The 54,584-nt window shown below is 65.8% G+C and carries 54 protein-coding genes, 4 tRNA genes and 2 pseudogenes (1 of these 60 running past the window's edge); 30 read left to right on the forward strand and 30 right to left on the reverse strand.

Features of this window, described 5'->3' with window-relative positions:
• Positions 1 to 233: 233 nt before the first annotated feature.
• Positions 234 to 1,179 (reverse strand): annotated as a pseudogene (locus tag GR303_RS16940) (IS630 family transposase).
• 1,422 nt (positions 1,180 to 2,601) lie between these two features.
• Between GR303_RS16940 and GR303_RS25180 the strand changes: the two are divergent.
• Positions 2,602 to 5,535: a bifunctional diguanylate cyclase/phosphodiesterase gene (locus GR303_RS25180; RefSeq protein WP_161724150.1), complete on the forward strand. Its 2,934-nt coding sequence runs from the start codon at positions 2,602 to 2,604 to the stop codon at positions 5,533 to 5,535.
• Positions 5,536 to 5,570: 35 nt separating this feature from the next.
• On the opposite strand, the gene GR303_RS25480 is transcribed toward GR303_RS25180, so the two are convergent.
• Together GR303_RS25480 and GR303_RS25485 are read right to left on the reverse strand one after the other, a co-directional pair.
• The gene (locus GR303_RS25480) at positions 5,571 to 5,882 is read right to left on the reverse strand and encodes a VOC family protein (protein WP_425487120.1); all 312 of its coding nucleotides are present in this window, start codon (positions 5,880 to 5,882) and stop codon (positions 5,571 to 5,573) included.
• On the reverse strand, positions 5,851 to 5,982 hold the full coding sequence (locus tag GR303_RS25485) for a hypothetical protein (RefSeq protein ID WP_425487121.1): 132 nt from the start codon (positions 5,980 to 5,982) through the stop codon (positions 5,851 to 5,853). The genes GR303_RS25480 and GR303_RS25485 overlap by 32 nt, the downstream gene beginning before the upstream one ends.
• A 179-nt stretch (positions 5,983 to 6,161) precedes the next feature.
• Here GR303_RS25485 and GR303_RS16950 point away from each other — a divergent pair, with 179 nt between their 5' ends.
• The 7 genes from GR303_RS16950 (at position 6,162) to GR303_RS16980 (ending at position 15,346) form a co-directional block, all read left to right on the forward strand.
• On the forward strand, positions 6,162 to 9,878 hold the full coding sequence (locus GR303_RS16950; protein WP_201752110.1) for a DEAD/DEAH box helicase: 3,717 nt from the start codon (positions 6,162 to 6,164) through the stop codon (positions 9,876 to 9,878).
• 133 nt (positions 9,879 to 10,011) lie between these two features.
• The gene (locus GR303_RS16955; protein WP_161724152.1) at positions 10,012 to 10,692 is read left to right on the forward strand and encodes a hypothetical protein; all 681 of its coding nucleotides are present in this window, start codon (positions 10,012 to 10,014) and stop codon (positions 10,690 to 10,692) included.
• Between the two features lie 523 nt (positions 10,693 to 11,215).
• Positions 11,216 to 12,811, forward strand: a complete 1,596-nt coding sequence (locus GR303_RS16960) for a site-specific integrase (protein ID WP_161724154.1) — start codon at positions 11,216 to 11,218, stop codon at positions 12,809 to 12,811.
• 25 nt (positions 12,812 to 12,836) lie between these two features.
• The gene (locus GR303_RS16965; RefSeq protein WP_201752111.1) at positions 12,837 to 13,124 is read left to right on the forward strand and encodes a hypothetical protein; all 288 of its coding nucleotides are present in this window, start codon (positions 12,837 to 12,839) and stop codon (positions 13,122 to 13,124) included.
• 104 nt (positions 13,125 to 13,228) lie between these two features.
• Positions 13,229 to 13,519: a hypothetical protein gene (locus GR303_RS16970; protein ID WP_161724156.1), complete on the forward strand. Its 291-nt coding sequence runs from the start codon at positions 13,229 to 13,231 to the stop codon at positions 13,517 to 13,519.
• 226 nt (positions 13,520 to 13,745) lie between these two features.
• A complete protein-coding gene (locus GR303_RS16975; RefSeq protein WP_161724158.1) occupies positions 13,746 to 14,945 on the forward strand; it encodes a porin in 1,200 nt (399 codons plus the stop codon).
• Positions 14,946 to 15,091: 146 nt separating this feature from the next.
• Positions 15,092 to 15,346, forward strand: a complete 255-nt coding sequence (locus GR303_RS16980) for a hypothetical protein (protein WP_161724160.1) — start codon at positions 15,092 to 15,094, stop codon at positions 15,344 to 15,346.
• Positions 15,347 to 15,595: 249 nt separating this feature from the next.
• Here the strand turns inward: GR303_RS16980 and GR303_RS16985 are convergent, their stop codons facing one another.
• Together GR303_RS16985 and GR303_RS16990 are read right to left on the reverse strand one after the other, a co-directional pair.
• Entirely contained in the window at positions 15,596 to 15,748 is a 153-nt protein-coding gene (locus GR303_RS16985) for a hypothetical protein (RefSeq protein ID WP_161724162.1), read from the reverse strand.
• Positions 15,749 to 15,858: 110 nt separating this feature from the next.
• A complete protein-coding gene (locus GR303_RS16990) occupies positions 15,859 to 16,098 on the reverse strand; it encodes a hypothetical protein (protein ID WP_161724163.1) in 240 nt (79 codons plus the stop codon).
• A 370-nt stretch (positions 16,099 to 16,468) separates the two neighbouring features.
• Here GR303_RS16990 and GR303_RS16995 point away from each other — a divergent pair, with 370 nt between their 5' ends.
• Together GR303_RS16995 and GR303_RS17000 are read left to right on the forward strand one after the other, a co-directional pair.
• Positions 16,469 to 16,864, forward strand: a complete 396-nt coding sequence (locus tag GR303_RS16995) for a response regulator transcription factor (RefSeq protein ID WP_161724165.1) — start codon at positions 16,469 to 16,471, stop codon at positions 16,862 to 16,864.
• 98 nt (positions 16,865 to 16,962) lie between these two features.
• Positions 16,963 to 17,334, forward strand: a complete 372-nt coding sequence (locus GR303_RS17000) for a hypothetical protein (protein ID WP_161724167.1) — start codon at positions 16,963 to 16,965, stop codon at positions 17,332 to 17,334.
• Positions 17,335 to 17,373: 39 nt separating this feature from the next.
• Here GR303_RS17000 and GR303_RS17005 read toward each other — a convergent pair whose 3' ends face one another.
• Positions 17,374 to 17,595, reverse strand: a complete 222-nt coding sequence (locus GR303_RS17005) for a NepR family anti-sigma factor (protein ID WP_161724169.1) — start codon at positions 17,593 to 17,595, stop codon at positions 17,374 to 17,376.
• Positions 17,596 to 17,893: 298 nt separating this feature from the next.
• On the opposite strand from GR303_RS17005, the gene GR303_RS25185 reads away from it, so the two are divergent.
• Both GR303_RS25185 and GR303_RS17015 read left to right on the forward strand, forming a co-directional pair.
• Positions 17,894 to 18,019 carry a hypothetical protein gene (locus tag GR303_RS25185; RefSeq protein ID WP_281408845.1) on the forward strand — a complete coding sequence of 42 codons (126 nt, stop codon included), beginning with the start codon at positions 17,894 to 17,896 and terminating at the stop codon, positions 18,017 to 18,019.
• A gap of 110 nt (positions 18,020 to 18,129) precedes the next feature.
• Entirely contained in the window at positions 18,130 to 18,537 is a 408-nt protein-coding gene (locus tag GR303_RS17015; RefSeq protein ID WP_161724173.1) for a hypothetical protein, read from the forward strand.
• 10 nt (positions 18,538 to 18,547) lie between these two features.
• On the opposite strand, the gene GR303_RS17020 is transcribed toward GR303_RS17015, so the two are convergent.
• The 5 genes from GR303_RS17020 to GR303_RS17040 form a co-directional block, all read right to left on the reverse strand.
• Positions 18,548 to 18,865 (reverse strand): hypothetical protein, encoded by a 318-nt coding sequence (locus GR303_RS17020; protein WP_161724175.1) that lies wholly within the window; start codon positions 18,863 to 18,865, stop codon positions 18,548 to 18,550.
• Between the two features lie 74 nt (positions 18,866 to 18,939).
• Positions 18,940 to 19,959, reverse strand: a complete 1,020-nt coding sequence (locus tag GR303_RS25190; RefSeq protein ID WP_161724177.1) for a calcium-binding protein — start codon at positions 19,957 to 19,959, stop codon at positions 18,940 to 18,942.
• A gap of 162 nt (positions 19,960 to 20,121) precedes the next feature.
• A tRNA-Leu gene (locus GR303_RS17030) sits at positions 20,122 to 20,207 on the reverse strand.
• A gap of 68 nt (positions 20,208 to 20,275) precedes the next feature.
• Entirely contained in the window at positions 20,276 to 21,463 is a 1,188-nt protein-coding gene (locus tag GR303_RS17035) for an FAD-dependent oxidoreductase (protein WP_161724179.1), read from the reverse strand.
• Positions 21,464 to 21,727, reverse strand: coding sequence for a zinc-finger domain-containing protein (locus tag GR303_RS17040; RefSeq protein ID WP_161724181.1), 264 nt, complete (start codon positions 21,725 to 21,727; stop codon positions 21,464 to 21,466).
• A 149-nt stretch (positions 21,728 to 21,876) separates the two neighbouring features.
• Between GR303_RS17040 and GR303_RS17045 the strand changes: the two genes are divergently transcribed.
• Positions 21,877 to 22,641, forward strand: coding sequence for an alpha/beta fold hydrolase (locus tag GR303_RS17045; RefSeq protein ID WP_161724183.1), 765 nt, complete (start codon positions 21,877 to 21,879; stop codon positions 22,639 to 22,641).
• A gap of 61 nt (positions 22,642 to 22,702) precedes the next feature.
• Positions 22,703 to 23,194, forward strand: coding sequence for a class I SAM-dependent methyltransferase (locus tag GR303_RS17050; protein WP_161724185.1), 492 nt, complete (start codon positions 22,703 to 22,705; stop codon positions 23,192 to 23,194).
• Between the two features lie 2 nt (positions 23,195 to 23,196).
• On the opposite strand, the gene GR303_RS17055 is transcribed toward GR303_RS17050, so the two are convergent.
• The gene (locus tag GR303_RS17055; RefSeq protein ID WP_161724187.1) at positions 23,197 to 23,997 is read right to left on the reverse strand and encodes an enoyl-CoA hydratase; all 801 of its coding nucleotides are present in this window, start codon (positions 23,995 to 23,997) and stop codon (positions 23,197 to 23,199) included.
• Positions 23,998 to 24,079: 82 nt separating this feature from the next.
• Here GR303_RS17055 and cysE point away from each other — a divergent pair, with 82 nt between their 5' ends.
• From cysE to GR303_RS17070, 3 genes are all read left to right on the forward strand, one after another.
• A complete protein-coding gene (cysE, locus tag GR303_RS17060; RefSeq protein ID WP_161724189.1) occupies positions 24,080 to 24,916 on the forward strand; it encodes a serine O-acetyltransferase in 837 nt (278 codons plus the stop codon).
• 90 nt (positions 24,917 to 25,006) lie between these two features.
• The gene (locus GR303_RS17065; RefSeq protein WP_027315475.1) at positions 25,007 to 25,219 is read left to right on the forward strand and encodes a DUF3126 family protein; all 213 of its coding nucleotides are present in this window, start codon (positions 25,007 to 25,009) and stop codon (positions 25,217 to 25,219) included.
• Positions 25,220 to 25,272: 53 nt separating this feature from the next.
• Entirely contained in the window at positions 25,273 to 25,803 is a 531-nt protein-coding gene (locus GR303_RS17070) for a gamma carbonic anhydrase family protein (RefSeq protein WP_161724191.1), read from the forward strand.
• Between the two features lie 65 nt (positions 25,804 to 25,868).
• On the opposite strand, the gene GR303_RS17075 is transcribed toward GR303_RS17070, so the two are convergent.
• Positions 25,869 to 26,552: a transglutaminase-like cysteine peptidase gene (locus tag GR303_RS17075; RefSeq protein WP_161724193.1), complete on the reverse strand. Its 684-nt coding sequence runs from the start codon at positions 26,550 to 26,552 to the stop codon at positions 25,869 to 25,871.
• A gap of 290 nt (positions 26,553 to 26,842) precedes the next feature.
• Between GR303_RS17075 and GR303_RS17080 the strand changes: the two genes are divergently transcribed.
• Together GR303_RS17080 and GR303_RS17085 are read left to right on the forward strand one after the other, a co-directional pair.
• Positions 26,843 to 27,658, forward strand: coding sequence for a rhomboid family intramembrane serine protease (locus GR303_RS17080; protein WP_161724195.1), 816 nt, complete (start codon positions 26,843 to 26,845; stop codon positions 27,656 to 27,658).
• Between the two features lie 136 nt (positions 27,659 to 27,794).
• Positions 27,795 to 28,226, forward strand: a complete 432-nt coding sequence (locus tag GR303_RS17085; RefSeq protein ID WP_161724197.1) for a CBS domain-containing protein — start codon at positions 27,795 to 27,797, stop codon at positions 28,224 to 28,226.
• Here the strand turns inward: GR303_RS17085 and GR303_RS17090 are convergent, their stop codons facing one another.
• The 4 genes from GR303_RS17090 to folE all read right to left on the reverse strand — a co-directional run bounded on the left by GR303_RS17090 (position 28,227) and on the right by folE (position 31,628).
• Positions 28,227 to 29,237 (reverse strand): patatin-like phospholipase family protein, encoded by a 1,011-nt coding sequence (locus GR303_RS17090; protein WP_161724199.1) that lies wholly within the window; start codon positions 29,235 to 29,237, stop codon positions 28,227 to 28,229.
• An 89-nt stretch (positions 29,238 to 29,326) separates the two neighbouring features.
• The gene (locus GR303_RS17095) at positions 29,327 to 30,481 is read right to left on the reverse strand and encodes an MFS transporter (protein WP_161724201.1); all 1,155 of its coding nucleotides are present in this window, start codon (positions 30,479 to 30,481) and stop codon (positions 29,327 to 29,329) included.
• 86 nt (positions 30,482 to 30,567) lie between these two features.
• Positions 30,568 to 30,984 (reverse strand): phosphoribosyl-AMP cyclohydrolase, encoded by a 417-nt coding sequence (gene hisI, locus GR303_RS17100; RefSeq protein WP_161724203.1) that lies wholly within the window; start codon positions 30,982 to 30,984, stop codon positions 30,568 to 30,570.
• Between the two features lie 8 nt (positions 30,985 to 30,992).
• A complete protein-coding gene (folE, locus tag GR303_RS17105; protein WP_161724205.1) occupies positions 30,993 to 31,628 on the reverse strand; it encodes a GTP cyclohydrolase I FolE in 636 nt (211 codons plus the stop codon).
• A 153-nt stretch (positions 31,629 to 31,781) separates the two neighbouring features.
• Between folE and GR303_RS17110 the strand changes: the two genes are divergently transcribed.
• From GR303_RS17110 to thrS, 3 genes are all read left to right on the forward strand, one after another.
• Complete coding sequence (locus GR303_RS17110) at positions 31,782 to 32,228, forward strand: iron-sulfur cluster assembly scaffold protein (protein WP_161724207.1); 447 nt, start codon at positions 31,782 to 31,784, stop codon at positions 32,226 to 32,228.
• Positions 32,229 to 32,558, forward strand: coding sequence for a membrane protein insertion efficiency factor YidD (yidD, locus tag GR303_RS17115; RefSeq protein WP_161724209.1), 330 nt, complete (start codon positions 32,229 to 32,231; stop codon positions 32,556 to 32,558).
• A gap of 76 nt (positions 32,559 to 32,634) precedes the next feature.
• Complete coding sequence (gene thrS, locus GR303_RS17120) at positions 32,635 to 34,662, forward strand: threonine--tRNA ligase (protein ID WP_161724211.1); 2,028 nt, start codon at positions 32,635 to 32,637, stop codon at positions 34,660 to 34,662.
• Between the two features lie 202 nt (positions 34,663 to 34,864).
• Here thrS and GR303_RS25330 read toward each other — a convergent pair whose 3' ends face one another.
• The 3 genes from GR303_RS25330 to GR303_RS17135 all read right to left on the reverse strand — a co-directional run bounded on the left by GR303_RS25330 (position 34,865) and on the right by GR303_RS17135 (position 39,698).
• On the reverse strand, positions 34,865 to 36,247 hold the full coding sequence (locus GR303_RS25330) for a CBS domain-containing protein (RefSeq protein WP_161724213.1): 1,383 nt from the start codon (positions 36,245 to 36,247) through the stop codon (positions 34,865 to 34,867).
• Positions 36,248 to 36,355: 108 nt separating this feature from the next.
• Entirely contained in the window at positions 36,356 to 37,237 is an 882-nt protein-coding gene (locus GR303_RS17130; protein WP_161724215.1) for a DUF4493 domain-containing protein, read from the reverse strand.
• Between the two features lie 16 nt (positions 37,238 to 37,253).
• A complete protein-coding gene (locus GR303_RS17135) occupies positions 37,254 to 39,698 on the reverse strand; it encodes a YfhO family protein (protein WP_161724217.1) in 2,445 nt (814 codons plus the stop codon).
• 285 nt (positions 39,699 to 39,983) lie between these two features.
• Between GR303_RS17135 and GR303_RS17140 the strand changes: the two genes are divergently transcribed.
• The gene (locus tag GR303_RS17140; RefSeq protein ID WP_161724219.1) at positions 39,984 to 40,547 is read left to right on the forward strand and encodes a nitroreductase family protein; all 564 of its coding nucleotides are present in this window, start codon (positions 39,984 to 39,986) and stop codon (positions 40,545 to 40,547) included.
• Between the two features lie 67 nt (positions 40,548 to 40,614).
• Positions 40,615 to 41,223, forward strand: a complete 609-nt coding sequence (locus GR303_RS17145; RefSeq protein ID WP_161724221.1) for a flavin reductase family protein — start codon at positions 40,615 to 40,617, stop codon at positions 41,221 to 41,223.
• A gap of 100 nt (positions 41,224 to 41,323) precedes the next feature.
• Here GR303_RS17145 and GR303_RS25195 read toward each other — a convergent pair whose 3' ends face one another.
• From GR303_RS25195 to GR303_RS17165, 4 genes and pseudogenes are all read right to left on the reverse strand, one after another.
• Positions 41,324 to 43,759, reverse strand: coding sequence for a putative Ig domain-containing protein (locus tag GR303_RS25195; RefSeq protein ID WP_161747589.1), 2,436 nt, complete (start codon positions 43,757 to 43,759; stop codon positions 41,324 to 41,326).
• A 284-nt stretch (positions 43,760 to 44,043) separates the two neighbouring features.
• Positions 44,044 to 44,912: pseudogene (locus GR303_RS17155) on the reverse strand (HpcH/HpaI aldolase/citrate lyase family protein).
• Positions 44,912 to 45,391, reverse strand: a complete 480-nt coding sequence (locus tag GR303_RS17160) for a MaoC family dehydratase (protein ID WP_161724227.1) — start codon at positions 45,389 to 45,391, stop codon at positions 44,912 to 44,914. Before GR303_RS17160 ends, GR303_RS17155 begins: the two are co-directional and overlap by 1 nt.
• 56 nt (positions 45,392 to 45,447) lie before the next feature.
• Entirely contained in the window at positions 45,448 to 46,221 is a 774-nt protein-coding gene (locus GR303_RS17165) for an NAD kinase (protein ID WP_161724229.1), read from the reverse strand.
• 49 nt (positions 46,222 to 46,270) lie between these two features.
• Here GR303_RS17165 and cutA point away from each other — a divergent pair, with 49 nt between their 5' ends.
• A complete protein-coding gene (cutA, locus tag GR303_RS17170) occupies positions 46,271 to 46,597 on the forward strand; it encodes a divalent-cation tolerance protein CutA (protein ID WP_161724231.1) in 327 nt (108 codons plus the stop codon).
• On the opposite strand, the gene GR303_RS17175 is transcribed toward cutA, so the two are convergent.
• Entirely contained in the window at positions 46,594 to 47,580 is a 987-nt protein-coding gene (locus GR303_RS17175; RefSeq protein ID WP_161724233.1) for an MBL fold metallo-hydrolase, read from the reverse strand. The genes cutA and GR303_RS17175 overlap by 4 nt on opposite strands.
• Before the next feature lie 72 nt (positions 47,581 to 47,652).
• On the reverse strand, positions 47,653 to 48,465 hold the full coding sequence (locus GR303_RS17180) for a TrmH family RNA methyltransferase (protein WP_161724235.1): 813 nt from the start codon (positions 48,463 to 48,465) through the stop codon (positions 47,653 to 47,655).
• 166 nt (positions 48,466 to 48,631) lie between these two features.
• Here GR303_RS17180 and GR303_RS17185 point away from each other — a divergent pair, with 166 nt between their 5' ends.
• Positions 48,632 to 48,802 (forward strand): hypothetical protein, encoded by a 171-nt coding sequence (locus tag GR303_RS17185; protein ID WP_161724237.1) that lies wholly within the window; start codon positions 48,632 to 48,634, stop codon positions 48,800 to 48,802.
• A gap of 34 nt (positions 48,803 to 48,836) precedes the next feature.
• Here GR303_RS17185 and GR303_RS17190 read toward each other — a convergent pair whose 3' ends face one another.
• Positions 48,837 to 49,232 carry a cupredoxin domain-containing protein gene (locus tag GR303_RS17190; protein ID WP_161724239.1) on the reverse strand — a complete coding sequence of 132 codons (396 nt, stop codon included), beginning with the start codon at positions 49,230 to 49,232 and terminating at the stop codon, positions 48,837 to 48,839.
• 590 nt (positions 49,233 to 49,822) lie between these two features.
• Positions 49,823 to 49,897: transfer RNA gene (locus GR303_RS17195), tRNA-Thr, on the reverse strand.
• 140 nt (positions 49,898 to 50,037) lie between these two features.
• Here GR303_RS17195 and GR303_RS17200 point away from each other — a divergent pair.
• Positions 50,038 to 50,340, forward strand: coding sequence for a hypothetical protein (locus GR303_RS17200; RefSeq protein ID WP_161724241.1), 303 nt, complete (start codon positions 50,038 to 50,040; stop codon positions 50,338 to 50,340).
• A 74-nt stretch (positions 50,341 to 50,414) separates the two neighbouring features.
• On the opposite strand, the gene GR303_RS17205 is transcribed toward GR303_RS17200, so the two are convergent.
• Entirely contained in the window at positions 50,415 to 52,133 is a 1,719-nt protein-coding gene (locus GR303_RS17205) for an MFS transporter (RefSeq protein WP_161724243.1), read from the reverse strand.
• Positions 52,134 to 52,368: 235 nt separating this feature from the next.
• Entirely contained in the window at positions 52,369 to 53,193 is an 825-nt protein-coding gene (locus tag GR303_RS17210; RefSeq protein WP_161724245.1) for a TrmH family RNA methyltransferase, read from the reverse strand.
• Positions 53,194 to 53,384: 191 nt separating this feature from the next.
• Between GR303_RS17210 and GR303_RS17215 the strand changes: the two genes are divergently transcribed.
• The 3 genes from GR303_RS17215 to tuf form a co-directional block, all read left to right on the forward strand.
• Positions 53,385 to 53,469 (forward strand) — tRNA-Tyr (locus GR303_RS17215).
• Between the two features lie 17 nt (positions 53,470 to 53,486).
• Positions 53,487 to 53,560, forward strand: a tRNA-Gly gene (locus GR303_RS17220).
• Positions 53,561 to 53,774: 214 nt separating this feature from the next.
• Positions 53,775 to 54,584, forward strand: partial view of an elongation factor Tu gene (gene tuf, locus GR303_RS17225; protein ID WP_161724247.1) — the 5' portion only. The gene runs 381 nt beyond the window's last position; the window shows 810 of its 1,191 coding nt (coding positions 1-810); its start codon is at positions 53,775 to 53,777; its stop codon lies beyond the right edge, outside the window.

The raw sequence follows: 54,584 nt of genomic DNA on the forward strand, positions 1-54,584 counted from the left end.
GGCGCAAAGGCAGTTCTTACGGCCCGCGCGAGCAGGGCCGCTATGCGGCGGAGTTCTACACCACGGTCAAGACCGCCTACACCTTCGACGGCAACGGACCCTACGTGCCGAAGACAAAAGGAAGCGAATAGCTTCAGGCGACCATCGAAGACTGCCGTGCTGCGACGGAGTGCCAGGACCTGGATACGTGTTCAGCAGAATGTCTATGCCCTGGCGCTTAGAGTGGATTCGATTTAGACGGGCTCATATCCGCAGTTCCTGAGGTAGTTCCGGCACTCCTCAGGCGAGAACGCATCAAGCAGTTCACCAATGGTGGTCCAGAGCACCTCCTTGGTGCGTGCGCCCGCTTTGCGCAGGAGCGCCTTGATCTTGGAAAAGAGCGGCTCAATCGGATTGAGATCGGGACTGTAGGGCGGCAGATACAGCAAGCTGGCTCCAACGGCTCGGATTGCCTGCTCAACGCCCGCCACCTTATGGGCAGCCAGGTTGTCGAGCACGACCACATCGCCAGGCGAGAGGGCTGGCGCCAGCATCTGCTCCACATAAGCCTTGAAGATCTCGCCTCTCATTGGACCGTCCACGACGAGCGGTGCGATGATCCCGTTCTCCCGCAGGCCCGCCACAAAGGTGGTGGTGAGTCAGTGTCCGTGCGGAACAGCATCGACGACCCGCTGTCCGCGCGGCGCCCTGCCGTAGCGGCGGGTCATGGTGGTGGCGGTGCCCGTCTCGTCCAGAAACACGAAGCGGCTCGCATCCATGAAGCGCTGCCACACTCGAAAGCGGCGACGCTCTTGCGCTACATCTGGCCGGTCCTGTTCGGCTGCCCGGAGCGTCTTTTTTGTGCGTCAGGTTCATACGCTTGAGCATCAGATGAATGGTCGAGAGCGCCTGCACCACGATCCCGCGGGTGTAGAGTTCGGCCTGGATCTCTGCCAGCGTGATGCCGGACTTGGCGTCCACCAGGGAGCGCAGCAGATCCTGATGCGGCTCGAGCACAGGGCGGAGTTGGCCTCCAACCCGGTCCGGCTTGGTTGAGCCGGTCTCCCGTAGCCGCTGCATGAGCTTCACAGCGGCCGAGGGACTGACCTCATAACGAGCGGCCACCTGACGGATCGAGCTACCCTTCTCAACCGCCCGCACGATGCGCCGGCGCAGGTCCTGGGACAATGGTGTGGTCATGGCGAGCCTCTGTGCTCACGCCCCTGACCACCATCGAGTCAGATCTTCCGATTCCGTTCAACCCCAAACCGCTCTAGGGCCGGGAGCGCTCGAGAGGTCGAAAACACCTGCGGGAGACTGACCATGTCTGTCGTTCCTTCGAACAGTGCCACAGCCTCGCACCTAGCAGCGCAGATCGGCAGCGCCGTCGCCAATGCTCTCCAGCGCTGACATGCATTAGGACGCCAGCAAGCGCCCTGATCCAGCATCCGATTGTCATCGTGTCCCCGAACCTGCCTGCTACGGTTCCTAACGGCTTCCAATAGTCGTGATCGGCATGGGACGAGCGGCGACGGGGCAGCGCTGGTCCGGGCTGGCGGCGGCTCCGCGATCGTCAGCGGATCACGTCGTGGCCCTCCGCATCAGGGACGTGGCACTCAGCCCGTGGGACCAAACCGGTTCGACTAAGACGAATGGGCGCTCGGGGCGGTACCGCCCCCTGAGGAAGGTCGGGCCACACCGATAAGCCGGCCGGCGCGCGTGTTACTGCGTGATCGTGGACGCCGCAGCCTCAATGGGACAGTCTAGGCGAACTGGCCTGCGACTGCGAGCATGTCATCGGTCATGAGATGACTTGTGCGGAGGTGAACCTGTCCGCGGGTGGGACCCGGTCGGCTTCTAGCACGTCGACGTCGAGATGGGACGCTTGTGATCGACGGCACCGGTTTCGGTGTCTCAGGCGAAGGCTGGTGTGGCAGTCCGAAGATCTTCGGCTGGTTACCCATTGGCACAAGGCCCACGGCCAGCCGGATCCGATCCATCTGAAGCTGAAGGATTCAAGCCTGCATGGAGCGTCCGAGCACCGAGTCTTTGACGTTCCCTTGCAGCGCCTCAAATCGGCAGCGTGGGCGATTTGGTCAGCACGGTGGAGCGCGGCAAGGAGACCCGGCAGCATCAAGCGTGGGATCTGCGGCAAGCATGGGGGGCACGGACCCAAGCCAAACGCGTCGTGATCACCCCGGACCGGCTGTCGGACGCTCCACCGCGGGATATCCACATCGGCCGCCACCGCGAAGATCCCGGCTGCTCGGATGCAAGGAGAAGGCCATGCCCCAGGAGTCGACTCCGACCCAGGCCGCCGGAGTGTCGGATGCGGGTGGACAAGCAGACGGCCTCCTGTCCCGGCAATCCCTCCACCCGGCCAGCGCAAGGGCGGCTGGTGACGCATCTGGATCCACCCGGTGGGAGACCCGTTCGTGACGATCCCGGCGCAGCGCTCCGCGCGACACGGCGCCGCGCCGGGGTGGAAGCGCGTCTTGTGGCTTGGTGCTAGCCTCGATTCCCAATATTCGGGCAGGAGGCACCGGGATTAAGCTTCGGTTAGCCTACGGGCTGGATAACTCCAGCCCAGCCACAAGAAACTCTGCCGCGGGGGCGGTCACGATGCTGGAATGCGCTGTCGAGAAAGGGGTTCCTCCCTGGAGGGACGCTGACCGTCTTGCGGCGCTCAGAAGCTTTGGGATCCTGGATACCGAGCCTGAGGCTGCCTTCGACGACGTCGTCAAGCTGGCGGCGGAGATCTGCGGCGCCCCGGTAGCCGCCGTGAACTTCATCGACAGGCACCGCCAGTGGCTCAAGGCCGCCGTCGGCGTCGACGTGCGGGAGACCCCTCTCGACATGTCGATCTGCATCCATGCGATCCGTCAGCCCGGGCTCTTTATCGTGCCGGACGCGGCGGAGGATCCCCGGTTCCGCGGCAATCCCGCGGTGCTGGCCGAGCCGGGCGTCCGCTTCTATGCCGGTGCCGTACTCTCGACCGAAGAAGGCCTGCCTCTGGGGACCGTCTGCGTGGTGGACTATGTCCCGCGGCCGCAGGGCCTGACCGATGGTCAGGCGGAAGCCCTCTACGCGCTCGCGCGAGTTGTCATGAGGGAGCTCAGGATCAGACGCGACAACCGCATCCTCGTTTGGCGCGAGCGGGGGACCAACGCGATCGCGGATGCCCTGCCTCACATGGCCTGGATCGCGCGCTCCGACGGGCATCACGAGTTCCGTAACAAGCGGTACCACCAGTTCACGGGAGCGCCTCCGGGCACCATCGACGGTGACGGCTGGAAGAATGTCGTCCACGGCGACGACCGGGAGCGGGTCCTGGCCGCGTGGAACCATGCGGTTCGGACGGGCGAACCCTACGAGGCGGAGTATCGCCTGCGGCACCATTCCGGCGCATACCGCTGGGTGCTGGCCCGGGCCCTCCCGATTAAGGGGCAGGCGGGCCAGGTCGACCGTTGGATCGGGACCTGCACCGATGTCCATGCCTGGAAGGAAGCGGAACGCCGGGTCGCGGAAAGCGAGGAGCGCCTGCGCCTCGCTGTCGAAACCACCGGGCTGGGCATATGGGACGCGGATCTCGTCACCGGCAGGCGGCAGTGGTCCGCCGAGGCCCGGACGATCCTGGGGATCGGCCCCGAGGTCCCAACCACCCGCGACACCTTTCTGGAGCGGATCCACCCCGAGGACCGCGCCCGCATGGATGGCAAGTTCTTCGCGCACGATCCGGCCAGCCACCTCGCCTACGACGACGAATGCCGCATCCTCCGCGCCGACACGGGTGAGGAGCGCTGGGTCGCCGTGACCGGACAGACCCTTTTCGACGGAGACGGCCGCGCTGTGCGGAAGATCGGGACGATCCAGGACGTCACCGAGCGCAGACGAGCCCAGGACGCCCTGCGCGCGAGTGAGGAACGGCTGCAGCTCGCCCTGCAGGCCGCGCGCATGGTCGCCTGGGAGCAGGACCTCGTGACGAACCACATCTCCCGGTCCGGCAACGCGTTGGAGCTGCTGGGAGTCGCGTCCGGGCCACTGGAGGAGTTCCTCGAGCGCGTGCCCGTGGAGGACCGGGCGCACCGGGAGCGGTTTCTTGAGCGGATCCGCGCGGAGGGGGCGGACACCATGGAGTTCCGTTACACGCTACCCGAGGGCAAGACCCTGTGGCTGGCCTCGCGGGCTCAGCGGACGGACGGCGATCGGGTGGTGGGCGTCACGTTCGACATCTCCGACCGCAAGGCGGCCGAGGAGGAGATCTGGCGCACGGCGAACCATGACGCGCTCACCGGCCTGCCCAACCGGGTCCTCTTCCAGCGCTGCCTGGAGCAGGCCCTGGCCCAAGCCCGCCCGCGCGGCACGGGCGTCAGCCTCCTTCTGATCGATCTGGACGACTTCAAGGACGTCAACGATACCCTGGGCCACGACGCCGGTGACGCGCTGCTCCAGGAGACCGCCGCGCGCCTCGCCGGGACGGTGAGGGACGGTGACACGGTCGCCAGGCTCGGGGGTGACGAGTTCGCTGTCCTCGTCGTCGACACGCAGGCCCATCCCGTGACAAGCCTTGCGGAGACGATCACCAAGCGGGTCCGGCAGCCGTTCACCTACAACGGCCGGATGATCGTCAGCCGGGCGAGCATCGGGATCGCCTCGTTTCCGGAACACGACGCCGCGCCGGCCGAGCTGATGAAGGATGCCGGTATCGCCCTCTACCAGGCCAAGAGGGAAGGGCGTGGCCGTGTGGTGACCTACTCCGCCGACATGCGCACGGCGGCCGAGCAGCGGCTCGCCTTGCGAAGAGAGGTCAAGGAGGCAATCGCCCGGGACCAGCTGCTCCCGTTCTATCAACCGAAGGTCTGCCTCTCGACAGGACAGGTTGTCGGCCTGGAGGCCCTGGCACGGTGGCAGCACCCGACGAAAGGCCTTCTGACACCTGGCGCGTTCGCGGCCGCCTTCGACGATCCCGAGCTGGTGACCGCCTTCAGCAAGCGCCTGATCGGCAAGATCGCCTCCGACGTCCGGCAATGGCTTAAGGTGGGCCTGAACCCCGGCCGTGTCGCCGTGAACCTCTCGAGCGCGGAGTTCAGCCAGCTGGACCTCGCCGACGAGGTGCTGCGCATCCTGAGGCTGGCGAAAGTCCCGACCCAGCACTTCGAGGTGGAGGTCACCGAGAAGGTCCTTCTGGATGGCCGCTCCGGGCTGGTCCTTGACACGCTCGAACGGTTCCACCGGAAGGGCGTCCAGGTCGCCCTCGACGATTTCGGCACCGGCTATGCGTCGCTGACGCACCTGAAGGAGTTCCCCGTCGACCACATCAAGATCGACCAGAGCTTCGTCCGCGGCCTGGGACTGAACGGAGACGATGCCGCCATCGTGGCCGCCGTCATCACCCTGGGCAGGAGCCTGAACCTGGAGGTGACGGCCGAAGGCGTGGAGACAGAGGAGCAGGCGCGCCGGTTGCGGGAGATGGGGTGCGACCGGGCCCAGGGGTACCTCTACGCACGCCCGATGCCCGGCTCCGAGATCCGTGCCCTCCTGCCCCGGATGCGCTAGCCGGGGTCAGATTCTCCCGGGAACGCTGAGTCGATCTACTTGGCCCAGGAAGCATTCTGCAGGATGACACGGTATCCATCAGGGTCCTCGAACGTTGTGCCCGCGCGGTCCCAGAAGGGATTGCATGAGGGGACCGGAACGTGTCCGGGGTCCCGCATACGTTGGATCCCATGCTCCCATGTGGTGCGATCGGGCAAGTAGAACACCAACAGACGGTCCTGCGTTGGAGCACGTCCTGCAGCATGCTCATGTTGACGGGTAAACTCCAGATGCCACTCCGCATTCGGGTGGCCAAGCATCACACCGTCAAACCCATCATGGTCCTCGAAGCGGGAGAGCACGACCATTGGCAAGCCCGTCCTGGTAGAAGCGGACGACTTCGTTCAGCCTCTCAGTCGGCCTGACGATCCTCAGCCTTGCGTTCTGCATGTCGTCTCCTGCCCTCATTCCGCCTGACGTACCAAGCCGCAATCATGCTCTGAGAGCGAACCTCTTAACGATCAAGTGCAACAGGTTCCACAGGGGCAGGATCGGGTCGCAAGGACATTATGAACATGAGCTTCTCTGGCGTCTGGTTCGGGGAGGGCAGAGTTGGCAAAAGCACTGAGGGTCGAAGCGGATTTGACATGCGGAGCTTCGCAGCCGACATCCTAGAAAACGGCTATTCGAAGCCGGACGAGATCGGGTACTGCATGCCGGGGCAACGTCCGTATTTTCAGAAGAAGATCACAGAGCTCAAAACGCTGTTCGAAACCTCCCGCGATAACTGCGCCGTCCTGGAGGCGCTGGCCGATGAGCTGAAGCACCGCAACGTGCCGAAGGCCCGCGATCTAGCGGCTGAGGTCGAAGACGCCTTGGTGCACCTCAGAAAAGCCGAGATCCAGGCGGTAGGAGTCGGCGGATCGCAGCGCCCGACACCCCGGAGGGCTGCACCCGAGCCGTCGCCGAGCGCAACCGTCCTGCCCTTTCCACCTCGGCCGGCCCCTGAGCCGCCAGCCGACGAACCGCGCTCCCACAGACCAGCGGAACCAAGTGAGGCTCCGAGGCATAAGGCGGTTCCTCCGACAGAGGACCTGGGTCCGCTGCCCAAGTTCCCGAGCCCCAAGGGCCCTAACGAGCCACGGGCCCTGCTCGCCGTATGGACGGCGCTGGAAGCCCTGTCGCCCCAGACCTACCGGAAGCCGGAGGATCTGGCTGCCGGCGACCGCCGGTGTGTTGCCGACCTCACCGCTGGGCAGGTGCCGTGGGGGACGGGCGAGCGCTCTCGTCCCAACAAGAAGCTCTATTATCAGGTGGTCCTCGGGGCGATCGCGATGGATCGGGCGACCGACGAGCTCATGAAGGCCTTCGGAACCGACGAGGAGCGCAGCCGCCGGGAGCGGGAGAAGGCGGCGATCGCAGCGGTGCTGGTGGACAAGGACGGCTTCGTGCTCGAGGACAACGCCATCGCCGTGTCCTCCTTCGCATGGGCCCTGCCACATGCCCTGAAGCTCAACCTCGGGGGACTCGGGGCATGGCCGCGGGTCGAACGGACCCTGCTCGACCGTGTCGACCAGATCGTGAGGCGCAAGGACGCTGACGGGAGGCCGCTGCCGCTGGACTTGGCCACTGCCCGACGGGCGCACGATTGGCTCGTCGCGCAGTTCCAGCTTCCCGCACACCTCGTCGAGAAGCCGACGTTCGCCCTACGGGTTTATCACTACTACAAGTCCAAGACGCCGCCGGAAGCCTCGCTCCTGAACTCCTTCTTCCTGGCCGACCTCGCCAGGGCATCCGAACTCGTAGGCAACGGCAACGCGGGTCCGGGCCTGCGGCGCTATCTCGGCATGGAGCATTCCGGCAAGACTGAGGATGTCCTCGCCGACCTGAAGCTCATCGAGCCTGCGGTCGCCCCGGCCCAGATGCCTCCGTCGCGCTGGCCGTCACACGGTGGGCACCCGCTCGTGCTGCTCCAGCAGGCCGCCGTGAACCTGGCTCGGTCCGAGCTTGGAGGCGGCGGTGGCATCATGGGCGTCAACGGCCCGCCCGGCACCGGAAAGACGACGCTGCTGCGCGACTTGGTCGCGAGCTGCGTCGTCGACCGCGCCGCCGCCATGGTGCGGTTCGATGATCCGGCTTCGGCCTTCACAAGCTCGGGACAGAAGATATCAGTCGGAGGCAACGCGTTCCTCCACCTCTACCGGCTCGATCCCAGCCTGAAGGGGCATGAGATCCTGGTCGCGTCGAGCAACAACAAGGCCGTCGAGAACGTCAGCCGCGAGTTGCCCCTGAAGAAGGAGTTCGGCCGGCCAACCGAGATCGCCTACTTCCGCTCGATCAGCGACCGCCTCGCGAACTCCGTCGGACTCGATGACGACGATGTGGATGCCGCCGTCAAGGCCGTCGAGACCTGGGGCTTGATCGCCGCCGTGCTCGGGAACGCGAAGAACCGGGCTGCCTTCCAGCAGAAGTTCTGGTGGGACGAGGAGTTCGGCTTCCGCGTCTATCTCAAGGCCGCCAAGGGGGAGTCTGTCGTCCGCGAGATCAAGGATCCCGTGACGGACCGGGTGATCGAACGGCGCACGCCCGAGGTGGTCGTCCGGGAGCAGCCGGCATCCGGAGATGCGGCCGCCGCGCGCTGGCGCAAGGCCAGATCCCGGTTCAAGGCGCTGACGCGGGAGGTCGAGGCCGAGCTCAAACGCCTGGAGGAGCTGCGGACTACCTGCCAACGCCTGCCCGGAGAGCGCGACAAGCTCGCCAAGCTCGAGGAGCAGCACGCAGCGCTTGAGCGGCAGGGTGCGGATGCCAGAGGCGTCCTCGATGCGCGCACCTCCGAACACGCGAAGCTGTCCGATGAGGTCAGGCGCCGGGAGACCGCCCAGGCAAGCCATGCCCTGTTGCGCCCCGGATTCTTCGCGCGCCTGTTCGGCACCGCCAGCTGGAGGGCGTGGTCGAGAGAGGCGAAGGAATTTGCCGACCGTACGAAGGAAGCCCAGGGAAGGGCGGCGGCGGCAGAGAGGGTGAAGGCCGACGCCCGAGCCGCCTCCGACGCCTTGGCTGGCAGAGTCTCGGCCTCGGCGAAGGATTTAGCAGGCCAGAAGGATCTCGTATCCCGGCTCCAGCAGGCGGTCGACAAGGGCCGGGCGGAGATCGGCGACAGGCTCATCGATCAGGGCTTCTTCGGCGGCGATCACGAGAAGATCCATCTGACGGCTCCGTGGCTGCCTGATGCCCTCCAGCGCAAGCGCGAGGAACTCTTCATGGCTGCCCTGGCGGTCCAGAAGGCGTTCGTCGACGCCTCGGCCCAGAAGGTGCAGCATAACCTGGGTGCCCTAATGAGCGCCTTCACGGTGGGTGCGTTCTCGGAGGAGGAGAAGAAGGCGCTGCTGGGCGACCTGTGGTCCACGCTCTTCATGGTCATCCCGGTCGTGTCGACTACGTTCGCGTCTGTCGACCGGATGCTCGGCGACCTGAAGCCGGGTAGTCTGGGATGGCTCCTGATCGACGAGGCCGGGCAGGCCCTGCCGCAGGCTGCCGTCGGGGCGATCATGCGGGCGAAGCGGTCGATCGTTGTCGGGGATCCGCTCCAGATCCCGCCAGTGGTCTCGCTGCCCGACCGCCTCACCGCCGAGATCTGCACGTTCTTCAAGGTCGACATGGCCGAATGGGCGGCTCCGATCGCCTCCGCGCAGACGCTCGCGGACAAGGCCTCCAAGACGAAGGCGTCTTTCAGGTCGGACCAGGGCAGGCGGACTGTCGGGGTGCCGCTGCTGGTGCATCGTCGCTGCCAGGACCCCATGTTCATGATCTCCAACGAGATCGCCTATGCCGGCGAGATGGTGCATGCCCCGAAACCGAAGGATCCTGGGCCCGTCGGCAGGCTGCTGGGCCCGTCCTGCTGGTTCGACATCGACGGGACGGCGGAGACCAAGTGGTGTCCCGACGAGGGCGAGATCGTCGTCCGGATGCTGAGAGCGGTCGCCACAGCCGGCATCACGTCGCCGGACATCTTCGTGATCACGCCGTTCAAGATCGTCGAGCAGGAGATGCGCCGGCGGCTCGAACGAGAGCGGAACATCTTCTCGACGTTTCAGGCACAGCCTGACGAGTGGGCACGGGACCGTGTCGGCACGATCCACACCTTCCAGGGCCGCGAGGCCGAGACGGTGATCCTCCTGCTCGGCGCTCCGAACGCGGGCCAGCATGGTGCGAGGAGATGGGCCGGGTCCGGTCCCAACATCCTCAACGTGGCCGTCACACGCGCGAAGCAGAACCTCTATGTGGTCGGTTCATACGGCGCCTGGTCCGGGATCCCGAACTTCAGCGAGATGGCCCGGCTGCTGCCGCGGATGCGTGTGTCATGAGAGCACGGCCGCTTCCGACCCAGGGGCATGGGGGCTTCGAATACAGGCGGCCTTGTCGCGGAACTGGCCCGGGCAGGACGTCGCGGCGCGTCATGGTCTCCGGGCGGGTCCTCCGCTCCGCCAGGGAGTTCCCATGAACAAACGTGATGCTGCTGGGGTGGAAACGCCTGCTGGCGCCGACCTCCTCCATCCGTCGTTCCTCTACTATGGGGAGACGATTGCAAGGCCGTTTCCTCTGATCCTGGTGATTGGCCGCGAGCCCCAGGTCGACAAGCCTGTCAGCCCAGGAGCAGGCACATACGATTTCAGGGGCAGTCCCAGATGCGCCTTCTGGAATTCGGCGGCGGGATTGGCCGCTCGCTACAGCGGCGTTCCCGGGATGACGACGGCAGCCATCAAGCGCGAGTTTCATGCCGCCCGGGCTGCGCCTCTGGTCTTCGCCGACGCCCTTCCGATCGGCCTCTCGGACAAGGTCCCGCCTCGCGACAAGGCCCGGCTGCGTCGCGCGGTCCCGAAGGCTGCGATCGACCGACACCTCGCCCACGTCCTCTGCATCGAGGATCGCCCCGACGTCCAGGTGCGATCCCTGATGGACAGGGTTGAGTTCGTGATCCTCTCTGGTCATGCCGCTCCCGGATTTGAGTATGCATCGGATATGCTGATCAGGCACCTTGAGGGTCTGGGGGTTCCATTCGTCAGGACCGCCTTCCTCTTCGGATCGAACATGCCAGGGATCCTGTCGGTGCTTGCCGCCTCGGGCTGGGACACGCGGTTCCGGAGCGTCATGCGCAGGTTTCGGGGCGGCGAACTGTAAGTTCCTCGACCGAAGGAGCCGTACTGAAACGGCCTCATGCACGACATCAATCGCTACCGCCCGTCAAGGTGACCATTGCCGCCGAGGCTCTCTCCCGTCCCAATCAGCCATCGCGGACGCCGAGGATGCGGCGGGAGTGTGCCGTGGCTACTTCGGAGGCGTTGGACGCACCGGCTGCTAGCGACGGCCGTGGCCCAACCAGGAGGAGATCGCCGGGGCCGCAGCGGTTTGGCGGACGTCCTCGTCCTGCCTTTCCAGGGCTACGGTGTTGCGTCGGCTTCGTCATCTGCTGGTTGGCCATCCGTCATCTGAACACCTGCCCTGTCTCCCCGGCCGAGGGCCGTTAAGCTAGGTCTGGGCCCCTGCTTTGGACGGGCGCCTGATCAGGCGCGGAGCAGCCGGCTTGGGAGCGCCGGCGGCGACGCTTCGCATTACGCACTAGGCGCTCTATCTTCAGCCGGAGGTTCATGGGCGGAGAAGCGGGGAGGTCATGGCGTCTCAACACAGTCCCGAGGACTACCGCATGATCTTCGCCCCGGACGACTTCAAGTGGTCTGGGGAGCGAGCTCCGGGCCTCCCAATCATCTGCGAGCGCGACGGATCCGTCAGCGAGCCGCTCCTCCGCTTTTTCGGATGGTCGTTCCGCTACAAGCGCACCGCGATCTCGTCCATGCGGGACGAGGCATACATCCTGCGGGAGTGGTGGGCGTATCTTGAAGGCCGGGGATGCCGCTGGGACGAAGTCGACGACCAGGTCATGATCGACTGGCGCGAGCGGATGAAGGAGGTGAACAAGAAGCTCGGGGCAGATGCTCGCCGTAGCAAGGATCTCCTGTCCGACCAGCGCATCGGCCGCAAACTCTCGACCGTGTTCACGTTCTACGAGAGCGCGGCCCAAGCGATGTTGCTGGACAGGGAACTGGTCGGCGCCAAAGGGCCTATCACTTTCCGGGCTGCGGACCGGGGCAAGGGCCGCGGCGGTGCCAGCATCCCGCCCCAAGCCACCGCACACGGCAGCGTGCGGGTGTGGCGCTGCGCGGAACCCTCAGGACGAAAAGCCACGAGACCGCCTACTCCCGACGACATGAGGGTGGCGTCTGTGTTGGCGTATCTTAGGAGCTCCGCCGAGCACCCGGCTATCGGGGACCGGAACTGGCTCATCGGACGTACTGAGGCCGAGGCCGGTCTCAGGCGCGATGAGGTGGCGAGATTTTCGGTGTTGGCATTGGAGGCTGGGCTGGCGAAGGAGGGGATTAAGGTTCCAAAGCCCGAGAATAGGGCAGAGGCTGTCCGCGCGGGTTGGCAGCCGCAACTCGGAGGCCTCGATGCGGTCGCGAACTGGGCCGAGGGCCGGCAGGCCGTTCTGGACGGGCTCGAGCGGCTGGAGCGACGCCACCGCACGAACATTTACATTACGGTGACGGGGAAGGGGCAGGTTACTCGGGAGGTGCCATTCCCGATCGGCCTTGTCCGGGACCTCTTGACGATCGGTATTTGGGAAGTTCGTCGGGACCAGCTTCTGCGGTGGAGCAACGCCTTGCAGCCGCCGGGCCCGGCGGAGATCTTCCTGTCCGAGAAATCAAGAGGCCCTCTGAAAGCCGACGCGATCGGCAACCTCCTCAAGCACGCTTTCAACGAGTGTGGGATCCAGGGGAGCGGCCATCGGCTCCGCGCGTTCTTTGCCACCAAGCTTGCCGAGCGTCTTTGGGCGGAGGCGTTTGCCGACAACCAGTTCCGCTGGGACCAGCGTGTCGAGAACTTCGTGCTCGACAGGGTGGCCGAGGCCCTCGGGCATGCCAAACCGACGACGACGTGCCGCCACTATCTCGATCTCGGCCGGATGGCGTACTTCAAGACCGGGTCCAAGTCCGTGCTCCGGGCCATGCGGCATGTCGTGAACGCGATGGCTGCGCACCACCGCCGAATACCGCCGGAGTTCTACGCCAACGTCGCCCAACTGGTCGAGCGCCGGGGTGCCGGTGTGCCCATCGATGCCTTGCTCAAGGCCATCCTGGAGGATCCGGACTACGCGTTGCCCTCTACAACCACAAGCGGTAGCCCTGCTCCGTTCAGCTTCGGTGACGCTCCCTTCCTTCACATTGTCCCTAAAAAGGAGTAATGTGTGAAAAAAGATCGGCGGCGAGATGGTGTCGTTGGCTGCCATCGAGGCGACGGTCCAGAGCCTGTGGCCGGACAACAGCCATGTGGTGGTCGCGATTCCCAATCCGCGCAAGGGCGAGCAGATCGTGCTCATCACCGACAAGGCCGATGCGGATCGTGACATTCTCCTCGCCCATGCCAAGGCCCAGGGCTTTCCCGAGCTCTGGATGCCGCGCTCCATCCTGGTCGCGAGCATTCCCGTGCTCGGATCCGGCAAGACCGACTATGCCGCCGCCGTGGAGATGGCCAGGCGCCTGCAGCCGATGCTCTAGGCGCCGCTTTGCTGCAGCCCGGACAAGCCCTGTAACAAAGCCCGGCCTGCCGCGTTGTCATGCGGGTGCCGTAGCGTAGGGGCTTCGGCTCGAAAGGGAGCACGATGAGAAGGATGGTCCTTGCCCTGGCGGTGATGGCATCAGCCTCCGCCGCTCATGCCCAGCCCCGGCCCATGACGCCGGCCATGAGTTGCGATCAGGCCCGCGGCCTCGTTTTCTCCCGCGGGGCGGTGGTCCTGGGGACGGGCGCTTACACCTACGATCGCTATGTCCGCGGTCGCGGCTTCTGCGAGATCAACGAGGTGACGGAACCCGCCTTCGTGCCGACGCGGGACACGCCGCAATGCCCGGTCGGCTATCGTTGCCGGGATCTCGACCTGTTCTTCAACGACTGAGCTTCGACCATTCCGGCTTGGTGCGACGCCGAACGCTCGGGCCCTGTTGAATTTATGACACACCGACGGGAATAAAACCGCTGCCTCGTTGAGAATGCTTATATTTTGAACAGATTGCCCGACCATTGAGCGAGTTGGCGGCTCGCTTCCATTGCGCTGGGCGGCGTCTTGAATATGGTCACGGTTGTACGCGGGTCGCTGACCCGAGCATTTTCTGGAGACAACCATGAAGCTCGTTAAGAGCCTCTTCCTCGGATCGGTCGCGGGTCTCGCGGCTGCCGCAGGGGCACAGGCTGCCGATCTTCCCGCGAAGAAGGCCGCTGCTGTCGAGTACGTTCGCGTCTGCTCCACCTACGGAGCCGGCTTCTTCTACATCCCGGGCACGGAAACCTGCCTGCGCGTCGGCGGCCGCGTCCGCGCCGAGTACCTCTACAACGAGCCGCTCGAGCGCAACGACGATTCCATCGGCTTCCTCGCCCGCGGCCGGGTTCAGCTCGATGCCCGCACGGCGACCGCTTACGGCCTCCTGCGCACCTTCGTGCGTCTCGAGATCACCCGTAGCACCGGCGTTTACAACGGCTTCGACGGTGGGATCACGTCCAGCGCCCAGGCTGCTCAGGCCTTCATCCAGTTCGGCGGCCTCACCGCCGGTCGCGCTCCCTCGTTCTTCGTGAACAGCGACATCCCGAACGAGAACTGGGGCACGATCCGCTTCTACGACTTCCCCGACGTGAACCTGCTCGCCTACACCTTCACCTTCGGCAACGGCTTCTCGGCCTCGATCTCGCTGGAGGAGGGGACTTCGGCGACCGAGCAGCTCGGCGGCTACGGCCAGAGGCTCCCCGACGTGGTCGGCAACCTGAAGTACTCGGGCACCTGGGGCTCGGCTCAGCTCTCCGGCGCCCTGCACCAGCTGCGCAGCAATGTCGCGGTCGGCGGTGACTTTGCCGACAGCGAATACGGCTGGGCCGTCTCCGCTCAGGCCAACGTGAACCTGCCGATGCTTGCCGAGGGCGATGCTCTCTGGATTGCCGCGACTTACGCCGACGGTGCGCTCGGCTATCTCGGCTTCGATCCCGAGGTGTCGGCGGGCACCGCCGCCGGCACGGTCCTCGACGCGTATATCCGCGCGAACGGCGACATCAACACCGGCGCTGGCTGGTCGGTCGCCGGCGGCCTGAACCACTTCTGGACCCCGACCATCCGCCAGAGCGTGTTCGGCTCCTATGCTCGCGTTACCTACAGCGCCGATGCGCCGGTCGCCGAGTTTGCCGAATGGCGCGTTGGTTCGAACCTGATCTGGTCTCCGGTCTCCGGTCTCGATATCGGCGTGGAGGCCCTCTACTCGAACCTCGACCCGCGCGGCGCGCTGCTTCGCGGCGACGATACCTGGGAAGGCCGCCTGCGCATTCAGCGCGACTTCTGATCGGCCCTTTCCGATCGCAATGCAGAACCCCGGTGGCAGCACCGGGGTTTTTCTTTCTGCCCGATCGCTCATTGACGCAGCGGACATAGTGTCGATATCGGGATGCGTCGAACTGGGGTCAGGCAGGGCCGATGACGTGGATGAGGATGACCGGCATCGTTGCGGCTTTGGTGGCGCTTGCCGGATGCGTGGGAAGCGCAGGTGTCTCTACCTGGGAGTACCGCTCCGGGCCCGGCTTCGAAACCGAGCGCATTTCCAGCAGCCGCATCCAGGCCAGCACGGACGAGGGGCTTGCGTCCGAGGCCTGTACGAGCGTGGAACGGCGGCAGCTCGGCCCGTCGGGTCCGGCCTTCGGCAGCGCTGCCACGGCCTGTCGCCCCATCCCCAGGATTGCACCCTGAGCGAAGGAACGAACCCTCACCTTGACCGTTGGCATGAGGTCAATTCCTTCCTCAGGGAGATCTCGTTATGAACAACATCATCTGGCTGATCGGCGCGATCGTGGTCGTCCTCGCGATTCTGTCGTTTCTCGGGCTACGCTAAGAGCGCCAGCCGGCTGCAGGGCCAGTCTCACCTCATCCGCGGTCCTGCAGTTCACGATTTACAATTCCATCAATGACCCCTTGCCCGGGCGATGACCCGGGCAGGGCTCATTGGAGAAGAACCATCACGACCGACGCGACGTTCATGAGGGCCAGGACCCCGAGAAAGGCCGGTACCAGCGACACGGCGGGCCTGCGGGACCGGCGGTCGGCGCAGGCGACTGCATCCTGCTCATCCAGTTGAAGGTTCTCGCTGGCCATCTGCTGCTCTCCTCGTGCATTCCCAAACGTCATGTGCGCTACCATGACCCGGATGGGCGCTCCGGGAGGTGCGGCGCCACACAGGGCTGTCCTGCGACGAGCCTTCGCTCTCAGTGACGGGTGGCGCTCTTCTGCAGCAGGAGAAGCTGGCCCTCGATGGCGCGCATGCGGGTCATCAGCCGGTCGAGTTCGGAAAGCAGCTGCTTCTCGTCCTGCCGCGCCTTTTCGATGAACTCGGCCGAGGAGCCGTGCCGGATGCGGTGTTGAGCATCGGCCAGCTTCCGGTCCAGGAGCCGCATATGCTGCTCCAAGTCCATGAATTCCTGGTGAAGCTGGGTCTCCTTGAACACGTCAGGGATCTCGCAAGGGCACGGTCGGTTCTAAGCTTAAGCTACAGGCTTGGAGCAGGTTCCTCCAAGACGAAACAGGCAAGTGCGAAAAATCCCGAAGGCCAAGCTGAAACGCATGGCTGCGTTCACCGTTCTGTGAAGAGGCCTTTCGCCCGGGTGCGCCCCGTAGCCGGGTGAAGGATTGTTGCGTAGCTGCGGACCCGACCGTCGGTCCGCCCTCGCCAGCAGGGTGCAGCGTAGGCACCCTTATCTCGTCGGCCGCCCGCATTGCGTAGCAGGGATCGGTCTTTCCAGTACCAGTGGAGCCTTGGGGCAGTTGCGCACCCGCAAGGAATTTACCCAGCCGCAGCCGGATAGAGGAGACGACCGTATGGGACAGAGGATCGAGCCTGATCGAGTTGCCCTGATCGTGGAGGACGATTTCGAGGTCAGAGGCTTGGCCGCCGCTCTTCTTGAGGAGACCGACCTCGCGGTTGTGGAAACCGCGAGCGCCGAGGAAGCGATGGACTACCTTCGGCAGCATGCGGCAGAGGTTGCCTTTCTCTTTGCGGATGTGCGCCTTCCAAGCCTCATGGACGGGCTGGATCTGGTTCGCACGGTGCGCCATGAATGGCCGTGGGTGCGAACGGTCCTGACCTCTGGCGGACCGCTTAACGACCGGCGTGGCGAGGTTCCGCGGGACGTGCGCATCATGCCGAAGCCCTGGCGGGCGCTCGATGTTCTGATGGAGGCCGAAAAGGCGGCGCAGAGCTCCCGGCATCACTGAAGCCTATGCCATCGCCGACGTGGCGCTCCCGCAATCGACGTTCGGGAACCTTGGCGCTGGTCGTGAATTGGCCTCAGCAGTTTCAAGAGGAATAACTGATGCCAAGCACCTCCGTCGCCACAGGATCGTTCTCGTCCCGCAGGGAGGCCAATCAGGCCGTCCAGCGCCTGGTCGCCGCCGGCTTTGCGCGCAACAGCATCGAGCTGCACCGGCACGATGACGATGAAGGGTACGATCTGGAAATCCATACCCGACAGGACAATCTCAAGCGCGCCGAGCGCCTGATCCATGCCTCCACGCCGCTCTATGCCGTGCGGCAGACCGCAACGGGCGTGGTACAAACGGCACGGTCCTATCCCTTCCTCCTGCTCGGGGCAGGAGTGCTCGCAGGGTTCCTGATCTACACCATGATCCCGCGCGAAGCCGCCGCCTCCGGACCTTCCGGACAACGGAGCCGGCGCAAGCGCTGAGGGCGATGGGACAGGGCAACCTTCCAGGAGCCCGCCACGTCAAGGGTCCTGATCCTCACCGTGGCGGGTTCTTTCGAGGCGCTCCAGCAACTGCCTGATTCGATCGGGGGCAGGCTCTTTCAGGACGTTTTGGTATTTCTGCTGCAGCTGGCGCCCGAGGTCCTTCATCAGCTCGGACTGACCGGCCGCCGTCAGGCTGTTGGAGCCGATGCTCCAGCCGCCATTTCCGCCTGCGGCATAAGGGTGGTGCCGCTTTGGCATCTTCGCTCTCCTGCACGGTTGCTCGTTCTTGAGCCTGAAAACGGGAAAAGCTGACTCGGGTTGCGGCTAAGTTTATGAAATTCCATATTTTTCCCTGACTATTTTAGGTCGCGCCGCAGCGTTCCCACGCTGGCCCGGTCCTCCGCCCCTCGCATTCACGGTTCGAACGCGCCTGTTGAAGGCGACTGCCGGTCGCATTGGATTCGCACGGACGCTGGTCCAATGCTCAGCTTCGGCCATCAGGGCCGGGGGGCGGGGCATGCGTGAAGTTCTGATGGTTTACTTGTGTGGAGTGGTTGTGCTCCTCCTCATCGCGACCACGATCGACGAGGACGACGTCAGCCTCGATCACATCCTGATCGCAGGCTTCGGATGGCCCATTCTCACGCCGATCCTGGCGCTGCGGGCCTGGAACAGCCGCTGAGACCCGAAGCCTTAACCAAGGCTTTGCGTCACTTGGTCAATGAGCCGTCGGAATCTTCCCTATCGTTGTCTTCGTTGCTAGCGTGACCCTGGTCTGTTGTGGATGAGCGCATGGTGAGAACGATCCTGTCTGCGGCCATTCTTCTGGCCGGTGTCGGAGCCGCATATGCGCAGGCGAGCTGCTATCCGCGCATCGGCGCCTATAGCGGCCAGTATGAAGGCCAGTGCCCCGATTCCGGCCTGAGATGGTCCGTGTTCGAGAACACGATCGGGGCCTTCGGCCGCAACTGCAGCGACGAGCCGTGGACCTACAACCGGATCGAGAGGACGTTTTCCAACGCGAAGTCCAACGAGAAATTCCCGATGCAGGATTGCTACGCCCCGGGCCGCGAACAGATGGCCGGCCCCCATGGCGGCGGCATCGGCTCGGAAGCGGTGCGCAGCTTCCACGAGGGCAGGGGGCAGGCCCCGGAGATGCGGCCGACGCGTGCCGCCGTGCGCCAGACCATTTCCCCGTAATGCATCCCGGTCAGTTGCGTGACGGAAAAGCGCGAGGGGCGCAGCGGTATCCCACCGGACATTGCGCCGTATCCGCCGTCGGAGCCCAGGCGGGTTGGGGCGTCTCGCCCAGGACGCAGTAGCCGTAGCCGCCCACGAAGCGCTCGTAGGTCGTCGGACCCGTGTTGAGCACGATCGCTCCGCGGGCGGCTATCAGTCCCCGCGCCTGGGCGCAGGACATCTGCAATGTGGAAGGATTGCTCTGCGCGACGGCTCCAGGGCCGACCGGGACAAGAGCCAGAGCAGCCAGCAGGGCAGCCCGGCAGAGCGGCAGCGAGCCGGAGGTCATTTGTTCGTCTCCATCGCCCCTTGAAGCTGCGGACCTTGAGGTCTTCGACCGTTGCCGCCGATGCGGGAGCCATTCTACACGATCAGGAAGTCCGAGCGGGTCATGTTCAGTCCGGTCGAGAGCTTCGCGAACGCCACCTGCTGGGTCGCTCCGATGCCGTCGCTGTCGTAGTAGAGCACGCCGTCGTCGCGGTCGTAGATGATGCGGTCGGTTTCGTCGTGCGCCTGATCGCCCGTCCAGAACGCGGTCGAGGCCAGGCGGCCTGCCGCCCCCAGCGCCGTGAACACCTTGTTCTCGAGCCAGATCGTATCGTTCACCACCGAGAAGTCGCGGATGGTGTCGATGTTCGTGGTGCCGCTGGGGTTTGTGTAGAACACGAAGGCATCCTTCCCGCTCCCGCCGCGGAAGATGTCGTTCCCCCAAGCGCCGTAGAGCCGATCATCACCGACACCGCCGGACAGGTAGTCGCTGCCCGAACTGCCATAGAGGCGGTCGTTGCCGGCCTCGCCATAAAGCGAGTCGTTCTGCTGCCCCCCATTGATGAGGTCATTGCCGATGCCGCCCCAGATGCGGTCTTGGCTTGCCGTTCCGGAGAGCGTGTCGTTCACCGCCATGTATTGAAGCTGGCCGTAGAGCGGCGCTTCGGACCGGCTGACGCCGGTGGGCAGGCTCTTCGTCCAGTCGATGCCCACCGAATGGATCACCGAGGCGACGACGGAATTGCTGTTCAGGTCGCCGCCGGGAGCCTCGCGGAAGATGTCGAAGCTGTAGCGCAGGTCGGCGCGGTTGATGTCGACCGCGTGCTGGACCATCACCTTCCAGACGTCGTTGGCGTTTCGGCCATCGAGGTCGAGCACGGTGCGGTGCCGCTCCTGGGGCGTATCCGAGCCGCGCCTGTCGGGGGAGGAGGCGAGATCGACATTGGCAAGCGTTCCCAGGTCGCCGTCGTTCTCCAGGGAGCCTCGGATCACCTTCTCGGATATGACCCGCCCTGCGGAGTCCGTAGTCGTCTTCACGAGGTAAAGGTGAACGAAGCCGCTGTAAAATCCATAGAAATCCAGAGGCTTCGCCTCGATGGCAATGACAGTCGGCATGATCGGTCTCCTCGAACGCGTGGCCGAGCGCAGCACGACTGCGCTCCATGTCCATCATCAACTTTGCCGAGGGCTTTGCCGTTCCACGGAATGCGGCGATTGCCCCTTATGGGGCATGCCGCGCAGGTCGATGAGGCCACGCCGGGCCTTTCATCCGATCAATGGTGCGGACGGCGGGGGTCGAACCCGCACGGGCATAGCCCGAGGGATTTTAAGTCCCTTGCGTCTACCGGTTTCGCCACGTCCGCTTCGCAGAAGAGGGTTATCGGGCCGGCGGCCCAAGCGCAAGTCCAGCGGCGCGGGAGCGCTTCAGGCCTCATTCCGGAGCGCGGAAGCCGTAGAGCCAGTCGTAGCGGCGCACCATGCCCTCGGGGCCCAGGCGGCGCATGACCTGGTCGCGACCGAAGGCGATCAAGGTGCCGGCATGGTAGATGCGTCCGTTCCTGCGCGCCTCGTCCTGCACCCTTGTCGCGCGCGCAAGCCGCATCCTCTCATAGGCGGAAAGAGCCTCTGGGATATCGGGAGCAGGCTCGCGCAGCAGGGAGGCGATGGTCGCCGCCTCCTCGATGGCCATGGCCGCTCCCTGGGCGAGGAAGGGCAGGACCGGGTGGGCCGCGTCGCCGAGAAGGGCGATCCGGCCCTTGGCAAGGCGCTCGGGCGGGTGGTCGAAGAGGGACCAGCGCAGCCATTCCTGCGGCTTTGAGAGAAGATCGCGCAGGGCAGGGGCCGCGGAGGCATAGCGGGCGAGGAGATCCTCCCGCCGGCCCGGCGCGGCCCATCCCTCCACGGGAGTCGGGCTCCGTTCGACGGCGACGACATTGACGAGCCTGCCGCCGGCAATCGGGTAGTGGACCACATGGCCCTGGGTGCCGAGCCAGAGGCCGGTCTCGTCGCCCGCAAGTTCTGCCGGGGCGGCGCTGCGTTCGAACGTCGCCCGCCAGGCGATCTGGCCGCGATAGGCGGGCGGCCTCCTGTCGCCGAGGGCCTGCCGGACCCTCGACCAGACCCCGTCGGCTCCGACGATCACGTCGGCGGAGAGCGTCTCCCGCGCACCGCCGGCGGAGATCCAGGCGAGCGAGGCCTGCGAGAGGCCGCTTTCAACCTGCTCCACCGTCCGCCCCATCACGAGGCGGATCGACGGCTCGGACCGGACGGCATCGAGGAGGATGGTCTGGAGATCGGCCCGGTGCACCACCCAATAGGGCGCCTCGAACCGCTCGCGCATGAAGGTGCCGAGGGCGACCTCGCCGATGGGCTTGCCTGAGCGGATCGCGCGCACGACCACCCGCTGCGGCTCCGTCGCCACGCGGCGGAGCGCCGGGCCGAGCCCGAGCCGGATCAGGATGCGGCTGGCATTGGGAGACAGCTGAAGGCCCGCCCCGACCTCGCTGAAGCCGGTGCGGCGCTCGATGAGGGTGACCGTATGGCCCTGCCGCGCGAGGATGAGAGCGGCCGTCAGGCCGCCGATGCCGGCGCCGACGACTGCGATCGATAGTTTAGGCACTTAGCGCGAGGAGGGGGAGGTTGCGAAATCGGGTTCCCAGACGCATTCCGCCGGGCGCGCCTCGTCGGCCTTCAGGGAGGGGTCGTACTTGAACAGGGTCGAGCAGTACGAGCAGATCGTCTCGCTGTCGTAGCCCATGTCGATGAAGATGTGCGGATGATCGAAGGGAGGCGTCGCCCCGATGCACATGAACTCCTTGGAGCCCACGTGAATGACGGGGACGCCCGGATCGTTGTGGAAGTGGGGAGTGCCTTTGTCAGCCATTGCCGTCGCTCTGAAGCCGTGAAATTCGCGCGCACCATAATGGCCGAAGGGCCATGCGCCTAGAGCAAATTTCCGCCGATTGCATCCGGGCCCCCGCATGCGTAGGGTGCGCCCGGCTTCTTTCGTGCGTTCCAAACCCGGCCGGTCCGATGCGCTATTTCAACTCCGACGGCGTGAGCATCGCCTATGTCGACGTGCCGCCCCATGAGGGGCAGGGCGACCCGATCCTGCTGATTCACGGCTTTGCCTCGAACCATGCGGTGAACTGGGTCAACACGCTTTGGGTGAAGACCCTCACCCGCGCCGGCTATCGGGTGATCGCCTTCGACAACCGGGGCCACGGGCAGAGCGAGAAGCTCTACGACCCGGAGGCGTACAATTCCTACCGCATGGCCGAGGATGCCCGCCGGCTGCTCGATCATCTGGGTATCGAGCGGGCGGACGTGATGGGCTATTCCATGGGCGCGCGGATCACCGCCCACATGGCGCTCGCCGCTCCGGAGCGGATGCGCTCCATGCTGCTCGGGGGGCTGGGGATCCATCTCGTCGAGGGCGTGGGCCTGCCGCTCGGGATTGCCGATGCCATGGAGGCGCGCTCCCTCGACGATCTGACCGATCCCATGCAGCGCATGTTCCGCGCCTTCGCCGAGCAGACGCGCAGCGACCTCAAGGCGCTTGCCGCCTGCATCCGCGGGTCGCGCCAGGTACTGACGCCGGAGGAGGTTGCCTCGATCACGCTGCCGACCCTGGTCTCGGTCGGCACCAACGACGACGTGTCTGGCTCGGGGCCGGAACTCGCCAGGCTGATCCCGAACGCGCAGGCTCTCGACATTCCGGGCCGCGATCACAATCTTGCCGTGGGCGACAAGGTGCACAAGCAGGGCGTGCTGGACTTCCTGGCCCGGCGGCCGTGAGGCCGTCGCGCCTTTGCTTCGGATCGCCCTTCTCCCATATTCCGCGGGACAGGAGCGACGAATGACCAGACTCGAAAGCGCCATCCGGCGGCTGACGGCCCAGCGCGATCTTCTGGACTGGGCCTCCCGGGCGATCAGTCCTACGGGTCTGGTGCTCGAGGTCGGCCTGGGCAACGGGCGCACCTACGATCACCTGCGGAGCAGGTTGCCGGGGCGGGAGATCTATGCCTTCGAGCGCTCGCCCGCCGCCCATCCCGACTGCTACCCGCCGGAAGGCTATCTGATCGTCGGCGACCTCTTCGAGACCCTGCCGTCTTTCACCGAGCGGCACGGACACGGCTCGGCGGCCCTGATCCATATCGACATCGGCACCGGCGACGAGGACTTGAACCGCAGGGTGGCTCTGCGCCTCTCCCCCCTGCTGGAGGCGCTTCTCCAACCCGGAGGTCTTCTGCTGGGGGACCGCGTTTTCGAGATGCCGTCCTGCCGCAACATCTCCTCGCAGACGGGGGTGCCGGAAGGGCGCTACTTCGTCTATCGCCGGGAGGGATGAACCTACCGGCCGGTGAAGACCGGCCGGCGCTTCTGCAGAAAGGCCTCGCGCCCCTCGACCGCATCCAGGCTGTCGAAGCAGCGGTCGGCAAGCGCCAGGGGATCGACGTTCGGATGCGCCACGCCCACTGACGCGTCGATCGCCGCCTTGGCGGCCCGGATCGTCAGGGGAGCGTTCTCCGCGATCGTCCTGGCCAGCGCCTGCGTGACGGCTTCCAGCTCACCGTCCGGGACCAGGCGCTGCACGACGCCGAGGCGATGGGCCTCCCGGGCATCGATACGCCTCGCCGTGAAGAACAGGTCCTTCGCCGCCGGGGCGCCGACGGCCGCCGTCACGAGCTTCATCGCGCCGGGCGGGTAGCCGACGCCGAGCCGGGCGGCCGGGATGCCGAAGATAGCGGTCTCGGAGGCGACCCGAAGGTCGCAGGAGAGGGCGAGGCCGAACCCGCCGCCGAGACAGAACCCGCGGATCATCGCGATCACGGGCTTCGAGCAATGGGCGACGGCCCAGAACGCCGCTTCGTTCGCCGCCTCGTAGAGCCTGCCGCCTTCGGCATCGGCCCTCACCGTCTCGAATTCCGCAATGTCGGCTCCCGAGGCGAAGGCAGCCTCGCCCGCACCTCTGACGAGCACCGCCCGCACCGATTCGTCCCGGTCGAGGGCCTCCATCAGCGCGGGAAAGGCCTTCCACATTTCCAGATCCACCGCGTTGTGCTTGGGCCGGTTGTCGATGGCGATCGTCGCGATGCCGTCATCGAGGGAGACGACGAGCTTGGACGTCGCCGGTGAAAAAGAGTAGGTCATGGCTCGCCTGGATCTGTGGTAAGGGACCGGGGCTTCCTATTATCTACGCTGAGGCATTCGCCAAGCCGGCAGGGAGATCATCATGACACAGACCCGTCTGAAGCCGGGAGCCTCCGATGCCGTCGCCGGCACGGTCGATCCGCTCTGGGACCGCCTGCGGGCGGAGGCAGAGGCCGTCGTCCAGGCCGAGCCGGCCATGGGCGGCTTCGTGCTCAGCGCCATCCTGCATCAGCCGAGCCTGGAAGCCGCGGTGATCCACCGGGTCGCGTCCCGCCTCGGCCATGCGGCGATGCCGGCTGACATCGTCGAGCAGATCTTCCTGGAGGCGGTCGAGGACGACAGGTCCATCGCTGCGGCCTTCCGGGCCGATATCAACGCGGTCATGGACCGCGATCCCGTCGTCACCCGGATCATCGAGCCGGTGCTCTATTTCAAGGGCTTCCATGCCATCCAGACCCACCGCCTCGCCCATTGGCTGTGGAAGAGGGGGCGGCAGGACCTCGCGCTCTACCTCCAGAGCCGGTCCTCCGAGACGTTCCAGACCGACATCCACCCTGCCGCCAGGATCGGGCGCGGCATCTTCCTCGACCACGCCACGGGGCTTGTGGTGGGCGCCACCGCGGTGATCGAGGACAATGTCTCCATGCTCCAGGACGTGACGCTCGGCGGAACGGGCAAGGAGCGGGGGGACCGGCATCCGAAGATCCGCCACGGCGTGCTCATCGGCGCCGGCGCCAAGATCCTGGGCAACATCGAGGTGGGCCATTGCGCGAGAATCGCCGCCGGCTCCGTGGTGCTCAAGCCCGTGCCCCACAACGCCACCGTGGCAGGCGTGCCCGCGAAGGTGGTCGGCACGGCCGGATGCGAGGAGCCGGCCAGGGCGATGGATCACTGCTTCTCGGACATGGACGGAATCTGAGGACGGGTCCCTTGCGGGACCTATCCCGGCTTGCCCGCGTTTGCCGAGCATGGCAAGTGCAGCAACCGTAGCAGCAAGAAAGGACCTGTAGTGGACAAGACCGAGATGGCCAAAGTCGAGCGCTATCTGCGCCAGACCTTCGCAAACCACTCGATCCGGGTCGTCGGCCGGCCGAAAAAGACCGATTCGGCCGAGGTTTACATCGGTGAGGAGTTCGTCGGGGTCCTGTTCGTCGACGACGAGGACGGGGACCGTTCCTTCAACTTCACCATGGCGATCCTCGACACCGATCTCGAGGACTAGGCGCTTCTCGCAGCAGGACCTCCGAAAGGCCTGCTGCCCTTCCCGGATCCGCGATGCCGATCTACAGCCTCGACGACACCGCTCCCATCCTCCCCGAAGCCGACCGCTTCTGGATCGCCCCGGACGCCCATGTGATCGGCAGGGTCCGGCTGGGGCGGGACGTGGGCATCTGGTTCGGGGCGGTGCTGCGCGGCGACAACGAGCTGATCGACATCGGCGAGGCCACCAACATCCAGGAGGGCGCGGTCCTCCACACCGACATGGGGGCGCCCCTCACCGTCGGCGCAGGCTGCACCATCGGCCACAGAGCCATCCTGCACGGCTGCACCATCGGGGAGAACTCGCTCGTCGGCATGGGGGCGACCGTGCTCAATCATGCGCGCATCGGTGCGAACTGCCTCGTCGGCGCGAACGCCCTCGTGACGGAGGGCAAGGAATTTCCCGACAACTCGCTGATCGTCGGCGCTCCGGCCAAGGCGATCCGCGTGCTCGACGCGCAGGCCATCGAGCGGCTTCGCTGGTCGGCGCGGCACTACGTGGAGAACTGGCGGCGATTCGCCCAAAAATTGAGGCGGGTCGACTGACCCGCCCGAGAAGTATCCGACATCGATGGAAAGCTATCCCCGGCGCCCAGGCGCCGGTTTCGTCATCAGCGGTTGGCGGTGGTGGTCGGCGACGAGACGATGCCGCCAAGCGACACCCAGCCGACCGTATCCTGGCTCTCGCGCTTGATGTAAACATAGCCGGTACGGTGCCAGGGCAGGACCGAGGAGGTCTTGTTGTCGAGCACGAAATCGCCCCGGTTGGTGCGGACCATCAGCACGGCATGGCCTTCGCCCAGCTCGTCGATGACCACCGTCATGCGCATGGCGCGACGGGGCAGGCCGGCCTCAACGAGGAGGCGGCGCTTGAGAAGCTGGAAATCCTCGCAGTCGCCCTTGCCGTCGTCGGGAAAGCCCCAGACGTCCACGACGTTCCAGTGATCCGCGTCGGTGACGGCCTTGATGCCGGAGTTCACGCGCTGGTTCACGGAGACGATGGTCTTCCAGACCTGGGGGGTGAGCTCGATCTTGTCGGCCTCCGTCACGTCGACGGAGCACTCGGAGCGGAACTTCTCGCAGAACTGCGCCCAGCCCTGCAGGGGCTTGGCCACGCCGACGCTCGTGATCGGAGCGGTGGAGACGGGCAGGGCGGCAAGCGTCTGGGCCTGGGCGGCTGCGCCGGATACCAGGAGCGAGAGACCGAAGAGAGCTGTCTTGATGAGCTTTCCCGAAAGGGTCGACTTCTTATTTGCGCTACCAAACAGGCCGTTCTTGAAATAATCCTGCCGCATGCCCCACCAGCCGGTTAACGTTCTTTTAACCAAACTGACATGGTTACATTTCGGGCTCAAGCGGAAAGTAAAAGGTGAGTTAACGCGTCGCGCTCCGACGGGTTCCGTTATGGTTAACAAAAAGTGCAGGCTCTCCGAAAGATGGGCCAGCGACTTCCTCTAAGACAGGCTTGGCCGTCGCTAAGCCGTTGGTTTTTCTCGACTGGACGGCCCAACAGGGGCTAGGTCATGGATGCCATCCCTGTCGCCGGCGCCGGTCGTCCACCCCGCGTCCCAGTTCGAAGCAGTTCATGTCCCCACATCCGCCCCGCACCCGTGAGCCGATCCTCAACCTGCCGGCCGTCGTGACCCTTTCCCTGCTGGCGCTCATCGGCATTCACGCCGCGCGGCTCCTTCTCTCCGACGAATCGGACTTCCTGATGGTCATCGGCTGGGCGGTCATTCCGGCCCGCTGGTCCGTGGCTATGGGGGGCGTTCCGGTGGAGGAGGTCATGAAGGGCCTGCGCGACGGCGTGCCGGAGGATGCCGCCGCGTCCCTGACGGCGCTGGCCCAGTATGTGCTGGATGACGGGGAGGGCCGCCCTTGGACGGCGATCACCTATGCCTTCCTGCACGGATCCTGGGCCCATGTGCTCATCAACGGCGTCTGGCTCGCGGCCTTCGGCACGCCCATCGTGAGGCGGTGCGGGGCCCTGCGCTTCCTCCTCCTGTCGGGGGCCGCCGCCGCAGGCGGAGCGGTTCTCTATGCCATGATGAACCCCTTGCAGGTCCTGCCGATGATCGGCGCCTCAGGAGCCGTGTCCGGCCTCATGGCCGCCGCCTCCTGGTTCATGTTCGCGCCCGCATCCTGGCACTGGGAGGGCCGGCTGACCCAGCCCCACGAGCGGCCCCGCGAGTCGCTCTGGCACATGGTGCGAAACCGCCAGGTCTTGATCTTCCTCGGGATCTGGTTTGCCGCGAACTACGTGTTCGCCTTCGTCCAGCCCCTGGGCCTCACGGACGCGAGCATCGCCTGGGAGGCGCACCTGGGCGGCTTCCTCGCGGGCCTCGTCCTTTTCCCCCTCATCGACCCGCTCCCCGCCCGGCAAAGACGCTTCCCGGCTTGAAACCGACGCAGTTTGCCCCGATCATCCAGGAACTGACGTAGGGTTCGCGTCCCAAAGTCGTGGGTCTGCGGCCCACTCAGCCTGGCGAATGCAGGGGCTGACGGTCCTTCGCCATTCGCGCAATGGGAGGGAATCAATGATCGTCAATCGCATTCTTTCGCTCAAGGGGCGCGACGTCGCGACCATCGAACCGGGCCGGACCTTAAGCGAAGCGGCCAAGGTTCTTGCCGAGCGCAGGATAGGTGCCCTCCTCATCGTCGACGGTCAAAAGCCGGTTTCCGGCATCATCTCGGAACGGGACATCGTGCGGGCGGTTGCAAACCACGGCGCGAAGGCCCTGGAGGAGCCCGTCTCCCGCTTCATGACCGAGAAGGTCATGACATGCACGGGGGAGACCTCCATCAACGACGTGATGGAGCTGATGACCCAGCAGAAGTTCCGGCATGTGCCGGTCGTCGAGGGCGGCCGCCTCGTCGGCATCGTCTCCATCGGCGACGTGGTGAAGGAACGCCTCGAGGAGGTGGAAGCCGAGGCCGAGGCGATCAAGGAATATATCGCGACGGCCTGATTACCGGGCCTGCGATTCCTGCAGCAGTTCGAGGATATCCGGCAGGGCGCGCTCCGTGGCCTGCCGGCCCAGGGCGATGCATTCCTGGGCGCGGTGGAACTCGAACAGACCCATCTTGGCGAGCTTCGGCGCGATCATGATGTCCGGCGGGTCGCCCGCGAGCCGCGAGCGGGCGATGCGGTCCTGGGTGATGTTGAAGGCGTCCACCATCACGGTCGCCATCCCTGGCGCGTTGGGCTTGCGCTGCTTCTCGCCCCGGTTGGACGGGAAGATCCCCCAGCGCCGCGGTGCCTCCTCGATGGCCTTCTCGATCTCGCGCTCGTCGCTCGTGCTGGCGTCGTAGGACTGGATCACGGTCCCGCGCACGCGCACCTCGCCGTTGAGGTTCACGCAGATCACGATATCCGCTCCGAGCGCGCGGGCGGCGGTGATCGGGATCGGGTTGACGAGGGCGCCGTCCATGAGCCAGCGCCCGCCCAGCATCACCGGGTCGAACACGCCGGGCAGGGCATAGGAGGCCCGCATCGCCTGGACCAGGGGCCCGCGCGTGAGCCAGATCTCGTGGCCGCTCACGAGTTCGGTGGCGATGGTGCAGAACTTGATCGGCAGGGTCTCGACCCTTTGATCGGTCAGGTCCTGGTCGAGCAGGCGCTGCAGGCGCCCGCCGGCAATGAGGCCGGCCCCGCTGAAATGGAAGTCGAGCAGGCCCATGACGCGCCGCTTGGTCAGCGAGAGGGCGAAAGCCTCGAGCTCGTCGAGCTTGCCGGCCGCATAGCAGCCGCCGACCACGGCGCCGATGGAGCAGCCGGCGATCACGTCGGGAACGACGCCGGCTTCCTCCAGCACCCGGAGAACGCCGATATGAGACCAGCCGCGGGCGGCGCCGCCGCCGAGCGCGAGGCCGATCCGGGTCTTGGTGCGTCCGTCGCGCTCGACCGGCACCTTGGCTTCCGTCACTCCCCCACCGCCCCCTGAACCGGCGCTTCGCCGGGTGATCCCGTCCCACAACATCGGTCGACTCCAAGGCATCCCGTTCGATTCATGCCAGCCTCTCGTGAAGACGGCGTGAACGATGCCCTCAAGGTTGAACTAGGACGGGTTCAGGAAAACTGAACAGTGGAGCGCCGGAGCGCCCGCTGCGACAAAATGATGATGACCAGCGCGAAGAGGATGAGCAGGCCGAGCATGGCGCGCAGGCCCAGGAACTCGCCCCCGAACCCGATCAGGGGCGGCCCGAGCAGCAATCCGCCGTAGCCGAGGGTGGCCACCATGGCGACCCCCATGCTGGGCGGGATGCCCTTCACCTGGCCCGCCGCGCTGAAGAGGACCGGCACCGCATTGGCAAGGCCGACCCCGACAAGCGCGAAGCCGATGGAGGAGGGCAGGGGAGCCGGCACGGCCATCGCCAGGGCGAGGCCGAGAGCCGCCAGCAGCCCGCCGAGCTGCAGGGTTCGGACGCGCCCCAGGCGCCGGACCACGGGATCGCCCAAGAAGCGGCAGGCCGTCATGGCGAGGGAAAAGGCGGCAAATCCCGAGACGGCGGTCTCCAGGCTCGCGCCGGCGACGGTCTGGAGGTAGATCGCCGACCAATCGATGATGGCACCCTCCACGATGAAGCAGAACATGGCGAGCACCGCCACCAGGATGACGGGGCCGCGCGGCCAGGCGAAGCCGTGGCCTTCGGTCGTCCTGTCCGTCTCCTCCAGGGTCCACAATGCGGCGACGAGGAACAGAAGCCCCATGCCCAGGCAGGAGATGGCCAGGGTCGGGACGAGGCCGACATCGTGAGCGATCAGAAAGCCGGAGACGCCCGCCGCCGCCAGTCCGCCGAGGCTGAAGAAGGCGTGGAAGGACGACATGATCGCCGAGCCCCAGGCCCGCTCCACCACCGTGGCGTTGGTGTTCATCGCCACGTCCATGGTGCCGTTGCAGGCTCCTGCCACCAGGGAGGCGGCGACGAAGAGGCTTAAGCTCGGCGCGAGGCCCGGCAGAAGCAGGGCGGCTGCGAAGGCGAACGAGGCTGCGATGGTCGTCGTCCGGCTTCCGAGGAAGGCAACGGCCCAGCCGATCACAGGCATGAGCGCGACGGCGCCGAGGGAGAAGGCCAGGAGCCCAAGGCTCAACTCCCCGTCCGAGAGGCTCAAGGACGCCTTGAACCGGGGCAGCTGCGCCGCCCAGGTGCCGATGCCGAACCCATTGCCGAAGAAGACGGCGCTGGCCGCCGCCCGGGCGAGGTAGAGGTCACGTCGTGTCATCGGGCGTTCCTAGCGCGGACGCCCGGGATGCGCACCCGTTTCCTGGCGGAGGGCAGCCCTGCATTCCCGTCGGGCTGCCTGGCAGGTCAGTCGATGACGAGGCGGGGCTTCCCACCGGCTGTCTCCACCCGGCGGTAGAAACAGGAGCGGCGGCCCGTATGGCAGCAGCCGCCATCACCCGCGACCCGCACCTTGAGCAGGAGGGCGTCCTGGTCGCAATCGACGCGCATTTCGAGGACGGTCTGGATCTGCCCGCTGGTGGCCCCCTTGTGCCAGAGCTCCCCGCGGGAGCGCGACCAGTACCAGGCCTCGCCTGTCTCGAGGGTTCTCGCGAGCGCTTCGGCATTCATATGGGCGACCATGAGGATCTCACCCGTTTCGGCATCGACCGCGATGCAGGTGACGAGCCCGTCGGTGCCGAAGCGGGGCGACAGGCTCGCCCCCTCCTCGAGCTCGGCCTTGGAGCCGGGGGCAGGAAAAAGCCCCGCTGCCGGTGCGTTCATGGCCGCCCTCACGCCTTGCCGTTGCGCACGAGAGTGAGGAAGCGCACCTGCTCCGCAGGATCTTCCTTGAAGACGCCTTTGAACTGGGTCGTGAGGGTGAGGGCGCCGGCCTTCTGGATGCCGCGCATGGACATGCACATGTGCTCGGCCTCGAGCATCACGGCCACGCCCCGCGGCGCGAGGGCCTTCTCCATGGCGGAGGCGATCTGGGCTGTCATGGTCTCCTGCGTCTGCAGCCGGCGCGCATAGGCATCGACGAGGCGGGCGAGCTTGGAGAGCCCGACGACGCCCTTCGTCGGGTAATAGGCCAAATGCGCCACGCCGTAGAACGGCACCATGTGGTGCTCGCAATGCGAGTAGAAGGGGATGTCGCGCACGAGCACGATGTCGTCGTAGCCCTCCACCTCGCTGAAGATCTTGTCGAGGATCTCCCCAGGGTTCTCGCCGTAGCCGGCATAGAATTCCCGGAAGGCCTTGGCCACGCGCATGGGGGTGTCCTGCAGGCCCTCGCGGCCAGGGTCGTCGCCTGCCCAGCGGATCAGGGTGCGAACGGCCGCCTCGGCCTCTTCGCGGCTCGGGCGGGTGCTGGACTTGTCGGCGACTGAATTCAGACGCGTAGACAAGGACTTAACCACATCGTCCATGTGGAGCCTTTCTTTCTCAACTTGCGGAACTCCAAGGGAAGGGAGCCCCAGGACCTCTCTATTCCACGACTACGCTTTGGTGCAGCCGGGTCGCAGATCCTTCATTTCAGTCCTATATATAATCCGAGGTACCTCTCAGTCACCCTCTGTCCCATGCTGAGCGACATTTACAATCGACGCATCCTGGAGCTCGCTGCGGACATTCCGCACCTGGGCCGGCTTGCCGACGCGGATGCCTCCGCGACCGCCCGATCGCGGATCTGCGGTTCGACCGTCACGGTGGACCTGAAGCTCGACGGCGACGTGGTGACCGCCTTCGCCCACGAGGTGAAGGCCTGCGCCCTGGGTCAGGCCTCCTCCTCGATCATGGGACGCCACGTGATCGGCTCGACGGTCGAGGAACTGCGCGCCATCCGGGCGGCGGCCACCCGCCTGCTCAAGGAGGGCGGTAGCCCCCCCGAGGGCAAGTGGGAGGACCTGAAGGTTCTGGAGCCCCTGCGGGACTACAAGGCCCGCCACGCCTCCATCCTCCTGACATTCGATGCGGTCGTGGACGCCATCGACCAGGCCGAGAAGCGCCGCGCCGGGCGTTCGGGCTAGATGCCGAGCCCTGTCCAGAAGGCTGCCCACTGGGCCATCCGCGGCTACCAGCTGAGCCTGTCGGGCCTCATCGGCCGGCAATGCCGCCATCTGCCCTCCTGCTCCGAGTATACCGACGAGGCGATCCAGCGGCATGGATTCTGGCCGGGGGGATGGATGGGGCTGGCACGTATCTGCCGCTGCGGCCCGTTCGGGACATCCGGGCTCGATCTGGTGCCGGAAACGTTGCCCCAAGGCTCGGCCTGGTATAAGCCCTGGGCCTACGGTCGCTGGCGGGGCGTCAACGCTCCCCCGATCGCCTGCGAGGCAGTCGAACCTGACGGCGGCTGACCTCGCCCCTCATCCAACAAACCGTCGGCCCCGCTTACCTGCTCCGTTGGCAGGAGTGAGCCAGGAGAACGCTTTGATGATTACCCTGACATTCCCCGATGGCGCCCAGCGCCAGTACGAATCCGGCATCACCGGCCGCGAGATCGTGGAAGGCATCGCCAAGTCGCTCGCCAAGCGCACGGTCGCCATGGCGCTCGACGGCACCGTCGCCGATCTCGCCGACCCGATCACGAGCGATGCCAGGATCGAGTTCCTCAACCGCGAGGATCCGCGGGCGCTGGAGCTGATCCGGCACGATTGCGCACACGTGCTCGCCGAGGCGGTGCAGGAGCTGTTCCCGGGGACCCAGGTGACCATCGGCCCGGTGATCGAGAACGGCTTCTACTACGACTTCGCCCGCGACGAGCCCTTCACCCCGGAGGACTTCCCCGCCATCGAGGCGAAGATGCGGGAGATCATCGCGCGGGATAAGCCCTTCACCAAGGAAGTGTGGAGCCGCGAGAAGGCTCGTCAGGTCTTCAAGGAGAAGGGCGAGGCCTACAAGGTCGAGCTCGTCGATGCGATTCCCGAGGGCCAGGACCTCAAGATCTACTTCCAGGGCGACTGGTTTGACCTCTGCCGCGGGCCGCACATGACCTCGACGGGCAAGATCGGCAACGCCTTCAAGCTGATGAAGGTGGCGGGCGCCTATTGGCGGGGCGACAGCAACAACCCGATGCTGACCCGGATCTACGCGACCGCCTGGGCTAACCAGGAAGATCTCGACAATTACATCCGGCAGCTCGAGGAGGCCGAGAAGCGCGACCATCGCCGCCTGGGCCGCGAGATGGACCTGTTCCACTTCCAGGAGGAGGGACCGGGCGTCGTCTTCTGGCATTCCAAGGGTTGGACCGTGTTCCAGGAGCTGGTCTCCTACATGCGCCGCCGGCTCAAGGGCGACTACCAGGAGGTGAACGCGCCTCAGGTTCTGGATTCGTCGCTTTGGGAGACGTCGGGCCATTGGGGCTGGTATCGCGAGAACATGTTCGGCGTGCAGTCGGCGGGCGAGGAGGCCGAGGACAAGCGCCTGTTCGCCCTCAAGCCGATGAACTGCCCGGGCCACGTGCAGATCTTCAAGCATGGCCTGAAGTCCTATCGCGACCTGCCGCTGCGGCTGGCCGAGTTCGGCGCCGTCCACCGCTACGAGCCGTCCGGCGCGCTGCACGGCCTCATGCGCGTGCGCGGCTTCACGCAGGACGATGCGCATATCTTCTGCACGGAAGATCAGCTCGCCGCCGAGTGCCTGAAGATCAACGACCTGATCCTCTCGACCTATGCCGATTTCGGCTTCGACGAGATCGTGGTGAAGCTCTCCACACGGCCCGAGAAGCGCGTCGGCACCGACGAGATGTGGGATCACGCGGAAGACGTGATGACCCGCGTGCTGAAGCAGATCGAGGAGCAGTCGGGCGGGCGCATCAAGACGGCGATCAACCCGGGTGAGGGCGCCTTCTACGGGCCGAAGTTCGAGTACGTGCTGCGCGACGCCATCGGCCGCGACTGGCAGTGCGGCACCACGCAGGTGGACTTCAACCTGCCGGAGCGGTTCGGCGCGTTCTACGTGGATGCGGATGGCCAGAAGAAGACGCCGGTCATGGTCCACCGCGCCATCTGCGGCTCCATGGAGCGCTTCACCGGCATCCTGATCGAGCACTTCGCAGGTCATTTCCCGCTCTGGCTTGCGCCGGTGCAGGCGGTGGTCGCCACCATCACCTCAGAGGGCGACGAATACGCCATGGAAGTGGTGCGCGCCGCCGAGGCCGCAGGCCTGCGCGTCGAGGCGGATCTGCGCAACGAGAAGATCAACTACAAGGTCCGCGAGCACTCGCTCGTGAAGGTGCCGGTGCTTCTCGTGGTGGGTCGCAAGGAGGCGGCGGAGCGGACGGTGTCGATCCGCCGCCTCGGGAGTCCCGAGCAGAAGACCATGACTCTCGACGAGGCCCTGAAAGCGCTTGCCGCCGAGGCCGTCACGCCGGATCGCCGCCGCGCCGCGAAGGCAGTATCCGAGCCGGAAGGTCATGCGACCCTCGACGGGCATCACGTGGTCGAGCGGACGGTGGCGTAACAGCCGATTGAACAGACGAAGGCGGCGCTCCTCTTCAGGAGCGCCGCCTTTTTCCATTTTCACAACGTTCAACCTCATCCTGAGGAGCAGACGCAGTCTGCGTCTCGAAGGAGATTCCAGCGATCTCTGGATCCTCCTTCGAGACGGATTGCTCACGCAATCCTCCTCAGGATGAGGGCAGAGCTAGAGAGAGGAAGCGACCTCAGCTCGTCTGCCGCTGCCGACCGCTGGTGCGGCTACCGGCTGCGGTCCCGGCCGTCGTTCCGGCCGCGCCACTGCCCGAATTGCCCGTGACGGCGCCCGCATCTCCGGCCTCCATGCCGGTTGCGTGTGTGCCCTGGCGCTGGCCGACGCGCAGGTTGTTCTGCACGTGGGCGACCCCTGAGACGGATTCGGCAAGATCCTCGGCCCGGCGTCTCTCGTTGCGGTCGCGCACCGTGCCGGTCAGCGTCACCTCGCGGTTCTGGACCTGCGCCTCGATCTCCGAGGCGTCGATCATGGGATCGTCCGTCAGGCGCTCGTTGATGTCCTCGCGGATGCGCTCGTCCGAGCGCTGGTAGCCCTTCGGCCCCCGGCCCTGGTGCTCGCCGCGGCGCACCTCGCCGAAGCTACCCGTGGCATCGTTGCTGAAGCGGGTGTTGCCGGGTCCCATGCCGTAGTTGCCGTGATCGCGCCGCTCGTTCACGAGGCTCCAGGTGCGCTCGCGATCCTGCATGCGGCGGTCATCCTCGCTGCTGTCGTCACCGGAGCGGGCACGCTCGCCCGTGATGGTCGAAGCCCCGTAACGCGGTGGGTGAAAGCCCCGGCCCGCCGAGCCTCGGCCTGCAAACTCGTCGCCATAGCTCTGATACCCATCGCCGCCGAAGCCGCCGCGCATGCGGGAATCGCGAGCGCCTTCCTGGCCGGGATAGCCGAAGCTGCCGAAGGCGGCGCGCACGTCGTCCTCCTCGCGGAAGCGGAACTGCTCGCGGCCCGGCCTCCGGGTGTTGTCGATGCGACCGCGATGGTCGTTCTCTCGGTAATCGTGGGGGCGGTGCCGGTCGGTGTCGTCCCGGCTGGCGTCGTTCATGCGCCGCTCCAGCTCGCGGCGCTCGTCGTCGCTGAGCCGGACGGCCCTGACGCCGCGGGTCTGGTCGGCGCGCGCCGTGGTCGGGGTGCCGGTGCGGTCGGGCTCTGAGGGCGTGGAGATCCGGTGCAACGCACGGGTCGCGGCGTCCTCCCGATCCGTCGCGAGGTCGCCCAGCGCGACGATGCCGACCAGGTGCTTGTCGCGGTCCACCACGGGCAGGCGGCGGATCTGGTGGTCGCTCATCAGCTGGACGATATGGTCCACGTCGTCATCGTCGAAGCACCACCACACATCGGCGGACATGACGTCCCGCACCCGGGTCGTGTCCGGCGGGAGGCCCGCCGCCGTGGCGCGGACGGTGATGTCGCGATCCGTCACCATGCCGCGCAGGCGGCGGCCGTCGCACACGGGCAGGACGCCGACATTCATCTCGTCCATGAGGCGCGCCGCTTCCTGGATGGTCCGGTCCGGGCTCACCACGCGCACGTTGCGGGTCATGATCTCTGAGACTTTCATGAGCGTCTTCTCCTGCAGGGTCGCGCGCCTTTGGAGTTCAGGCTCATGCGCGGCGCGACCGATGATGGCGTTCGGTCAATGCCGCGGGAGGGGAAAGGTTCAGGAGGCTCAGGGTCGGGCGAGGACCTCGATGTCCCGGTCGAGGCCGCTCTCGACCTTGAATTCCCGGGTGTAGACCTTGCCGTCATGGCGCGCGATCAGGATGTACTCGCCCTCCGCGAGCGTGACGGAAGGAAAGGCGCCGATGGCCTCGCGGATCACGTCGCCGCCGGGGGTGAGCACGCTGAAGGCCGTTCCCGCGAAGGCCTCGCCCCCTGCCGAACCCACCAGCTTGAGGGTCACGGTGGCGGCGCGGTGGTTGAGGGTCGCCTCCGTCACGCGTCCGGACTCCACCTTGAGGTCGCTGCGCATGATCGCGTTGGCGTCGCCATAGGTGGAGACCACGTGATAGGTGCCCTCGGGCAGGCGGATCATGTCGTTCGCCTTGGCGTCGGCGATGACGAGGCGGCCTTCGGAGTTCTGGGCCTCCGGCACGTAGACCGAGAAGCTCAGGCGATTCGGCGCGATGGGGCTGCCGCCCACGGCGCCCTTGAGCTGCAGGGCGCCCGCATTGATGGCGAGCCGCTCGTTGAGGTTTCCCCGCTGCACGCTGATGCGCTTGGAGGCGCTCGCAAAGCCGTAGGCCACGTGAATGATGTAGTTGCCGGGCTGGAGGGTGAAGCTGGGCGTCGGGCTCGTGGAGCGGGCAACGATGACGGGCTGGGACGCATCCCCGCGATCCTCGTAGATGCGCCAGACGAGGCCGGAACGGATCGGCTCGTTGCTGCCCGCAAAGGTCGCGCCCGCGTTCAGCGTGACCTGTCCGATGGAGATCGGCGGCAGGTTCTGCGACATGGACGGCACGGCCGGCGACTGGGCCGCCGCCCCGGAGGCGGCCAGGGCCGCCACCAGGCCAAGCAGGGAAATCGGCCGTTTCACGCGAAAAAGCATCGTCTGAAAAGCAATCCTACTGAAGCGGGGAGGCGACCGCGGTGCGGATCGGCTCATCCTCGCCCTTGATAAGCCCGGATGCGGCGGAAACCAAATTCTCCAGCGACATGGGGCGGAAATGGAACTCGACCCGGTGCCGCCCGGCAGGAACCTCGACGCCGCGGAAGAGGAGATTGGCGCGCAGGATCGGACGGCGCTCGCCGTCCACCCAGGCCTCCCAGCCCGGGTAGTGGATGTCGTGCAGCACGAGAATTCCCTTCTCGCCGGCTTCCACCTCCACGGTGACCGAGTTCCTCTGGTAGCTCACGATGCGCGCCTGGCTCCCTGTGCCGGACCCCTTCGGATTGGTCGCCGCATAAGAGCCGCCGAGCAGGGGCATGCTGTCCTGGTCGATGAGCGCTTCCGTCTCCCGGTTGAACTCGGGCAGCTCGTCCTCCTCGAGGGCGGCGGCGGAATCGACCGGAAGCACCCGATGCGCCACGTAGGCGCGCGGCGCGGAGGCGTTCAGGCGGTAGATCCACATCCGGCCCGTGCCGTAGACCACCTCGGCATCGGTCAGACGGGGGAAGTGGCGGGGCAGCTTGTCCACGGGGCGGTCCAGGACGAGGTAATCGAGGCCCAGGAGGCTTGCGAGCTCGCACTCGTAGCCGCGGAAGCTCGTCGGAAACCGGCGCAGGTTCGGGTCCTCGGCGTTCTCGCCGGGGCCGATGGCGCGCTCGTAATCGGCGAGCCGGAGGGGGTTGTAGCCGATGATGTCCTCGATCCCGAGCACCATGGAAGCATTCTGCCAGGCCCCCTTGAGGCCGAGGATCTCGACGCGCGGGTACTCGCCGCGGGCGTTGCGCTCGGCAAGCTCGCGCTTGAGGATCTGCAGGCCCTGAAGCTGCTCGGGCGGCAGCTGGGTGAAGACCGTGTAGCGCTCCGCAGGCTCCGCGTTGAGGGCCGAGGCGGCATGGCGGCCGATCAGCTCGGCTCCCGTGAGCGTCACCAGCACCAGGGCCATGGCTCCCCGCCAGCGCGGGGCGCCTGCGAACCGGGCGATAGCCGCCATGGCGAGGACAGCCGCAGCCAGGCTTACGCCGATCTCCGCCAGGGCGGAGGAGACATGCCCGCCCCTGATCGCGAAGGTGAGCGCGCTGGCGACGGCAGCGATTACGAGCCCGAGAGCCACCAGGGGGAGGACCGCCCAGAGCCGTCCGAGGGCGTCCCGGCTCCAGCGCGGCATGCCCTCCATCGCATAGCGATGGACCAGATAGCCGCCGGCGAAGGCGAGGGCGATGTTGACGAGGAAGGTGGCATCCGCCGGACGGCGGTAGAGGTTCACGCCCGGCATATGGTCGAAGATGATCTCGAAGCCGGGGGTGTAGCGCCCGAGCGCGTAGAGAACCGCCGCGACCCCGACCACGAGGAAGAACCGGAACTCGCGGGCGAAGAGCCGACCGCCGGCAATGCCGTGCCAGACCAGCAGAAGCGCCGGGATCGTGCCGATGAAGAGGTAGTTCGTGGCCCGGTCGGTCCAGGTTCCCTCCTGAAGGCTGTGCCAGTCGGGACCCCAGTAGTCATAGGTCCAGCGCAGGGAGCCGAAGACGTTGCCGAAAAGGATCGTCGCCAGGCTCTCGGGCGGGAGGGAGCCCATGGCGGCGACGCCGAAGCCGAAGGAGGGTCGCGTCGAGGTGGCGAGGAACTGCATGGTCAGAACGACGGGTACGGCCAGCAGCCCGCCGCCGATCAGGGCCATGGTGAGGAGAAGGCCCAGGCGGGACCTCAGATAGGCAAGCGCGTGCGGCGCGGTCCAGATCCGGTGCGCGGCCACGCCGATCAGGGTGAGGGCGCAGAGGAAGGCCACCTGATCGCGGCCGATGACCATCATCGCCGCGCTTAAGGCGAACAGCACGCCATAGGCGTAGGAGCGCCGGTCCAGCGCCTCCTCCAGCAGCCAGAAGGCGAGGGGGAAGAAGCCGTAGCTGAAGATCATGCCCGTGTGCTGGAGCCGCGCCGTCGCGGAGCCGCCGAGCATGAAGACGAGCGCCGCCACGACGGCGCCTGAGGAATGCCATCCCCTCCGGCGGAAGATCGGCACGAAGGCCAGGGCGCCCGGCAGGAAATGGGCGAAGACGACGACGTCGAAGACCTGCATGGACGGCTCGGGGAGGAGCCATCCGAACAGCAGCATGGTGGGGGTGAAGAGAAGGGATTGCGGGTCAGCCGCCGAGGGATGGCCGCCGAAATGGTAGGGATTCCAGAGGGGGAGCTCGCCCTGGGCCAGGGCGGACCCGAGATAGCGGAAGATCGGGTAGAAGTGGTTTTTGGAGTCCCAGGGCACCACCGTGCCGGTCAGGGGCCAGAACGATGCGGCGGCGGCCCAGGCGGCCAGGATGAGGCCGCAGGCGAGAAGCGTCTCCCGCCTCGACCAAGCGGCCGGCGAGCGTGGAAGGTCTGGTCCGAAAAACGATGTCTGCATTGCCCCGATGCGGCTTGACGCCTGTTCTTGTTCCCAGGCTCATCCCCTCGGCCTGCCTGAGCATGCCGCCGGGTTCGCCTGGGCTGAAACCTGCTTGGCGTAGAACCGCACTCCCCCTATACATCCGCTGCTGTTTCTTCTGCGGCAGCGGTCCGCCCTGAGGACGCCTGCGCTCCCTCAAGCGCAGCAAGACGGCGAGACGATGGCGGATCTCCGCCCGCCTTGGCTCGCCGCCTCGGCCTCCATTGTCATTGTTTCACAATATTCAAGCTGGATGAAGCTCCCATGAATGAAAGCCTTTCCCGCCTCCTGCAGCGCCGCTCGGTGCCCTCGCGCTGGCTGGGCGAGCCGGGGCCGAGCGAGCAGGAGATCGAGACCCTGCTGCGGGTCGCCTCCCGGGTGCCGGACCACGGCAAGCTCGTTCCCTGGCGCTTCATCCTGATCCAGGGCGAGGGGCGGCAGCGCCTCGGCAGCGTGCTGGCGGAAGCCTTCCAGGCGGACAACCCTGGAGCGGATGCGGAGAAGGTGGCGGTCGAGCGGGAGCGCTTCGCCAATCCTCCCCTGGTGGTGGCGGTGGTGTCCCGCGTGGTGCCGCACGTGAAGATCCCGGACTGGGAGCAGGTTCTCTCGGCCGGCGCCGTCTGCATGAACCTCCTCAATGCCGCAACCTTCCTCGGCTACGGCGCCTCCTGGCTCACGGGCTGGGCGGCCTTCGACCGGCGGGTGCTGGATGCCCTCGGGCTCAAGCCGGACGAGCGCATTGCCGGCTTCGTCCATATCGGCACGGCCAAGGAAACGCCCTCGGACCGGGACCGGCCCCGGCTCGAGGACATCGTGACGCGGTTCTGAATGTCTAGACGTTCGTCGCGTGTCCTGCGGCGAACCGGTGCCCACTTCGCCGGGGAAATGCTCCATCATGTTCTACGAGACCTCGACCAACGCCCACGGCCTGCCCCACGATCCCTTCAAGGCCATCGTGGCCCCGCGCCCCATCGGCTGGATCACCGCCGTGAGCGGCAGGGGGGAGGTGAACCTCTCGCCCTATTCTTTCTTCAATGCGGTCTCCGAGCGTCCGCCCATGGTGGCGTTCTCGTCTGCGGGCCGAAAGGATGCGCTCGCCTTCGTCGAGGAAACGGGGGAGTTCGTCTGCAACCTGGCGACCTACGACCTGAGGGAGCAGATGAACGCGACCTCGGCAGCCCTGCCGCGGGGACAGAACGAGATGGAGCATGCGGGCCTCCGGCCCGCTCCGTCGCGCCTTGTGAAGCCGCCGCGGCTGGCGGAGGCTCCGGCGGCGCTCGAGTGCAAGTGGCTCCAGACCGTGCCGCTCGAGCCCCTCGGCGGCGGCGAGCCGTCCTATTACCTGGTGATCGGGCAGGTGGTCGGCATCCACATCGACGACCGCTTCATCGTGAACGGCCTCGTCGATACGGCTGCCATGCGCCCCATCGCCCGCGCCGGCTACCGAGACTACTTCGTGGCGACCCCGGAGACGAAGTTCTCGATCACCCGTCCCGGCGGCTGAGGCCGTCCGGTTTCGGGTACCAATCCCATGAGAAAGCGCCCCGCGATGGCAGGTCGCGGGGCGCTTCGTTCGGAGAATCCACGGATCTGCCGAATTCGGCTTAGATCACGAAGAAGTCCTTGTGGGTGACGGCGAGGTGCTTGGCGAGGGTGGCGATCTCCACCGCCTTGCCCTTGCCCGAGCCGTCGGCGTCGTAGAGCAGCACGCCCTTCTTGGCATCGTAGATGACGTGGTCGTTCTTGTCCTTGGCGGCCGAGCCCTTGACGAAGTGGCCGCTCTTGAGCTGCGCCGGGCTGGCGTCCGTGCCCCTCGTGCCGAGCTTGGTGAACACCGCGTTGTCGAGCCAGAGGCTGTCGTCGCGCACGGTGAAGTCCGCGATCTTGTCCCTGTTCGCGGATTGGCTGGGCTTGGTGTCGAACACGAACACGTCCCGGCCGGCATCGCCCCGCAGGCTGTCGTGGCCAAAGCCGCCATAGACCGTGTCGTCCCCGCCGGCGCCGCTGATGGTATCCCTGCCGGCATCGGCCTTGAGGATATCGGAGGACGAGGAGCCGAGGACGGTTTCATTGATCCTGTTGCCGACCTCGATCAAGAAGGTTTCGTCATAGCTTGCATTCGCGGCATCCGTGACCCGGATCGTGACCGTGTGGGTGGTCGCCTGCTCGTGGTCGAGTCTGGAGCTGTCCTTGACCACCAGCCGGCCGTTCTGGATCGCGAAGCGCCCGCCGGCATCGTTCACGAGCGAGAAGGTGAGGGGGCCGCCATCCACGTCGGTGCCGGTGAGGGTGCCGATGGGCGTCCCGGCCCCGGCATTCTCCTCCACCCGGCCCTGGGACAGGGTGATGTCGTGCGGCGCGTCGTTGACCGGCCTGACCGACAACGAGAACGTGACCGAGGAGGCGAAGTCTCCGCCTTCGGATGAGACCTTCAGGCTGACGCTTCCGTTGAAGTTCCGTGGGGGCGTTCCCGAGAAGGTCCGGGTCGCCTCGTCGAAACTCAGCCAGGCCGGCAGGGCGGACCCGTCCGCGAGCGTCGCAACGAAGCCTGTGGCAGCCGCATCGAACACGCCTCTGGGAACCACAAAGGACCAGGGGCTGTCCTCGTCGATGGCCTGCGCAGGAAGGACATTGCCCTCCGCGAGCAGATCGTCGAGCGAACTGACCTGACCGTTGAACGAGATCCGTTCGACATTCGACAGGATATCGATGTCGGCCGAGCCCCCGCTCATGTCGGCGACCTGCACCCGCCCGTTGGACAGGCGCAGGAAGGAGAAGCCGTCGCGCGGGCCGTGGAGATAGTAGGTGTCGACATCGCCGCCGCCGTCGATGGCGTCCGAGCCATCGCCGCCAGTGAGAACGTCGTCGCCAGCGCCGCCGGAGATCTCGTCATTGCCAGCGCCGCCGTTCAGCCTGTCGGCACCGGCCTGGCCCTGCAGAGAGTCGTTGCCGTTCGTGCCCGTGCGCTCGAAGGGAGTCGTGATGTTCGGAACATCGGCCGTATCCAGCGTGTAGCCACTGGTGACGTTCGTGACCTGATTGGGAGCGTCTCCGTTCGGCCCGTCCGTGTCGACCGCACTGGGATTGGTCGCGACGATTTCATAGATCCCGTACTGAGCGGTGTCGATGCTGTTGCCGTAAACCGAAATCCCGGTTCCCGGCCCCTGGGTCTGGAGCATGATTCCGACGAAGCTGTCGGTCGTGCTGACGCCGGTGATCGTGTTGCCGTAAATGGCGAGATCGGTCGCGGTCGACGTGACGATGATGCCGGAGGAGGACGCATCAATCTTGGTATACCCGATGCCGGTGATCGTGTTGCCGGACACGTCACCGGTCACTCCATATCCAAGGTCGAGGCCGTTCTGAGCGATGGCATCGGTGTGGGTGCCCTCGATCTCGTTGTCACTGATGGTCACGTTGGCCTGACGAACGACGATGGCCGCCTTCTGGAAATCGGTGAAGCCGTTGCCGATTGCGGAGAAGGTGTTGTCCTTGTTCTCATCGTCATTGGTCACGACGACGGCCATGCCGGTTTGAACGCCGAAGTGACTCTCCTGCAGGTGAACGCCCTTCACGTCGGAATCCACGAGCGCGCCTGAGGAATTGTTGAAGAAGACACCTGCGAAGCCGGACCCGGCCGGCCTGGCGTCACCCTTTCCTGCACCGTCCACGGTGACGTTGAAGATCCTGACATTGCTGGAGTCGTCGACCGAGATCACGGCAGCCACGTCCGAACCCCAGTAATCCGAGCGCACGGCCGTCAGGGCGTCGGGGCAGGTGATCACAACGCCCGCGCCGGCGCCCCTGATCGTCAGGCCGTCGGCACCCTCGACCCTGACCTGCTCGGCATAGGTACCGGGTGCGACAAGGACGACTGCGCCGGCAGGCGCCTGCGCGGCGGCTTCCTGAATCGTCTGGTAGCCTCGCGCTGCATGATCGACCAAGAGGAAGGTTTGCCCCCCGTCCTCCACAGATCTCGTGCCGGCCGCGATTTGAGCGTCGTTTTGATACCAGGAACCTTCGCGGAATGTGATGGGCATCGTGTCTCCTCACTTGGCCGAACGGCCGAGTTTTGAACCGCACGCTGCAGCCCGGATCGGTTTCGCCGATGCCTGTCCTCGGTGCCGCGCGGCTAAGGGAGAGACAAAAAGCACAGGCGGCCAGGGCTGCCGGCCCTATATGGAGAGGAGATAACGTTTCTTGAACTACATGGATGGAGAGGGCCTGCCGATTTGATTCGGCATTGAGCCGGTGTTTCGCATGTGCCTAAAAGCGAACCCGTTGCCTATCCGGGTTCCGCTGCGGCCAGGATGGGATCCTGCCTCTACAGGCCGGCCCGCCTCAGCAGCCGCTCGGCGCGCAGCAGATGGGGGCGGTCCAGCATCTCCCCATTCACGCCGACGACCCCGGCGCCCGGATTGTTCCTGAAGGCCTCGATCACGGCTTGTGCCCGCTCAACGGCCTCCGGTGAGGGGGTAAAGGCCTCGTTGATGACGGGCACCTGGGCCGGGTGGATGGCCATCTTCGCCACGAAGCCGTCCCTCCGCGCGGCCCGGCATTCGGCTTCGAGCCCCGCCATGTCGCGGAAATTCGTAAAGACGGAATCCACCGCATCGACCCCTGCGGCGGCCGCGCCGAACAGGGTCAGGGAGCGGGCGAGCCGGTAGGGATCGGTATAGGCGCCGCTCTCGTCCCTGTTCGCTTCCGCGCCGAGATCCGCCGAGAGGTCCTCTCCGCCCCAGGTCAGACCCATCAGCCGGTGGCTCGCGCCGGCGAAGGTGCCCAGCGCGAAGACGCCGGCGGCGTTCTCGGTGCGATGGCCAGGATGCGGGTGGCGCCGTCCTCGAGGCCGAACTCCGCCTCGCGCACGGCAAGCTTGGCACCGAGATGCGCCACGTCCGCCCCGCCGACCGTCTTCGGCAGCACGATCCCATCGGGGCCTGCGCCCATCACCCCATCGAGATCGGCATCGATGAGGCCGGTGGTCAGGCCGTTGACGCGCACGAAGAGGCGCGGGCGCCCGGTCTTCGCCTGCTGCTCCCTCAGGAATTCGGAGGTGACCCGCCGCGCCTCCTCCTTGGCCGGGAGGGCGACCGAATCCTCCAGATCGATGAGGAGGATGTCGGCTCCGGACATCAGGCCCTTCTCCAGCTTCCTGGGGCTGTCCCCCGGCACGAAGAGCAGGGAGCGCATCAGGCGTTCCTCTTGCGCATGAAAGCCTGGCGGCGGCATTCGGCGACGAGGGTGCCGTCCTGCTTGTAGGCCCGGTGGATGAACTCGACGATGCCCGCATCCGGGCGCGACTTGGACTCGCGCTTCGCCACGATCTCGGTCGTGGCGTTGATCGTGTCGCCTTCGAAGACCGGCGCCGGGAACTTCACGTCCGTCATGCCGAGATTGGCGATGGTGGTGCCCACGGTGGTGTCGTTGACGGAGATGCCGATGAGAAGCCCCAGGGTGAACAGGGAGTTCATGAGCGGCTTGCCCCATTCCGTCTCCGTGGCGCAGAAATGCGCGTCGATATGGAGCGGCTGCGGGTTCAGGGTCATGTTGGAGAACAGCATGTTGTCCATCTGGGTCACCGTCCGGGTCAGGCGGTGCTTGATGGTGGTGCCGACGGTGAAATCCTCGAAATAGAGGCCGCCCCGCGGGTGCCTTGTCTCATCGTTCATGACGTTTACCTCACGCTGGTGTACGGCACACGGTTAAGCCCGTGCCTTCTGCTTTTTCAATAGCCGAACTGCTCCCGCAGGATGCGCTCGTCCAGGCTGTGGCCGGGATCGTGCAGCATCACGAGATCGACGCTGCGGTCCATCGAGACGTCGACGCGGGAGACGCTGCGGAACTCCGTGTGATCGGCCACGGCGCTCACGGGCCGGTTCTCCGCCTCCAGAACCTCGACCTGGATCTTGGCATAATCGGGCAGCAGGGCGCCGCGCCAGCGTCGCGGGCGGAAGGCGGAGATCGGGGTCAGGGCAAGCAGCGGCGCGTTCAGCGGCAGGATGGGGCCGCCGACGGACAGGTTGTAGGCGGTCGATCCGGCGGGTGTCGCCACCAGGGTACCGTCGGCGATGAGCTCGGGAATCCGCACGCGGTTGTCGACGCTCACCCGCAGCTTGGCCGCCTGATAGGTCTGGCGCAGCATGGAGACCTCGTTGATCGCCCGCGCCGTATGGGCCACCCCGTGCACGTCCCAGGCCACCATCAGCAGCGGGTGGACCACGCTGCGCTCGGCCGCCTCGAGCCGCTCGTAGAGGTCGTCCTCCCGAAAGTCGTTCATCAGGAAGCCGACCGTGCCCTTGTTCATGCCGTAGATGGGCTTGGCCGTGCCCATGAAGGTGTGAAGGCTCTGCAGCATCAGTCCATCGCCGCCAAGGGCCACGATGACGTCCGCCTCCTCGGGGGAGACGTGGGCATACCGGTCCTGGAGGGCCTTGAGCGCGCTCTGAGCGTCAGGGGCGCTGCTGGCCACGAATGCGATGCTGTTGAAACGGCGGGCCATGCCCAGTTACCCTCGCTGCGTCCGACCGGATGCGGAGGAAAGGCATAGCATGGATCGCCCACTTCTCGTCTATACGACCTTTCCCGATGTGGACACCGCCCTGTCCATCGGGGAGGGGCTCGTCCGCGACGGGCTGATTGCCTGCATCAACGTGCTGCCGGGCATGCGCTCGGTCTATTCCTGGAAAGGTGCCATCGAGCAGGGGCAGGAGGCGGTTGCGATCCTGAAGACCCGCAAGGGACTGCAGGACGAGGTGAGCCGGGCGCTCAAGGAACGGCACCCTTACGAAACGCCGGTCGTGCTCTTCATCGAGCCGACCGGCGGAGATGCGGCCACCCTGGAGTGGCTGTTCACGGAAACGGAAGGCCGGGATTAGACGGCCGGGCTCCACTGGACCGGAACGAACCGGAAGCCGTTGCCGTCCTTGGCGACGTGGCCCGTGCCCGGGAAGGGAGCGTGATAGAAGGCGACCTGCGCCCGCTCGGAGGCCGCCATGTCGAGCAGGCGGCGGCGCGTGGCGCGGGCCTGATCGGCATCCATGTCGAACACGGCCGACCAGTCCGGGTTGCGCACGAACAGGGCCGGGTGGTTCGTGGTGTCGGACATGATCATCAGCTTGCCGTTGCCGGAAGAGAGCATGTAGACCGTATGGCCGGGGGTGTGCCCAGGGGCCGCGACGGCCGTGAGGCCGGGCACGACCTCCTTGTCCATCTCGTAGCGCTTCACGTTGGAGGCGATGGGGCCGAACACGCGGCGCACGCCCTGGAAGGCGCCCTTCATGGCCTCCGGCGCCTGGTTCATGCGGGCGTCATCCATCCAGAAGGCCCATTCCGCGGCTGGCACCATCACTTCCGCGTTGGGGAACACGGCGGTGCCGTCCTTGAGCCGCAGGCCGTTGATGTGGTCGCCGTGGAAATGGCTGATGACGACCGCGTTCACCTGGGCGGGATCGAAGCCGGCAGCGCGGAAATTAGCCATCCAGCGGCCGGAGGTCGGCGCGCCCATGTCGCCGTTGCCGGTGTCGATCAGGGTCAGGCTGCCACCCTGGTTGAGCACGAGGGTGTTGAAGGCGATCGGCAGCGCACTGGTGGGCAGGAAGGCCTCCTGCATCGCCTGCTGCACCTGGGACAGCTCCGCATTGCGGACGAAGCCTTCCAGAGGGCGCTGGGCGAAGCCGTCATTGATGGCCGTCACCTCAATGTCCCCGACCTTGTAACGGTAGAAGCCCGGAGCCTGCCGTGTGCCGGTTCCCTGAACCGGAGCAGGGGCTGCAGGGGTGGTTTGTGCCAAGGCGGGACCTCCGAGGGGAGCGGCGGCAAGGGCGGTGCTGGCAAGAACGGTGCGTCGCGTGATGGTCATGAGCGTCTCCAGACAAGGGAGGAAAAACCTAGAACGGCCAAGCCTGGACGCAAGGGAGCAGCCTTTCACAAGTCAGAGAGCGGGATCGTGCTCCGCGCGGGTGAGATGGTGCAGGGCGATGCCGCTCGTGGTGGCGACGTTCAGGGAGTCGAAGCCGCCGCTCATGGGGATGGACACGGTCCGGGTTTCCGCCAGCACATCCTCCGGCAGCCCCGGCCCCTCGGCTCCCAGCAGGAGAGCGGTTCGCCGGGAGGGCCGCACCTGCGAGAGAACCTCACGGCCTGAGGGGGAAAGGGCAATCACCTCGAAGGACGCAGCCTTGAGAGCTGTCATGAGGGCGATTCCCGACGCCGCGCGGGCAAACGGCACCACGAGGGCTCCCCCGACCGAGACGCGGATCGCCTTGCGATAGAGCGGGTCGCAGGTCTCCCGGTCGAGCAGGACCGCATCGGCTCCAAAAGCGGCGGCATTGCGAAAGATGCCGCCCACATTGTCGTGGTTCGTCAGGCCGATCAGCCCGACGACGAGAGCCCTGGCGGGCAGGCTGTCCAAGAGGGCCTCGGCGGAGGGCATGGGCGGACGCTTGGCAACGGCCAGAATGCCCCTGTGGATCGGAAAGCCTACGATCGTGTCCATCACCGTCCGGTTCGCGCTGTAGACGGGAACCTCGGGGGAGAGCAGGGCAAGGAGGTCGGCCAAGCCTTCGGCGCGGCCCTCCGCGAGAAGGAGCGATTCGATCTCGAACCGAGGCTGCCGGACCAGAACCCGCAGCACCACTTCGCCTTCGGCCACAAAACGGTTCTGGCGTCCGACGAGGTCGCGCTCCCTGACAGCCCGATAGGCTTCGATCCGGGGATCGTCGGCATCTGTGATGAGGATCGGCATGGGGTGCGCTGAAGCTCCGGGCACATCTGGTGGACCGGCTCCCATCGAGGCGGCCTGCCGCCCTGCCTAAGCAAAGACTTTCGGCGGAACAACGACTTTCCATGCCGGTTAGCCCTTCGAAGAACGGCAGGGCCGCATCCGTCGGCTTTGCGGAGGGAGACGTACGATGTGGGATATCGCCGATGGTTGGGTCTGGGCGCTGGTCATCGTCGGAGGGCCGTTGCTGATCGGCATCTTCATGGCCGTTTTCAGCCGCCGCCGCAGGCTGACCCAGAACGAGCGCAAGGTCGCGGACCAGGTGGCGCACGAGAACTGGGGCAAGGAGCGGGTCCGCTAGGGTCGTTCCTTCCTCGACTTTGCCCAAGCCTGCCTCAGTTCACCGTGATGCTGCCGACCATGCCGAACCCGGCGTGCAGGAAATGGGTGCAGGTCACGCCGTAGACTCCTGCCGCCGGAACGAGGCTGACGATGCGGCTCTGACTGGGGCCGAGCTCCACGGCTCCGTTGGCAATTGCGCTTCCGTCCGACGGATGGATCCGGGCCGCCGCGAAAAAGCCCGGCGCCGAAAAATTGTGGCCTCCGGAGCCCCTGTTCACGAATCGAAGCCGGTAGGCTTGGCCCTGTCGCAGGTTCAGTCTTGCCGGGCTAAATGCGAAATCGGTGAGAACCACGTCGATCTGCTGGGTCTTGGGACGCGGCTGGGCGGCGGCGGATGCGGCGAGGCCGAGGCTGCAAGCCAGAGCGCAGGCTCCCAGCAGCGATTTCATCGAAAGCCTCCCCTGATCCGATAGGGTCTCATTCCATCTCTGATAGAGAATACGCATCAAAAGCCATCAAACGGTCGCCGGCCTGCCTGCTGGAAGGCTTGCTCGCTCAATCGGAAGGGCCAGCCAGTTCCCGTGACAGCCGTGCTGTCATAACGCAGACAACTACGGCCGATGCTACCGCAGCCGAGCCCAGCACATGGAGCAGGAACGGTTCCAAGTCTGCCTCCAGTAGGATCCGGACATGAGCCTAACCCACGGTGGCACAGGGCATCGATTGGGCAGGTGAGCTACTCCGGCCGATGCTTCTGAGCGAGAGATCGGATGTACGGGTCCAGGTCGACTTGCGCTGGCGGGTAAGAAGCTCCCAACATCGGTAGTCTTTCGGGTTAATCCCTTGTGATTACTCCCTCTGAGGGATTAATTCACGATGCGGATCGCAGGCAGAGGTCCTCATGAATGCCCGGCAGGGACGCACGTCTCGTCAGCAAGGCGACATTGCGGCAGAAGGCAGTAGAGCCTCGCTCGCCCGGTTAAGACCGGTCGCTAAATGCTTAATTTAACTCGTAAATAATACCCCGGATGGGGATGTATGGTGCCGGTGGAGAGGATCGAACTCCCGACCTTCGGTTTACAAAACCGCTGCACTACCGCTGTGCTACACCGGCTGGACGACATGGGCTGAGGTAGCAGCATGCCGAGCGGGACGCAAGTTCCACACAAACGTAAACATTAAGTGTCCCAGCACACCGAAACCAAGCCCAGATTCTGGAATTGTCAGCCCAACAGAACTCAAGGAGTTGGTGTGATGATCACGGTAGGGGCTTCCCTTTCCACAAAGGTTCCGGCTCGTCTCGGCCTCAAGGCTCTCGCTCTCCTCACGGCCATGGCCGGTCTTGCGGCCGGTTCGGTTCAGGCCGCTCCGGCGAGCCAAGTATCGGCGGCCAAGCCGGTCAAGGAGCAGGTGACGCCAGTTGCGGCCAAGGACGTCGAGACCACCTCGTCCGTGCGGAGCGGCGACGGCCAGGGTGCCTATTGCGACGTGTCGCGCAAGCGCCTCTTCGTCGAGGGCGAGGGCTGGATCGTCCGGCGCGTGACGACCTGCTATTGAACGATTGCCGACAGCCTCAACGAAAAGCCCCGCCGTGAGGCGGGGCTTTCCTTGTTTCGGACCTGACCCGAAGCTTAGCGCCTCGCGGCGGTGCCCTCGAAGGTCATGATATCCCGGTCCTTGGTCTCCGGCACGAAGAGCAGGCCGACCACGAAGGTCACCAGGGCGATCACGATCGGATACCACAGGCCGTAGTAGATATCGCCGGTGGCCGCCACCATCGCGAAGGCGGTGGGAGGCAGCAGGCCGCCGAACCAGCCGTTGGCGATGTGGTAGGGCAGGGACATCGCGGTGTAGCGGATACGGGTGGGGAAGAACTCCACCAGGGCCGCCGCGATGGGGCCGTAGACCATGGTGACGTAGATCACCAGGATGGTCAGGATGCCGATGGCCTTCAGGGCCTGGGCATTTCCGAGGGCATCGAAGAAGCCGCCGACCTTCAGGATGGTCGGATCGCCAGCCTTCGGATAGCCCGCTTCGCCAGCCGCGGCCGTGAAGGCCGTGATGTTGGCCGGAATGGCCGGAGCGATCGGGGCTTCCTTGCCATTGAAGGTCACCTTGACGGGCGAGCCAGCCGGAGCCGGGACAAGCTCGTACTTGACCGCCGAGCGGGCCAGGGCCACGCGGGCGATGTCGCACGGTGCGGTGAAGGTGCGGATGCCGACAGGATCGAACACCGAGCCGCAGGTGGCCGGATCAGCCACAACCTGGACCTTCGCGGTCTCAAGCGCTTGGTTGAGGCGAGGGCTGACCACGTTCGTGAGTGCGCCGAAGAGCGGGAAGTAGGTGATCGCCGCGATCAGGCAGCCGCCGAGAATCACCGGCTTGCGGCCGATCTTGTCCGACAGCGCGCCGAAGAACACGAAGCCGCCGGTGCCCAGGATCAGCGACCAGGCGATGAGCACGTTCGAGGTGAGCAAGTCGACCTTCAGGATGCTCTGGAGGAAGAACAGGGCATAGAACTGGCCCGTGTACCACACCACGGCCTGACCGATCGCAAGGCCGATCAGCGCAATGAGCACCATCTTCACGTTGCTCCACTGACCGAACGCCTCTTTCAGGGGAGCCTTCGACTGGGTGCCCTCTTCCTTCATCTTCTGGAAGGCAGGCGATTCGTGCATCTGGAGACGAATCCAGACCGAAATGCCGAGCAGCACCACCGAAAGAAGGAACGGAATGCGCCAGCCGGCAATCGGCCAGCCCTCGCCCGTCTGGAAGCCCTGCTCGCCCATCCATACGCGGAGCGTGAGGATGACCACGAGGGACAGAAGCAGGCCGACGGTTGCGGTGATCTGGATGAAGCTGGTGTAGAAGCCGCGACGGCCGACCGGGGCGTGCTCGGCCACATAGACCGCAGCGCCGCCGTACTCGCCGCCCAGAGCCAAGCCCTGAAGCATGCGTAGTGCGATCAGAATGACGGGAGCAATCCAGCCGATCTGGTTGTAGCTGGGCAGCAGGCCGACCAGGAAGGTCGAGAAGCCCATGATCAGGATCGTGACCAGGAAGGTGTATTTCCGGCCGACGAGGTCGCCGATGCGGCCGAAGAAGATGGCGCCGAAGGGACGAACCAGGAAGCCCGCCGCGAAGGCCAGGAGGGCGAAGACGTTACGGGTCGTCACGTCGAAGGCGGAGAAGAACTGCGCGCCGATGATCGTGGCGAGAGAGCCGTAGAGATAGAAGTCGTACCATTCGAAGACGGTGCCGAGGGAGGAGGCCAGGATGACCTTTCTCTCCTCTCGTGTCATCGGCCGCGGTGCGGCGGCCGAGTGCGGCGTAGTTGCTGCTGTTGCCATAGGGTTCCCTTCCATTGATGTGCCCGGTGATCCGGGTTCTAGGCCTGGAGCCCGCATCGCAGACTCTTGAGCCAAGGCATCGTGACTGCCGAGGCAGCCATGAATCCATCGCTGGGGAGGCTAACTCCGGCCTGTCTTTCCACAATTCCCAATTGGTATTTGCGACTTCCGTCTAAGAGGCCGCGAGCTTGGGGGAATATGCTTTTGCTGACAGGTGCTTAGAGGAGCGGCCGCGCTAGCGGCCCGTGCCCTTCGCGGCGCCTTTGATCACAGCATATAAGGATATCGCTGCGGCATTCGACACGTTCAGGCTCTTGATGGCTCCCGGCATGTCGAGGCGGCCGATCACGTCGCAGCATTCCCGGGTCCTCTGGCGCAGCCCCTTGCCCTCCGAGCCCAGCACGAGCACGGCCGGCATGGCGATCGGGAGTTCGTCGAGATTGGCCTCGCCCGATGAATCGAGCCCGATTCGCTGGAATCCGCGCTCGCCGAGCGCCGTCAGGGTGTCGCCCAGGTTCCGCACGATCATGAAGGGAACATGCTCAAGGCCGCCGGAGGCCGACTTGGCCAGCACGCCCGTGGCGGCCGGGCTGTGACGGGCCGTCGTGATGATCGCCTCCACGTCGAAGGCCGCCGCCGTGCGCACGATGGCGCCGACATTGTGCGGATCCGTGATCTGGTCCAGGGCCAGAACCATGCGCTTGCCGCTCAAGGTATCCACGGACGGAGAGGGCAGGGGATCAGCCTCGGCGTAGAGCCCCTGGTGGACCGCATCCGGCTCCAGGAGGCGGTTGATCTCGTCGGGCCGCACGATTTCCGGTTCGAGGGGCAGCGGAGCGTTAAGCTCCTCGCTCAGACGGCGGGCCGAGTTCTCCGTTGCGAGGAGGCGCCGGATCGTGCGCCTGCCGTTGCGTAATGCTTCAACGACGGGATGCCAGCCGTAAAGAACGGTGGTTTCGATCTCGAAACTGGGGCGCCGGGCTTGGGGATCGCGGCGGCCCGGCTTCCCGCGGGGGCGTTGGAAGGAGGGCTTGCGGGTAGGGAAGGGGCGCTCGCTCATGCTCTTCGGCTCTCGTGAATGAAGGGAGGGCCATAGCACAGGGCGCGCGCATAAACGACCGCTCGATTTGGCTGCGCTTTGAGGTTGACACCGGCCGTCCGGGTCACCATAAGAGCGCCACGGAACGCCGAGCCACGGGCGGAGCGCTCCGCAGAACTGCCTAGACGCTTTGCGTTCGGGTTGGGTTCTCAGGGGGAATGTCCCGAGCGGCAAAGGGGGCGGACTGTAAATCCGCTGGCTATGCCTTCGTAGGTTCGAGTCCTACTTCCCCCACCATCCAATCCGCAGGGGATGCGGGTGTAGCTCAATGGTAGAGCAGCAGCCTTCCAAGCTGAATACGGGGGTTCGATTCCCCTCACCCGCTCCACCTCCTGCCCCGCTTGCAAATCTGGTTCGCGGCTCCCTTATACAGGCCGACCCCGCCAGGTTATAAGGTGTTGGACGTTCCGGTCCCGGCAGGGTGGGGTCGGATTATCCGGCATCAGGTTCTGGAAGATCGAAATTCGCTCTTGCGCAAAGAGCATAACCGCAATATCGGACGCCTGGGTTTTTTGTTCCTGGCCTATGTAAGGTAGAGATCAATGGCGAAGGAAAAGTTTGAGCGGACGAAGCCGCACTGCAACATTGGGACGATTGGTCACGTTGACCATGGCAAGACGTCTCTGACGGCGGCGATTACGAAGGTTCTGGCGGAGTCGGGCGGGGCGACGTTTACGGCCTACGACCAGATCGACAAGGCTCCGGAGGAGAAGGCGCGCGGGATCACGATCTCGACGGCGCACGTGGAGTACGAGACCACGAACCGGCACTATGCGCACGTGGACTGCCCCGGCCACGCCGACTACGTGAAGAACATGATCACGGGCGCGGCGCAGATGGACGGCGCGATCCTGGTGGTGTCGGCGGCCGACGGCCCGATGCCGCAGACCCGCGAGCACATCCTTCTGGCGCGCCAGGTGGGCGTGCCGGCGCTGGTGGTGTTCATGAACAAGGTCGACATGGTGGACGACGCCGAGCTGCTCGACCTGGTGGAGCTGGAGGTGCGCGAGCTTCTGTCGAAGTACGACTTCCCCGGCGACGACATTCCGATCGTGAAGGGCTCGGCCCTGTGCGCTCTGGAGGACCGCCAGCCTGAGATCGGCCGCGACGCGGTGCTCAAGCTGATGGCCGAGGTGGACCGTTACATCCCGCAGCCGGAGCGTCCGGTGGACCAGCCGTTCCTGATGCCGATCGAGGACGTGTTCTCGATCTCGGGCCGCGGCACGGTGGTGACGGGCCGCGTCGAGCGCGGCATCATCAAGGTGGGCGAGGAAGTGGAGATCGTGGGCCTGCGCGACACGCAGAAGACCACGGTGACGGGCGTCGAGATGTTCCGCAAGCTGCTCGACCAG

It is taken from the genome of Microvirga arsenatis (assembly GCF_009910705.1).
Lineage (GTDB): Bacteria > Pseudomonadota > Alphaproteobacteria > Rhizobiales > Beijerinckiaceae > Microvirga > Microvirga arsenatis.

Coding starts and splice junctions, on each gene's coding strand:
- GR303_RS17000 (WP_161724167.1), top strand. CDS start 16,963: ATGCCAAGCACCTCCGTCGCCACAGGATCGTTCTCGTCCCGCAGGGAG.
- GR303_RS17175 (WP_161724233.1), bottom strand. CDS start 47,580: ATGACCATCACGCGACGCACCGTTCTTGCCAGCACCGCCCTTGCCGCC.
- GR303_RS17080 (WP_161724195.1), top strand. CDS start 26,843: ATGTCCCCACATCCGCCCCGCACCCGTGAGCCGATCCTCAACCTGCCG.
- GR303_RS17140 (WP_161724219.1), top strand. CDS start 39,984: ATGAATGAAAGCCTTTCCCGCCTCCTGCAGCGCCGCTCGGTGCCCTCG.
- GR303_RS17040 (WP_161724181.1), bottom strand. CDS start 21,727: ATGGCTGACAAAGGCACTCCCCACTTCCACAACGATCCGGGCGTCCCC.
- GR303_RS17050 (WP_161724185.1), top strand. CDS start 22,703: ATGACCAGACTCGAAAGCGCCATCCGGCGGCTGACGGCCCAGCGCGAT.
- GR303_RS17190 (WP_161724239.1), bottom strand. CDS start 49,232: ATGAAATCGCTGCTGGGAGCCTGCGCTCTGGCTTGCAGCCTCGGCCTC.
- GR303_RS16960 (WP_161724154.1), top strand. CDS start 11,216: ATGATCTTCGCCCCGGACGACTTCAAGTGGTCTGGGGAGCGAGCTCCG.
- GR303_RS16950 (WP_201752110.1), top strand. CDS start 6,162: ATGCGGAGCTTCGCAGCCGACATCCTAGAAAACGGCTATTCGAAGCCG.
- GR303_RS17055 (WP_161724187.1), bottom strand. CDS start 23,997: ATGACCTACTCTTTTTCACCGGCGACGTCCAAGCTCGTCGTCTCCCTC.
- GR303_RS17095 (WP_161724201.1), bottom strand. CDS start 30,481: ATGACACGACGTGACCTCTACCTCGCCCGGGCGGCGGCCAGCGCCGTC.
- folE (WP_161724205.1), bottom strand. CDS start 31,628: ATGGACGATGTGGTTAAGTCCTTGTCTACGCGTCTGAATTCAGTCGCC.
- GR303_RS25190 (WP_161724177.1), bottom strand. CDS start 19,959: ATGCCGACTGTCATTGCCATCGAGGCGAAGCCTCTGGATTTCTATGGA.
- GR303_RS17015 (WP_161724173.1), top strand. CDS start 18,130: ATGGTGAGAACGATCCTGTCTGCGGCCATTCTTCTGGCCGGTGTCGGA.
- GR303_RS17090 (WP_161724199.1), bottom strand. CDS start 29,237: ATGTTGTGGGACGGGATCACCCGGCGAAGCGCCGGTTCAGGGGGCGGT.
- thrS (WP_161724211.1), top strand. CDS start 32,635: ATGATTACCCTGACATTCCCCGATGGCGCCCAGCGCCAGTACGAATCC.
- GR303_RS16985 (WP_161724162.1), bottom strand. CDS start 15,748: ATGGCCAGCGAGAACCTTCAACTGGATGAGCAGGATGCAGTCGCCTGC.
- GR303_RS17160 (WP_161724227.1), bottom strand. CDS start 45,391: ATGAACGATGAGACAAGGCACCCGCGGGGCGGCCTCTATTTCGAGGAT.
- GR303_RS17110 (WP_161724207.1), top strand. CDS start 31,782: ATGCTGAGCGACATTTACAATCGACGCATCCTGGAGCTCGCTGCGGAC.
- GR303_RS16955 (WP_161724152.1), top strand. CDS start 10,012: ATGAACAAACGTGATGCTGCTGGGGTGGAAACGCCTGCTGGCGCCGAC.
- GR303_RS17135 (WP_161724217.1), bottom strand. CDS start 39,698: ATGCAGACATCGTTTTTCGGACCAGACCTTCCACGCTCGCCGGCCGCT.
- GR303_RS16995 (WP_161724165.1), top strand. CDS start 16,469: ATGGGACAGAGGATCGAGCCTGATCGAGTTGCCCTGATCGTGGAGGAC.
- cutA (WP_161724231.1), top strand. CDS start 46,271: ATGGATCGCCCACTTCTCGTCTATACGACCTTTCCCGATGTGGACACC.
- GR303_RS17075 (WP_161724193.1), bottom strand. CDS start 26,552: ATGCGGCAGGATTATTTCAAGAACGGCCTGTTTGGTAGCGCAAATAAG.
- GR303_RS17205 (WP_161724243.1), bottom strand. CDS start 52,133: ATGGCAACAGCAGCAACTACGCCGCACTCGGCCGCCGCACCGCGGCCG.
- GR303_RS25195 (WP_161747589.1), bottom strand. CDS start 43,759: ATGCCCATCACATTCCGCGAAGGTTCCTGGTATCAAAACGACGCTCAA.
- GR303_RS25480 (WP_425487120.1), bottom strand. CDS start 5,882: ATGGTCGTGCTCTCCCGCTTCGAGGACCATGATGGGTTTGACGGTGTG.
- yidD (WP_161724209.1), top strand. CDS start 32,229: ATGCCGAGCCCTGTCCAGAAGGCTGCCCACTGGGCCATCCGCGGCTAC.
- GR303_RS17145 (WP_161724221.1), top strand. CDS start 40,615: ATGTTCTACGAGACCTCGACCAACGCCCACGGCCTGCCCCACGATCCC.
- hisI (WP_161724203.1), bottom strand. CDS start 30,984: ATGAACGCACCGGCAGCGGGGCTTTTTCCTGCCCCCGGCTCCAAGGCC.
- GR303_RS17045 (WP_161724183.1), top strand. CDS start 21,877: ATGCGCTATTTCAACTCCGACGGCGTGAGCATCGCCTATGTCGACGTG.
- GR303_RS16975 (WP_161724158.1), top strand. CDS start 13,746: ATGAAGCTCGTTAAGAGCCTCTTCCTCGGATCGGTCGCGGGTCTCGCG.
- GR303_RS17005 (WP_161724169.1), bottom strand. CDS start 17,595: ATGCCAAAGCGGCACCACCCTTATGCCGCAGGCGGAAATGGCGGCTGG.
- GR303_RS25485 (WP_425487121.1), bottom strand. CDS start 5,982: ATGAGGGCAGGAGACGACATGCAGAACGCAAGGCTGAGGATCGTCAGG.
- GR303_RS16970 (WP_161724156.1), top strand. CDS start 13,229: ATGAGAAGGATGGTCCTTGCCCTGGCGGTGATGGCATCAGCCTCCGCC.
- GR303_RS17165 (WP_161724229.1), bottom strand. CDS start 46,221: ATGGCCCGCCGTTTCAACAGCATCGCATTCGTGGCCAGCAGCGCCCCT.
- GR303_RS17210 (WP_161724245.1), bottom strand. CDS start 53,193: ATGAGCGAGCGCCCCTTCCCTACCCGCAAGCCCTCCTTCCAACGCCCC.
- GR303_RS17020 (WP_161724175.1), bottom strand. CDS start 18,865: ATGACCTCCGGCTCGCTGCCGCTCTGCCGGGCTGCCCTGCTGGCTGCT.
- GR303_RS17085 (WP_161724197.1), top strand. CDS start 27,795: ATGATCGTCAATCGCATTCTTTCGCTCAAGGGGCGCGACGTCGCGACC.
- GR303_RS17185 (WP_161724237.1), top strand. CDS start 48,632: ATGTGGGATATCGCCGATGGTTGGGTCTGGGCGCTGGTCATCGTCGGA.
- cysE (WP_161724189.1), top strand. CDS start 24,080: ATGACACAGACCCGTCTGAAGCCGGGAGCCTCCGATGCCGTCGCCGGC.
- GR303_RS16980 (WP_161724160.1), top strand. CDS start 15,092: ATGACCGGCATCGTTGCGGCTTTGGTGGCGCTTGCCGGATGCGTGGGA.
- GR303_RS17200 (WP_161724241.1), top strand. CDS start 50,038: ATGATCACGGTAGGGGCTTCCCTTTCCACAAAGGTTCCGGCTCGTCTC.
- GR303_RS16965 (WP_201752111.1), top strand. CDS start 12,837: ATGGTGTCGTTGGCTGCCATCGAGGCGACGGTCCAGAGCCTGTGGCCG.
- GR303_RS25180 (WP_161724150.1), top strand. CDS start 2,602: ATGCTGGAATGCGCTGTCGAGAAAGGGGTTCCTCCCTGGAGGGACGCT.
- GR303_RS17130 (WP_161724215.1), bottom strand. CDS start 37,237: ATGCTTTTTCGCGTGAAACGGCCGATTTCCCTGCTTGGCCTGGTGGCG.
- GR303_RS25330 (WP_161724213.1), bottom strand. CDS start 36,247: ATGAAAGTCTCAGAGATCATGACCCGCAACGTGCGCGTGGTGAGCCCG.
- GR303_RS17180 (WP_161724235.1), bottom strand. CDS start 48,465: ATGCCGATCCTCATCACAGATGCCGACGATCCCCGGATCGAAGCCTAT.
- GR303_RS17070 (WP_161724191.1), top strand. CDS start 25,273: ATGCCGATCTACAGCCTCGACGACACCGCTCCCATCCTCCCCGAAGCC.